The sequence below is a fragment of the Octadecabacter algicola genome (assembly GCF_021532625.1).
In the GTDB taxonomy this organism is placed as follows: domain Bacteria; phylum Pseudomonadota; class Alphaproteobacteria; order Rhodobacterales; family Rhodobacteraceae; genus Octadecabacter; species Octadecabacter algicola.
This window is the reverse complement of sequence record NZ_JAKGAR010000003.1, coordinates 626019-683689: the sequence shown is the minus strand read 5'-3', so window position 1 is coordinate 683689 and position 57671 is coordinate 626019. Positions and strand designations below refer to the sequence as shown.

General features: G+C 54.1%; 59 protein-coding genes (2 of these 59 cut by a window edge). 36 read left to right on the top strand and 23 right to left on the bottom strand.

Features of this window, described 5'->3' with window-relative positions; translation table 11 throughout:
* The 5 genes from L0666_RS14560 to lpxK form a co-directional block, all read left to right on the top strand.
* Positions 1–756: the 3' portion of a TldD/PmbA family protein gene (locus L0666_RS14560; protein WP_235262101.1), read on the top strand. It extends 591 nt beyond the left edge of the window; the window shows 756 of its 1347 coding nt (coding positions 592–1347); its start codon lies off the left edge, out of view; its stop codon occupies positions 754–756.
* Positions 749–1513 carry a 3'(2'),5'-bisphosphate nucleotidase CysQ gene (locus L0666_RS14555; RefSeq protein WP_235262100.1) on the top strand — a complete coding sequence of 255 codons (765 nt, stop codon included), beginning with the start codon at positions 749–751 and terminating at the stop codon, positions 1511–1513. The genes L0666_RS14560 and L0666_RS14555 overlap by 8 nt, the downstream gene beginning before the upstream one ends.
* 81 nt (positions 1514–1594) lie before the next feature.
* Positions 1595–1837, top strand: a complete 243-nt coding sequence (locus L0666_RS14550) for a DUF4170 domain-containing protein (protein WP_235262099.1) — start codon at positions 1595–1597, stop codon at positions 1835–1837.
* Positions 1838–1852: 15 nt separating this feature from the next.
* Entirely contained in the window at positions 1853–2968 is a 1116-nt protein-coding gene (locus tag L0666_RS14545) for a 3-deoxy-D-manno-octulosonic acid transferase (RefSeq protein WP_235262098.1), read from the top strand.
* Positions 2965–3951 (top strand): tetraacyldisaccharide 4'-kinase, encoded by a 987-nt coding sequence (gene lpxK / locus L0666_RS14540; RefSeq protein WP_235262097.1) that lies wholly within the window; start codon positions 2965–2967, stop codon positions 3949–3951. Before L0666_RS14545 ends, lpxK begins: the two co-directional genes overlap by 4 nt.
* Here the strand turns inward: lpxK and L0666_RS14535 are convergent.
* The 3 genes from L0666_RS14535 to L0666_RS14525 are packed head-to-tail and all read right to left on the bottom strand — an operon-like array spanning position 3938 to position 6248.
* Positions 3938–5062: a CaiB/BaiF CoA transferase family protein gene (locus tag L0666_RS14535; protein WP_235262096.1), complete on the bottom strand. Its 1125-nt coding sequence runs from the start codon at positions 5060–5062 to the stop codon at positions 3938–3940. The genes lpxK and L0666_RS14535 overlap by 14 nt on opposite strands.
* A complete protein-coding gene (locus tag L0666_RS14530; RefSeq protein WP_235262095.1) occupies positions 5059–5721 on the bottom strand; it encodes a DsbA family protein in 663 nt (220 codons plus the stop codon). The genes L0666_RS14535 and L0666_RS14530 overlap by 4 nt, the downstream gene beginning before the upstream one ends.
* Entirely contained in the window at positions 5721–6248 is a 528-nt protein-coding gene (locus L0666_RS14525) for a DUF721 domain-containing protein (protein ID WP_235262227.1), read from the bottom strand. The genes L0666_RS14530 and L0666_RS14525 overlap by 1 nt, the downstream gene beginning before the upstream one ends.
* Positions 6249–6316: 68 nt before the next feature.
* Between L0666_RS14525 and mutY the strand changes: the two genes are divergently transcribed.
* Together mutY and L0666_RS14515 are read left to right on the top strand one after the other, a co-directional pair.
* Positions 6317–7369 carry an A/G-specific adenine glycosylase gene (mutY, locus tag L0666_RS14520; protein WP_272492188.1) on the top strand — a complete coding sequence of 351 codons (1053 nt, stop codon included), beginning with the start codon at positions 6317–6319 and terminating at the stop codon, positions 7367–7369.
* Between the two features lie 50 nt (positions 7370–7419).
* Positions 7420–8568: an alkane 1-monooxygenase gene (locus tag L0666_RS14515; protein WP_235262094.1), complete on the top strand. Its 1149-nt coding sequence runs from the start codon at positions 7420–7422 to the stop codon at positions 8566–8568.
* A 6-nt stretch (positions 8569–8574) separates the two neighbouring features.
* On the opposite strand, the gene galE is transcribed toward L0666_RS14515, so the two are convergent.
* The 5 genes from galE to L0666_RS14490 form a co-directional block, all read right to left on the bottom strand.
* Positions 8575–9582, bottom strand: a complete 1008-nt coding sequence (galE, locus tag L0666_RS14510; RefSeq protein ID WP_235262093.1) for a UDP-glucose 4-epimerase GalE — start codon at positions 9580–9582, stop codon at positions 8575–8577.
* Positions 9583–9761: 179 nt separating this feature from the next.
* Complete coding sequence (locus L0666_RS14505) at positions 9762–10871, bottom strand: site-specific DNA-methyltransferase (protein ID WP_235262092.1); 1110 nt, start codon at positions 10869–10871, stop codon at positions 9762–9764.
* Positions 10872–10996: 125 nt separating this feature from the next.
* Positions 10997–11617: a ribonuclease HII gene (locus L0666_RS14500; RefSeq protein ID WP_235262091.1), complete on the bottom strand. Its 621-nt coding sequence runs from the start codon at positions 11615–11617 to the stop codon at positions 10997–10999.
* A 37-nt stretch (positions 11618–11654) separates the two neighbouring features.
* Positions 11655–11813 carry a hypothetical protein gene (locus L0666_RS14495; protein ID WP_235262090.1) on the bottom strand — a complete coding sequence of 53 codons (159 nt, stop codon included), beginning with the start codon at positions 11811–11813 and terminating at the stop codon, positions 11655–11657.
* 208 nt (positions 11814–12021) lie between these two features.
* Positions 12022–12462, bottom strand: a complete 441-nt coding sequence (locus L0666_RS14490) for a hypothetical protein (protein ID WP_235262089.1) — start codon at positions 12460–12462, stop codon at positions 12022–12024.
* A 164-nt stretch (positions 12463–12626) separates the two neighbouring features.
* On the opposite strand from L0666_RS14490, the gene L0666_RS14485 reads away from it, so the two are divergent.
* The 4 genes from L0666_RS14485 to L0666_RS14470 all read left to right on the top strand — a co-directional run bounded on the left by L0666_RS14485 (position 12627) and on the right by L0666_RS14470 (position 14655).
* Complete coding sequence (locus tag L0666_RS14485; protein ID WP_235262088.1) at positions 12627–12908, top strand: hypothetical protein; 282 nt, start codon at positions 12627–12629, stop codon at positions 12906–12908.
* On the top strand, positions 12880–13584 hold the full coding sequence (locus L0666_RS14480) for a winged helix-turn-helix domain-containing protein (RefSeq protein ID WP_216035783.1): 705 nt from the start codon (positions 12880–12882) through the stop codon (positions 13582–13584). The genes L0666_RS14485 and L0666_RS14480 overlap by 29 nt, the downstream gene beginning before the upstream one ends.
* A gap of 164 nt (positions 13585–13748) precedes the next feature.
* Positions 13749–14219: a hypothetical protein gene (locus L0666_RS14475; RefSeq protein WP_235262087.1), complete on the top strand. Its 471-nt coding sequence runs from the start codon at positions 13749–13751 to the stop codon at positions 14217–14219.
* The gene (locus tag L0666_RS14470) at positions 14206–14655 is read left to right on the top strand and encodes a hypothetical protein (RefSeq protein ID WP_235262086.1); all 450 of its coding nucleotides are present in this window, start codon (positions 14206–14208) and stop codon (positions 14653–14655) included. Before L0666_RS14475 ends, L0666_RS14470 begins: the two co-directional genes overlap by 14 nt.
* Before the next feature lie 359 nt (positions 14656–15014).
* Here L0666_RS14470 and L0666_RS14465 read toward each other — a convergent pair whose 3' ends face one another.
* The 7 genes from L0666_RS14465 to L0666_RS14435 all read right to left on the bottom strand — a co-directional run bounded on the left by L0666_RS14465 (position 15015) and on the right by L0666_RS14435 (position 21795).
* Complete coding sequence (locus L0666_RS14465) at positions 15015–15980, bottom strand: ATP-binding protein (RefSeq protein WP_235262085.1); 966 nt, start codon at positions 15978–15980, stop codon at positions 15015–15017.
* The gene (locus L0666_RS14460; protein WP_235262084.1) at positions 15977–18193 is read right to left on the bottom strand and encodes a Mu transposase C-terminal domain-containing protein; all 2217 of its coding nucleotides are present in this window, start codon (positions 18191–18193) and stop codon (positions 15977–15979) included. Before L0666_RS14460 ends, L0666_RS14465 begins: the two co-directional genes overlap by 4 nt.
* Entirely contained in the window at positions 18193–18924 is a 732-nt protein-coding gene (locus tag L0666_RS14455; RefSeq protein ID WP_235262083.1) for a hypothetical protein, read from the bottom strand. Before L0666_RS14455 ends, L0666_RS14460 begins: the two co-directional genes overlap by 1 nt.
* 441 nt (positions 18925–19365) lie before the next feature.
* Entirely contained in the window at positions 19366–19941 is a 576-nt protein-coding gene (locus L0666_RS14450) for a transposase (RefSeq protein WP_235262082.1), read from the bottom strand.
* A gap of 499 nt (positions 19942–20440) precedes the next feature.
* On the bottom strand, positions 20441–20833 hold the full coding sequence (locus L0666_RS14445; RefSeq protein WP_235262081.1) for a hypothetical protein: 393 nt from the start codon (positions 20831–20833) through the stop codon (positions 20441–20443).
* Between the two features lie 43 nt (positions 20834–20876).
* A complete protein-coding gene (locus L0666_RS14440; protein ID WP_336246281.1) occupies positions 20877–21113 on the bottom strand; it encodes a chorismate mutase in 237 nt (78 codons plus the stop codon).
* A gap of 58 nt (positions 21114–21171) precedes the next feature.
* Positions 21172–21795, bottom strand: a complete 624-nt coding sequence (locus L0666_RS14435) for a TetR/AcrR family transcriptional regulator (protein WP_235262080.1) — start codon at positions 21793–21795, stop codon at positions 21172–21174.
* Between the two features lie 85 nt (positions 21796–21880).
* Between L0666_RS14435 and L0666_RS14430 the strand changes: the two genes are divergently transcribed.
* The 9 genes from L0666_RS14430 to L0666_RS14390 all read left to right on the top strand — a co-directional run bounded on the left by L0666_RS14430 (position 21881) and on the right by L0666_RS14390 (position 29989).
* On the top strand, positions 21881–22270 hold the full coding sequence (locus L0666_RS14430) for a hypothetical protein (protein WP_235262079.1): 390 nt from the start codon (positions 21881–21883) through the stop codon (positions 22268–22270).
* Positions 22267–22773: an anthrone oxygenase family protein gene (locus L0666_RS14425; RefSeq protein ID WP_235262078.1), complete on the top strand. Its 507-nt coding sequence runs from the start codon at positions 22267–22269 to the stop codon at positions 22771–22773. The genes L0666_RS14430 and L0666_RS14425 overlap by 4 nt, the downstream gene beginning before the upstream one ends.
* Positions 22773–23414 (top strand): LysE family translocator, encoded by a 642-nt coding sequence (locus L0666_RS14420; RefSeq protein WP_235262077.1) that lies wholly within the window; start codon positions 22773–22775, stop codon positions 23412–23414. Before L0666_RS14425 ends, L0666_RS14420 begins: the two co-directional genes overlap by 1 nt.
* Before the next feature lie 692 nt (positions 23415–24106).
* A complete protein-coding gene (locus tag L0666_RS14415; protein ID WP_235262076.1) occupies positions 24107–24460 on the top strand; it encodes a hypothetical protein in 354 nt (117 codons plus the stop codon).
* 380 nt (positions 24461–24840) lie between these two features.
* Positions 24841–26040, top strand: coding sequence for an N-acetyltransferase DgcN family protein (locus L0666_RS14410; RefSeq protein WP_235262075.1), 1200 nt, complete (start codon positions 24841–24843; stop codon positions 26038–26040).
* Positions 26037–27146, top strand: coding sequence for an alanine/ornithine racemase family PLP-dependent enzyme (locus L0666_RS14405; protein WP_235262074.1), 1110 nt, complete (start codon positions 26037–26039; stop codon positions 27144–27146). Before L0666_RS14410 ends, L0666_RS14405 begins: the two co-directional genes overlap by 4 nt.
* Before the next feature lie 49 nt (positions 27147–27195).
* Complete coding sequence (locus L0666_RS14400) at positions 27196–27429, top strand: hypothetical protein (RefSeq protein ID WP_235262073.1); 234 nt, start codon at positions 27196–27198, stop codon at positions 27427–27429.
* A gap of 106 nt (positions 27430–27535) precedes the next feature.
* A complete protein-coding gene (locus tag L0666_RS14395) occupies positions 27536–27817 on the top strand; it encodes a hypothetical protein (RefSeq protein ID WP_235262072.1) in 282 nt (93 codons plus the stop codon).
* A 336-nt stretch (positions 27818–28153) separates the two neighbouring features.
* Complete coding sequence (locus tag L0666_RS14390; RefSeq protein WP_237693295.1) at positions 28154–29989, top strand: TniQ family protein; 1836 nt, start codon at positions 28154–28156, stop codon at positions 29987–29989.
* A gap of 259 nt (positions 29990–30248) precedes the next feature.
* Here the strand turns inward: L0666_RS14390 and L0666_RS14385 are convergent, their stop codons facing one another.
* The gene (locus tag L0666_RS14385; protein WP_272492191.1) at positions 30249–31142 is read right to left on the bottom strand and encodes a LysR substrate-binding domain-containing protein; all 894 of its coding nucleotides are present in this window, start codon (positions 31140–31142) and stop codon (positions 30249–30251) included.
* Positions 31143–31277: 135 nt separating this feature from the next.
* Here L0666_RS14385 and ugpB point away from each other — a divergent pair, with 135 nt between their 5' ends.
* From ugpB to L0666_RS14355, 6 genes are all read left to right on the top strand, one after another.
* Positions 31278–32591 carry a sn-glycerol-3-phosphate ABC transporter substrate-binding protein UgpB gene (ugpB, locus tag L0666_RS14380; protein ID WP_235262069.1) on the top strand — a complete coding sequence of 438 codons (1314 nt, stop codon included), beginning with the start codon at positions 31278–31280 and terminating at the stop codon, positions 32589–32591.
* A gap of 67 nt (positions 32592–32658) precedes the next feature.
* Positions 32659–33540 (top strand): sn-glycerol-3-phosphate ABC transporter permease UgpA, encoded by an 882-nt coding sequence (ugpA, locus tag L0666_RS14375; protein WP_235262068.1) that lies wholly within the window; start codon positions 32659–32661, stop codon positions 33538–33540.
* A 41-nt stretch (positions 33541–33581) separates the two neighbouring features.
* On the top strand, positions 33582–34418 hold the full coding sequence (gene ugpE, locus L0666_RS14370) for a sn-glycerol-3-phosphate ABC transporter permease UgpE (RefSeq protein ID WP_235262224.1): 837 nt from the start codon (positions 33582–33584) through the stop codon (positions 34416–34418).
* A gap of 7 nt (positions 34419–34425) precedes the next feature.
* Positions 34426–35472: a sn-glycerol-3-phosphate import ATP-binding protein UgpC gene (locus tag L0666_RS14365; protein WP_235262067.1), complete on the top strand. Its 1047-nt coding sequence runs from the start codon at positions 34426–34428 to the stop codon at positions 35470–35472.
* A complete protein-coding gene (locus L0666_RS14360; RefSeq protein ID WP_272492187.1) occupies positions 35472–36374 on the top strand; it encodes a glycerophosphodiester phosphodiesterase family protein in 903 nt (300 codons plus the stop codon). Before L0666_RS14365 ends, L0666_RS14360 begins: the two co-directional genes overlap by 1 nt.
* 80 nt (positions 36375–36454) lie before the next feature.
* Positions 36455–38062 (top strand): Na/Pi cotransporter family protein, encoded by a 1608-nt coding sequence (locus L0666_RS14355; RefSeq protein ID WP_235262065.1) that lies wholly within the window; start codon positions 36455–36457, stop codon positions 38060–38062.
* 278 nt (positions 38063–38340) lie between these two features.
* On the opposite strand, the gene L0666_RS14350 is transcribed toward L0666_RS14355, so the two are convergent.
* Positions 38341–39153: an SDR family NAD(P)-dependent oxidoreductase gene (locus L0666_RS14350; protein ID WP_235262064.1), complete on the bottom strand. Its 813-nt coding sequence runs from the start codon at positions 39151–39153 to the stop codon at positions 38341–38343.
* A gap of 323 nt (positions 39154–39476) precedes the next feature.
* Between L0666_RS14350 and L0666_RS14345 the strand changes: the two genes are divergently transcribed.
* Positions 39477–39872, top strand: a complete 396-nt coding sequence (locus tag L0666_RS14345; protein WP_235262063.1) for a hypothetical protein — start codon at positions 39477–39479, stop codon at positions 39870–39872.
* A 201-nt stretch (positions 39873–40073) separates the two neighbouring features.
* On the opposite strand, the gene L0666_RS14340 is transcribed toward L0666_RS14345, so the two are convergent.
* The 3 genes from L0666_RS14340 to L0666_RS14330 form a co-directional block, all read right to left on the bottom strand.
* Positions 40074–40706, bottom strand: a complete 633-nt coding sequence (locus tag L0666_RS14340; RefSeq protein ID WP_235262062.1) for a tyrosine-type recombinase/integrase — start codon at positions 40704–40706, stop codon at positions 40074–40076.
* Between the two features lie 302 nt (positions 40707–41008).
* Entirely contained in the window at positions 41009–42247 is a 1239-nt protein-coding gene (locus L0666_RS14335; RefSeq protein ID WP_235262061.1) for an L-rhamnose isomerase, read from the bottom strand.
* A gap of 27 nt (positions 42248–42274) precedes the next feature.
* Positions 42275–44377 carry a bifunctional rhamnulose-1-phosphate aldolase/short-chain dehydrogenase gene (locus L0666_RS14330; protein WP_235262060.1) on the bottom strand — a complete coding sequence of 701 codons (2103 nt, stop codon included), beginning with the start codon at positions 44375–44377 and terminating at the stop codon, positions 42275–42277.
* A gap of 185 nt (positions 44378–44562) precedes the next feature.
* On the opposite strand from L0666_RS14330, the gene L0666_RS14325 reads away from it, so the two are divergent.
* The 9 genes from L0666_RS14325 (at position 44563) to L0666_RS14285 (ending at position 52934) form a co-directional block, all read left to right on the top strand.
* Positions 44563–45366, top strand: a complete 804-nt coding sequence (locus L0666_RS14325) for a DeoR/GlpR family DNA-binding transcription regulator (RefSeq protein ID WP_235262059.1) — start codon at positions 44563–44565, stop codon at positions 45364–45366.
* 34 nt (positions 45367–45400) lie between these two features.
* A complete protein-coding gene (gene rhaS, locus L0666_RS14320) occupies positions 45401–46396 on the top strand; it encodes a rhamnose ABC transporter substrate-binding protein (protein WP_235262058.1) in 996 nt (331 codons plus the stop codon).
* A 76-nt stretch (positions 46397–46472) separates the two neighbouring features.
* The gene (locus L0666_RS14315) at positions 46473–48011 is read left to right on the top strand and encodes a sugar ABC transporter ATP-binding protein (protein ID WP_235262057.1); all 1539 of its coding nucleotides are present in this window, start codon (positions 46473–46475) and stop codon (positions 48009–48011) included.
* Positions 48008–48988: an ABC transporter permease gene (locus tag L0666_RS14310; protein ID WP_235262056.1), complete on the top strand. Its 981-nt coding sequence runs from the start codon at positions 48008–48010 to the stop codon at positions 48986–48988. Before L0666_RS14315 ends, L0666_RS14310 begins: the two co-directional genes overlap by 4 nt.
* Entirely contained in the window at positions 48985–49986 is a 1002-nt protein-coding gene (locus tag L0666_RS14305) for an ABC transporter permease (RefSeq protein WP_235262055.1), read from the top strand. Before L0666_RS14310 ends, L0666_RS14305 begins: the two co-directional genes overlap by 4 nt.
* Positions 49983–50300 carry an L-rhamnose mutarotase gene (locus tag L0666_RS14300; RefSeq protein WP_235262054.1) on the top strand — a complete coding sequence of 106 codons (318 nt, stop codon included), beginning with the start codon at positions 49983–49985 and terminating at the stop codon, positions 50298–50300. Before L0666_RS14305 ends, L0666_RS14300 begins: the two co-directional genes overlap by 4 nt.
* Positions 50297–51688 (top strand): FGGY-family carbohydrate kinase, encoded by a 1392-nt coding sequence (locus tag L0666_RS14295; protein WP_235262053.1) that lies wholly within the window; start codon positions 50297–50299, stop codon positions 51686–51688. Before L0666_RS14300 ends, L0666_RS14295 begins: the two co-directional genes overlap by 4 nt.
* Positions 51689–52128: 440 nt before the next feature.
* Positions 52129–52470, top strand: coding sequence for an ArsR/SmtB family transcription factor (locus L0666_RS14290; protein ID WP_235262052.1), 342 nt, complete (start codon positions 52129–52131; stop codon positions 52468–52470).
* On the top strand, positions 52467–52934 hold the full coding sequence (locus L0666_RS14285; protein ID WP_235262051.1) for an SRPBCC family protein: 468 nt from the start codon (positions 52467–52469) through the stop codon (positions 52932–52934). The genes L0666_RS14290 and L0666_RS14285 overlap by 4 nt, the downstream gene beginning before the upstream one ends.
* 367 nt (positions 52935–53301) lie before the next feature.
* On the opposite strand, the gene L0666_RS14280 is transcribed toward L0666_RS14285, so the two are convergent.
* The 3 genes from L0666_RS14280 to L0666_RS14270 all read right to left on the bottom strand — a co-directional run.
* A complete protein-coding gene (locus L0666_RS14280) occupies positions 53302–56052 on the bottom strand; it encodes a DUF6493 family protein (protein ID WP_235262050.1) in 2751 nt (916 codons plus the stop codon).
* A complete protein-coding gene (locus L0666_RS14275) occupies positions 55982–57274 on the bottom strand; it encodes an SWIM zinc finger family protein (protein WP_235262049.1) in 1293 nt (430 codons plus the stop codon). The genes L0666_RS14280 and L0666_RS14275 overlap by 71 nt, the downstream gene beginning before the upstream one ends.
* 358 nt (positions 57275–57632) lie before the next feature.
* Positions 57633–57671 carry the end of an AAA family ATPase gene (locus L0666_RS14270; protein WP_235262048.1) on the bottom strand. Its footprint extends 1056 nt past the window's final position, so the window shows 39 of its 1095 coding nt (coding positions 1057–1095); its start codon lies beyond the right edge, outside the window; the stop codon is at positions 57633–57635.

Here is a 57671-nt window from a genome sequence, read left to right as displayed (position 1 = left end):
GACAGTCGAATCCATCTCTCTGACATGCGCGCGGCGGATGACATTGGCCGCATGGCAGGGGAACGGGCCGTTGCACGTCATGGCGCACGTAAACCGCAGACAGGGACCTATCCGGTCTTGTTTGACGAACGTATCGCAGGGTCACTGATTGGGCACTTACTGTCAGCCAGTAACGGCGCCGCAATTGCGCGGGGGTCATCTTGGCTGCTCGGAAAAAACGACGAACGCGTCCTGCCCGAAGGCATAGACTTGACCGAAACACCGCATCGCCCTCGTGTGGCTGGGTCGCGGTTGTTTGATGGCGAAGGCCTACCAACCGCTCGACGCAAGATCATCGACGACGGTGTCCTGACAGGTTGGACCTTAGACCTCGCGACAGGTCGCAAACTAGGTTTGCCCAGCACCGGCAGCGCGTCACGCGGCACTTCAGGCCCACCTTCTCCTACAGTGTCTCACCTGGAACTTACTCCGGGCAAGGCCTCCCCCGAAGAGATCATCCGCGACATGGGCACAGGGCTCCTCATTACGTCTATGATTGGGTCCACCATTAACCCGAACACCGGTGACTATTCCCGCGGCGCATCCGGTTTCTGGATCGAGAACGGCGAAATCGCCTACCCCATCAATGAATGCACGGTAGCGGGAAATCTGCTTGAGATGCTAGCGCGGATTATCCCATCTAACGACGGCCGCGCCCATATGGGTCGCATTATTCCAAGCCTGATGATCGAAGGGATGACCCTCGCCGGTGCGTGATCTTGACCTTCTGATAAACGCAGCCCGCGACGCGGGAGACATCGCCAAGAAATATTTCAACGCCTCGCCCGAGGTGTGGGAAAAATCTGGCGGGCAAGGGCCCGTTACCGAAGCCGACCTTCACGTAAATCGCCAACTCTCCGCCGATCTTCAAACGGCTCGTCCAGACTATGGCTGGCTCTCTGAGGAAACCGAGGATGGCGAAAAGCGGCTCTCGACCGAGCGGCAGTTCATTGTCGATCCGATCGACGGAACACGCGCCTTTATCGAAGGTAATAAAGACTGGGCGCATTCAATCGCTATTTCTGAAAACGGCATCGTCACCGCCGCCGTGATCTATCTGCCGATGCACGACGCGATGTATGCGGCCACGCTGGGACAAGGCGCCACGTGCAATGGCACGCCCCTGTTGGCAACCGCAGACAAAGCTATCGACACTGCGACTGTCCTTTCAGCAAAACCAAACATGGACTCAAAATATTGGGCGACAAAGGCTCCGCCATTTAAACGCACCTTTCGCTCATCACTCGCTTATCGCTTGGCACTGGTCGCGCAAGGGCAGTTCGACGGAATGCTGACCCTCCGCCCTACCTGGGAATGGGACGTCGCAGCGGGCGCGCTGATCGTTACCGAGGCGGGCGGCATCGTCAGCGATCAAAAGGGCCAACCCGCTTCTTTCAACAATCCTCATCCACAGATCAACGGCATGGTCGCAGCAGGTGGCATCCATCAAACTTTAATCGACGCACTCGCCTGATCGCCTTTACCCGATAAGCAGCAGGGCCTAATGTCCCCGCAACACTCATTTATGTCTCAAATAGCAACTCAAAGGTGCTTTATGTCCCAACGTCTTCACCTCGTCTTTGGCGGCGAACTTATCGATCCAACCAAGAACGCGTTCAAAGATGTCGATGACATCCACATCGTCGGCATGTTTCCAAACTACGAAACTGCTTTCAACGCTTGGAAAGCAGAAGCCCAGAAGACCGTGGACAATGCCCACATGCGTTATTTCATCGCTCACATCCACCGTCTGCGTGATGAAGAAGCCGAAACATCCACGACCGAAGAACTCGGTTAAGCGGGGCGCTGCGCCGTGATCTGGATTCATTGTGGTGATGCACGGGAGGTACCCTCGACAACCTCCATCGCGGCACGCCTTGCACATGAATGCGGCGATCACGGCGTTCTTGTCACGGCAACCCCAGACGTCTTGCTCTCGTTCAATTTGCCCGAAGACATTGCCACTGTGGTCGCTGTCCCAACAGACACCCCCAGTAAAATTCGAGAATTCTGGGATCGTTGGGGCCCAGACTATTTGATCTGGAACGGTGGGACATTGCGGCCATCCCTGCTGAGGATCGTTGAAAATGAATCTCTCCCCGCGACCCTAATTAACGCTCGCAATGCCGGCTTGTTGACGGGCAGCTCCCGATGGCGGCCTAGAGCGGTCCGCGGGGCCGTGGCTGCATTTGATCAGGTGCTTACAGCTGACGGCGCAACCGCGACCCGCTTGAACCGAGGTGGCGTCGCACGGGACCGCGTAAAAGCAACGGGACCAATCCTCGAAGAACCCACCGCCCCACCACATAATCAATACGAATTAGCCGTCATGGTAGAAGCCATCGACACCCGCCCATCTTGGTTCGCAGCAAACGTAATCGCGACCGAGGTGAAAGACATCGCCGCCGCGCATTTAGCTGCCAGCCGCAAAAGCCACCTATTACTTCTGATCATCACACCTCGCGATATCGAAAGCGGTATAGATGTCGCGAACACCCTTCGTGAAGCGGGACTAAAGGTTGGCGTTCGTTCGGAAGGGGACGACCCAGAAGCCGAACACCAAGCCTATGTTGCCGACATGGATGGCGAACTCGGTCTTTGGTATCGGCTCGCACCTTTGACGTTTGTTGGTGGCACACTAGGCGGCAGCGATGCCGATTCCCCGTTTGATCCTATCGTGCTTGGATCTGCAGTCGTGCACGGCACCCACAAAGCCCCACATGAAGCCCGGTTCGCCCGTTTGGCCAAGGCCGAGGCCTGTCGCGAAATCCGATCAGCCGGTGAACTTGGAATAGCGGTTGGGGTTCTTTCCTCACCTGAACAAAGCGCGCGCATGGCCTTGGCCGGCTGGGAAGAGATCACACGTAACGCGGACACCATAAATGACCTCGTTCGCGGTGTTCTTGACTCACTAGAGGTGCACTCATGAAGCCGCCAATGTTCTGGTATCAAGATCGCAGTTTTCTTGCCCTTCTTCTGACACCTCTTGGGGCACTTTACGGGGCAGCCACGGCGCGGCGCGTGAACAAGGCACCAACTCTACGCGCAGACATTCCGGTCATTTGCATAGGTAACATTAACGCCGGTGGGACTGGGAAAACACCGACAACAATCGCACTCGCCTCCCATTTGACCGAGATGGGACAAACGCCTTACATCGTTAGTCGCGGGTATGGTGGGTCCCTCGTCGGACCTGTTCAGGTCGACCCAAAGGTCCACAGAGCCAATCAGACTGGCGACGAACCCTTGATGCTCAGTGAATTTGCGCCAACTTGGGTCGCCAAGGATCGAGCCGAAGGTGTGAAGGCCGCGCAGAGTGCTGGCGCCACGGTTATTCTCCTCGACGATGGGTTCCAGAATCCGACCGTCCACAAGGATTTGCAGATTGTTGTTGTGGATGCCGTCAAACGGTTCGGCAATGGGCGTGCAATGCCTGCGGGCCCCCTGCGCGAACCCGCGCATGTCGGATTACAGCGTGCCGACCTGTTGCTTGCGATTGGGCCCGAACACGCCCGATCGACGTTCATGCCAGAATTACCAGACGGGTGCGCGCGCCTTGATGGCCACCTTGAACCGCTGCCCACGGGCATGCCTTGGGGCAACCTACGGGTGCTAGCCTTTGCGGGTATCGGGCACCCTGAAAAGTTCTTTGCCACGCTAAAGGGTCTTGGCGCGGACGTCGTACGTGGCGAAGCCTTGGACGATCACCAGCCTTATACAGATGCAATTCTGAAACGCCTTGAAACCGAAGCAGCGACGCGCGGCTTGATCATGGTCACGACCGAAAAGGATGCCGTTCGTTTGCCTGACAGTTTTCGACCCAAAGTACAGGTTCTACCTGTGCGATTGACCCTCACCGACTGGGCGCCACTTGATGCGAAACTCGCCGCGATTGGGATCACTCCCCGATAATATCCTGATCCTGCCCGAGCTTTGGCGCCGCACGATCCAGGGCTAAATCTGCATCCGAGAACCGCATCGGAGGTCGGACAGACGGCGCGCCATCCAGATCCAGTTTCAACCCACGTGCAATCACTTGCGGGTCAGAAAAGACATCTTCGAAGGTGTTGATCGGCCCCGCTGGAACGCCATGAGCCTCGCACGCCGCGAGAACACCCTGCATCGTGTGTTCTCGCATTTTTTCGGCCAGCATAGGGACCAAAACATCGCGATGTTCCAACCGCGCCGGATTGGTTGCAAACCGTTCATCCGTGCCCAAGGCATCCAAGCCCAAGACCGAACAAAACTGCCTGAACTGCCCGTCATTGCCGACCGCAATAATCACGTGCCCATCCGAGCAATCGAACACCTGATAAGGAACGATATTGGGATGGGCGTTGCCCAACCGCTTAGGCGAAACATCGGTCGCCAGATAATTCATCGCTTGGTTGGCCGTCGTCGCAACAGCGACGTCCAGCAACGCCAAATCAATGTGCTGCCCTCGCCCCGTCGCGTGTCGCTGATGGACTGCGGCCAAAATTGCATTGCTTGCGTAGAGACCCGTGAAAACATCAGTCACTGCGACACCGACCTTCTGCGGTTGCCCGTCCGGTTCGCCAGTAACCGACATAAGGCCAGACATCCCTTGGATGATGTAGTCATACCCTGCCCTCGACGCATAAGGCCCGTCCTGACCGAACCCAGTAATAGAACAGTAGATTAACTTCGGGTGGGTCTCTCGAAGGCTGGCGTAGTCCAGTCCATACTTCGCAAGCCCTCCAACCTTAAAATTCTCGATCAATACATCTGCGCCTGCCAAAAGCCGCAGTAAATCCGCCTTACCCTTGTCGGTGCGAAAATCGATCACCACAGATTTCTTACCACGGTTACAGCCGTGGAAGTACGCTGCCGAAGCCTCGCCCTGATGATCAATAAACGGAGGCCCCCAACGGCGGGTATCATCACCTTCTGGCGCTTCGACCTTGATGACCTCTGCACCCATATCCGCCAAGACCTGCCCCGCCCACGGGCCCGCCAGAATGCGGGCCAGTTCGACGACTTTCAGACCCGCAAGCGGTGTCATTCGGCGGCTTCAGCCAATTTTTCGTCCAACACTGCAGCAAAGTCCGCGTAGTTCATGTTGGAATAAGGTTCACCGTTAATGAAGAAGGTCGGTGTGCCTGTGATGTTGTCGGCATCAGCGTTGGATTGATACCAAGCCATAAGTTCTTGGGCTTGATCCGCATCGGCCAAACACGTGTCCAGATCAGCATCACTCAGTCCAGCGACCTTACCGATGTTGCGCAGGGATGTGATGATCTCCTCACCGCTTTCGCCGCGAGCCCAATCCTGCTGTCCTTCGTAAATCAACTTGGACAAACCAAAGAACCGCATCTCACCGCCACAACGGGCTACCATAGATGCCCAAAGACCTGGACGGTCAAAATACACTTCGCGATACGTGAACCCGATCAGGCCCGTATCGATATAGTTCTCTTTGATCTGTTGATATTGATCGGCATGGAAATTCGCACAATGCGGGCAAGTATAGGACGCGTATTCAAGCAGCTGAACGGCGGCGTCAGGATTGCCTTGGGTCATCTCGACAACATCAAAATCGGCGGCTTCGGTCATTTCGGAGATTTGAAGGGGCGTCGTGCCAGCATCGCGATTGGCGAACCAAAAGCCACCAGCAGTGGCAGCGGCTACGACAGCCACAGAAACAAGAAACGGTTTATTCATTAGGATTTCTTTCCAGTATCAGTTGGACATTTCGTCATTACATTTGCCCCAAGCGCCGCAAGCGCAAGTCGCAAGTCTTCGTTTTCTACAGGAGCGGCGAGGTCCCGCGCAGCGGCCTTCACCTCAGGCACGGGTCCGCGTGGAGTTTTTGGGCCGTGGTCAAACGCCATTTGCCCTTCGGAAAACCCAGTCGCGGCAGTTTGTGTAATACGGATACGCGCAATCGCATTGTACCCGTAACAAGCGTTTACCTTTTCGCGCAGCTGCTCTTTTTGCATTTCCAGCATCGGTGCCTGCGCACCCGATGTCAGCAACGTCAAAGTCGCACCAAGCCCGCCACGTGCATAGCTTACATCGACGGGATGGGCGATTTTCGCAGTCCCCTCTCCGACAATCTCAGCCCAATGAGTCAAAACGCGGCTTTGCTCGAATCCACGCGACTGCGTCGCCCCTCGGATGTTTTTCTGCATCAGAGTGACCGCACGAGAGAATCCGCGTGTTGTGTTATGGCGACGTGGCTGTTTCATCATTATGCGCTACTCTAAACCTCTGACCCCGCAACGCCAGAGAAACCACCAAGGGAAGGTCATAAACATTGCGTGACATTACGACTGCCTTACTGGACTGGTATGATGTTCATGCCCGCGAAATGCCGTGGCGGGTCATGCCATCAGATCGCAAAGCAGGCGTCTTGCCGGACCCCTACGCCGTCTGGCTGTCCGAAGTAATGCTACAGCAAACAACCGTTGCTGCTGTACGCGATTACCACCGCAAATTTACTCAAATCTGGCCGACTGTGAATGATCTTGCCACCGCCAATGATGCCGATGTCATGGCCGCGTGGGCCGGCCTCGGATACTACGCCCGTGCACGAAACCTGCTAAAGTGCGCACGCGCTATTGTGGCCGACCATGACGGAACCTTTCCGCAAAGCTATGATGCGCTCATCGCTCTTCCGGGAATTGGGCCTTATACCGCAGCCGCGATCTCAGCGATTGCATTTGATGAACCCTCAACCGTTCTAGATGGCAACGTCGAACGGGTCATGGCGCGACTATATAATGACGCCACCCCGTTGCCCGCAGCCAAACCTGTTTTCATGGACTACGCTCAACGCCATACATCTCAAAAGCGTGCAGGCGATTATGCACAGGCAGTGATGGACCTTGGCGCTACAATCTGCACACCCAAGTCCCCCGCCTGCGGCATCTGCCCTCTGCTTGAAGACTGCAAAGCACGGACTGCGGGGACCCAAGCAACGCTCCCAAAAAAGACACCAAAGAAACCCAAACCAACCCGCCATGGTATCGCCTATATCGCCCGCAGCGCTGATGGAGCATGGCTATTGGAAACCCGCCCAGACAAGGGACTTCTTGGCGGGATGCTCGGCTGGCCAACGACCGAATGGAACGACGATCCTGCTGGATTAGAGCCGGTTTCCGGCGATTGGATTGAACTGCCAGACCATGCGCGGCACACCTTCACCCATTTCCACCTGATCCTGCGGGTGCACATCTTGGTGCTGGCACATGACGCAAATCCATCCCGCGGTCATTTCATACCCGATGACAAGTTTGCCCCCAGCTCTTTGCCCACTGTGATGCAAAAGGCGTACACCCTTGCGGCCGCGACGCTACGAACCCTTTGAGGTGCTCTCACGAACGCTTATACTGAGCTAGACTTGTTGGAGTTCCAGACATGACGTCTTTCCCGATCGTATCCCACGAAAACATGGCCCGATTTGCGCGCGCGGCTCCGTTTTGGTTGTCGATGATGTTAATCCCATTGGCTTGGATCGGGGCCGTGTTCGGCGGCTGGACCGTGATCTTGATGCCATTGGCAACGTGGTACATGTTCTCGATCCTCGATGCCTTCGTTGGTCGTTACGAGGCAAACGCAGACCTTGAAACAACAACGGATGAGTTGTTCTGGTATCGGCTCGTCACGATCATCTGGATGCCACTGCAGTTCATCACACTTTTCGGGGTGCTCTGGTACGTGACCTCAACGGGCCATCTCGGGACATTGGAAAAATTTGCGCTGTTCTTTGGAATCGGCGTGATGTCGGGGACGGTCGGCATCGTCTACGCCCACGAACTGGCGCACCAAAAACCAAAATTCGAACGCTGGCTCGCAGATATCCTGCTCTCGATGGCTCTCTATTCACATTTCCGAAGCGAACATCTGCTCGTGCATCATCGTTACGTCGGAACACCACGCGATCCCGTCACCGCGCGCTACAACGAAAACTTCCACCGCTATTTCCCGCGTGTATTCTGGTCCCAGCCGATCTCTGCGTTCAAAGCCGAAAGGGCGATGCTCGCCCGTAAGAACCTGCCTTGGTATCACCGCAGCAACCCGTTCTGGCGTTATCTAATTCTACAATCGTTGATGATCACCCTCGCCTGCCTGATTGGCGGTTGGGCGGGCCTTGGGCTGTTCGTCTTCCAAGCCTATATCGCGATTGTCCAACTTGAGGTTGTCAATTACGTCGAACACTACGGCCTCACCCGAAAGCACCTTGGCGACGGCAAATACGAACACGTCAAACCACGTCATTCATGGAACGCTGACCACAGAGCCTCAAACTGGCTGCTGATCAATTTGCAACGTCACAGCGATCATCATTACAAACCAGACCGCCGGTTTCCGCTCCTGCAAACCTACGATCAAGAGGACGCTCCGCAACTGCCCTACGGCTATCCGATCATGACCATGGCGGCGATGATCCCGCCTGTCTGGCGGCGCGTCATGAACCCGCGCGTGCGGGAATGGCGCAAAAAATACTACCCAGAAATCGAAGATTGGGCGCCCTACAAAAACGCCACCAACCCGATGCCGCGGTAGGTTGAATTAGTCTCTATCGTTGCGGATTTGGCCGCTGACCCACGCCCAACTGGATCGGCACATGTCGGCCAAACTGCGCGTCGCTTCAAAGCCAAGTTCCACCTTGGCCTTCTCAGGGCGCGCCGTCAGTACAGCCACATCACCATCGCGACGCGGCTTGATCTGATAGGGCAATTCCCGCCCGCAAGCTTTCGAATAGGACCGTACCATGTCCAGAACCGATGACCCCTCACCGGTGCCAAGGTTGACCGTGTGACTGTTCCCCGTTTCGATCAAAGACTTCAAAGACAACACATGGCCATCCGCTAAATCCTCAACATGAATGTAGTCACGCACACCCGTTCCGTCTGGAGTTTCGTAGTCATCGCCAAAGACGCCAAGCTGTTCCAGATCGCCTGTCGCGACTTTAGCAATGTAGGGCACCAAATTGTTTGGAATGTCGCTTGGGTCCTCACCGATCATTGCGGACTTATGCGCCCCGACCGGGTTAAAGTACCGCAAGATACCAACGGCCCAGTCATCCGTCAGTTGTTCTAAAATCTGTTCACCGGCAATCTTGGTAAATGCATAAGGTGACGTATAGGTACGTGGGTGATCTTCTGGGATCGGCTGCACGTCGGTGTCCCCATAAACAGTCGCGGAGGACGAGAAAACAATGCGTCGCACGCCAGCCGCGTCCATCGCCGCAAGCAAGTTCAGCAGGCCGCCGACGTTAGTGTGCATGTAATCGAGTGGCTTCTCAACGCTTTCGCCCACGGCCTTCAATGCAGCAAAATGCACGACCCCATCTATCTTGTGGTCTGCAAACAGCGCATCCAGAACGCCACGATCCAACACATCGCCATTCACCACTGTCACTGAGTCGCCCACAATGTTCTGCAGTCGGTTTGGAACATCCAGCTTTGCGTTGGAGAAATTGTCGAGGATCACGACATCAAAACCAGCTTCAACCAAAGCCAAATATGTATGCGATCCAATATAGCCCGCACCACCTGTCAGAAGAATTTTTGCCATTAACCAACCCTCGTTAACTTTCGCACCTTATGGCCCAGAAAGGGCCAAAGCTAAAATAGAAAAAACCCCCGTCAGGTCTTGGGACCGACGGGGGGAAAGTGGTGCCACGGCTATAGGCGCCGCAGGCACAGGCGGTAGTCGTTGCGGCCCCGTGGGGCACGCTATCTCTGTGTGAATGTTTAGTTCGCTCGCATTTCGGATCGGATCTGTTGGCGTAACAGATCGATAGGAACTTTCTTTCCGTCACGGCGGTAGTGCCAATAAGTCCAGCCATTACAGCTTGGTGCGTTTTCGCAGGCAGCACCGACTTGGTGAATGGATCCTTTGGAATCGGCCCCAATCAAGGAACCATCGGCGCGAACCTTGGCTTTGTGACGCCCGTTGATGGACCACAACTCTTCACCGGGGCGCAGCATGCCGCGTTCTACGACTTGGCCAAATGGCACGCGCGGTTCGGCGCGTTTGGACTGTGTAACCTCAAGAGCTGAGGCATCCAATTTGCGAACATTCTTGAGGCGCTTTTCAGCGACGGCGCGATATTCGGCTTCACGTTCGATACCGATGTAATCACGGCCCAGCATCTTCGCGACAGCACCTGTTGTGCCAGTACCAAAGAACGGATCAAGCACGACATCACCAGGGTTTGTTGATCCGATCAGCACGCGGTGAAGCAGGCTTTCGGGTTTTTGTGTCGGGTGGGCTTTCTCGCCAGCTTCGTTTTTCAAACGTTCGTGTCCTGTGCAAATTGGCAGGACCCAGTCACTGCGCATTTGTGTGCCTTCATTCAGCGTTTTTAGCGCTTCATAGTTAAAAGTTGGTTTCGACTTCTCGGTCTTGGAAACCCAGATCATTGTTTCATGGGCGTTCGTCAGACGCATGCCGCGGAAGTTCGGCATCGGATTAGATTTGCGCCAGATCACATCATTGAGGATCCAGAACCCTTGGTTCTGAAGCTCGGTCCCCATGCGGAACACATTATGATAGGATCCGATAACCCACATCGCACCGTTTGGTTTAAGAATACGGCGCGCGGCTTTCATCCAAGCATGTGTAAATTCATCGTAGCGTTTAAAGCTTTCGAACTGATCCCAGTCGTTATCAACCGCATCGACCTTGGAATTATCCGGGCGATGCAATTCGCCCTTCAACTGAAGGTTATAGGGCGGGTCCGCAAAGATCAGGTCAACGCTGCACTCTGGCAGGCTGTTCATGATGTCGATGCAATCACCGTCAAGAATTGTGTTCAGGGGCAGTGCAGCCGCACTTTTCCCGTTGTTTTTCTTAGTCATACTACGCCTCTGTCCCGACTTTAAAAGTCACGGCGGTTATCCGCTCGTTTGTTGTCCTCAATGTGAGTCAAAGGCGATTCGCAGTCAAAAACTTTATTGAATCAATAGGTTAGAAAATAGTCTTGTCACAACATATTGTGCACGGGCTTGAACGACCGTCTATGGTGAGGGGTCACCCCAAGATTTTGAAGCGCAGATATGTGACTTTTTGATCCATATCCCGCGTTCGTCTCCCAGCCATAGCCAGGGTACTGTTGCGCCAAATCCACCATGATCCGATCTCGACATATTTTTGCCACAATTGAGGCCGCCGCAATCGACGAAGAACGGGCATCGCCCTTGATAAGTGTCGTCGCTGGAACGGTAAGGCCACGGGGGATCATGTTGCCGTCGATCAAGGCATGATCAACAGTGCCCAATCCTACGATGGCACGCTCCATCGCCAAATGACTCGCTCGCAGGATATTGATTTCGTCGATCTCTTCTACAGTAGCATGTGCGATCGAGACTTGGGCGGTTGCAAAGATGACGGGCTCCAAAGCCTCTCGTCGTTTCTTCGTCAGCGCTTTACTGTCATTCAACCCTACAGGGATGTTTGCAGGATCAAGGATCACTGCTGCGGCGGTGACAGGCCCCGCAAGTGGCCCGCGCCCGACTTCGTCGACTCCAGCGATCCGTAGCGCACCACGGGTCAGAAGATCTTGTTCAAACGAAAAGTCGGGGCCGCTGGCGATGTTCTTTGTCATAAGTCCGATCAATCAGACCCAGACAACATACGCAAGTTTAGAGCCAGAACGCACCAGACAGGCGGCGACCACGCGTGTAGTTGTCCATGACTGGCGCCTTCACGGCTTTCGGCTTCACGGCAACAGGTGCTTCAGGCTCAGTCGCTTTGGCGGGCTTGTTACGTAGGAATTTGGCGGTCAAACGGTCTTGGATCATTTTCTGTCCTTACTTAGTTCATCGTTCCCCTAAGATAATGGGTAAGGCACTTTGACCTATCGAGGTAGGGCTCAGTTTACAGACCCGATATGCAAAGTCTGCAATCATGCGTTCTTTTCAGGAACAAAAAAGAGGCAGGGGGCCATGTCCTCCCCCCTGCCTCTGATCGGGGTACCGCTGGGGGCGGTCACCCTATTTCGCGACGGCCTTAGTGCCGTGTTGTGCGAAATCCGGCGTTGCGCAGGCATCGGGCACTATATCCTTGGCGCTGCTGACCGTTCTCAGTGCGCACACGGATGTGACAGGCCTGTGGCAAACGATCGACGTGACGGTAGTTGTTGTTCAGGCAACGCTGCGTGAACATCCGAACGGTGCCGCGACGGCGGGTTTCAATGTCACGGCGACAGTTGGACGGCAGCACATGCCGTGTGCTTTCACCACGCGGTGTACGATTCACCTGTGGAGAAGGCGCAGGATCATCATTGCGGCTGTTGTGAATTGCAGCGCCGATAACCAAGAGAGACAACAAGCCAAAGACTTCTTCCTCGGACATCCCTGCCTGTGCAGAAGACGGCGTCAAAGAGGTTATCGCCAAGGAACCGGCTAAAATTCCTGCGGTGAATGTTGTTTTAAGTGAACGAGCAAACATTGTGTGATCCTTTCGGGTTCGTCTGACGGTGTGCCAGCTTGGGATGGATCAACGATGGGCTTGGGGGCAGATGTCTCTCAATATCGGGGAAATGTTATGCGCTGACAGCGGACGCTTTGGCGATGGATATTGAATAACAATCCGTCGCGAGGCATGGTCCGAGCATGAAACGCATCATCCCCTTCTCTCTCGCACTCATTGTGCTGAGCTCCGCGGCCCAGGCGGCCTGTTATGCGGACTATAAAGCCAAGCGTGACGATCCGCTTCGGTTGCATTACGGTGTCGCCGAGATCAATGGCGAATGTTCTGTTGGCGCCGCCGAGGCCGAACTAAATTCACGCCTAGCTGCCGATGGATGGCAGCTTTTGAGTATTGAAGGTGTCTTTGACGACGCCGGACTTGAGGAGAGACAGGAAAGTGCAGGAGACTACTACCTCCGCTATTGAAGCGCGCCAGACAGGCAATCGTATTGTCGTCGGCGGAATCGCAGCGATCGTGGTCATCTTGGCAACGGCGGCTGTCTTGCTGTTTCTGAACCTACCGGACGCAAATGCATTTAACGCGCGTGTCGAACAGCTGTTCGTTGAAAACGCGTCCCTGACCGGCCAATCCGAAATCAAGCTGCTGGAAATTCTGGCCCAATCGGGCACGGCGTTCTCTGCTACGTTGGACAGCTACCGCTTTGTCATCTTTGTCCTGCTGACTTTTGCGACAGCTTTGCTGGTGGCTGCGATCGCCTTTCTAGTGATGCTAATCGCCATGAACCGCCGCATGGGACAGATCGAACGCAAGGGTATCGAAGTGAACTCGCTTCTGATTTCTCGCGATCAGAACATGGTCTACCTCAACAATTTCGAGTTCAAACTGACGGACGCAGCAATTGAAACGCTTTCTGTTCTGGCAGAAGCCCGCATGGATGATGAAGTCCTGACGGGTGCCGAAATTGAGGGTGTGATTTCAGGCCGTCCTTCGTCCGATTGCGAAGAGGCCGCAGGGGCAACCCGCATCAAGCGACTGCGCGACACATTGGGCAACCAAATGATGTCAGAGTTACTGGTGCGCAACATCGCGCGGCGCGGCTATATGTTGTCGATTGATAAAGACGTCATCCGCATGGTTTGACACGGCATGTAGGCGCGTTTTTACGAACAGACCCCGCACGTCCTTATCCGCGGATAAGGTAACTACCTGTTAACAAACAGATTAAATACACCCTAACCCACTTTGGGGAACCTTTCGCGGGGTTTCCCCGTAAAAGGTCAGGGTCCCATACCCATATCAATGGTATGAATAGACGAGACTTCCTCAGCTCCGCGGGAGCAGCCGCAGTGATCCCAGTCCTGCCCTTGCCCGCCGCCGCTGTCCCAGCAGCAGCAGCCCCAGCCAATGCCATGCAGGTCGGTTGGGCCGCCTTATTTGCACGTGCAAACCACCGCGCCACCCCCGCACTTATCCAAAAATGGTTGCGGGTCGATGCCACCCAGGCCGATGCCGTAATGCGCGAACTGGTTCGGCAGAATGTCGTTCACGCACCTGTCGCAGGTAGCGCAGCGGCGATTAAGCCAATGTATGCCTCAAATGGGCCGAACACTCTGTTCGGAAAACGCAACAAAGTTGTTGAGGCAACCAAAGACGTGATTAAGGATTTGATGCGCGACGATGACGTGGCGCAGGCCAATGATGCTGACGACGTCACAGCTGAAACCGCTGCTCAAGAGGAGCCACGCAGTCAGGAGACGCCCAATGCAGAGGCGTAAATTCCTACAAGGCATGATGGCGAGCGCAGGTGCGACCGCTCTTCCAGCACCCGTGATCGCAAAGGCCGCGAAAGCCACGACGGCCAAGGTTGTGCCATTCCATTACGGTTGGGCCTGCGTTTATGCTCAAATGAACAACGGGGTGTCGGCCGCGGATATTGAACGCGTGTTCCGGATCTCTGGGGCAGACGCACAAGGCTTGATGGACCGGATGCTGATGCGTGGCGTGATCCGCCCGCCCGGCCTTGATGGTCGCAGTCACCCGACGCGCGCTTGGGAACCTTGGGATAAAAAGTCTCCTGCGCCGGCGTCCGAGGATAAGGCTAAAGCTCCTGATGATGCGCAGGACCAAGCGATTGGCCAAAAGGCGCGTAAGAAATTTGCGCGCATGATTGATTGCATGAAAGCCGAACCACATTATATTCAAGCAGCATAGGGCTTAATATTCGGGTCATATCAGTGCCCAATTGGCAAATGCCATGTACTGATGCGAGGACCTGCGGTGGCCTTTGAAACGTCAAATATCATGGAAATTCCAACCGCAAAAAGTGTGTGCCAGAGAAAGGGAATGTCTGCGCAAAAGTGAGAATCACCGATTTCGCTATGTAAATTACCCTACCGGAATCAATCGGTTACAAGCTCCCAAAAATGGAGCAAAAGCAAAAGCGTGCGCACGAAACCAATAGCTTGCGCAAGCTTTTTTGCACCTTTTTCCAGGTTTTGCACGCCTACAGACTGCAAAAAGCCCACGCCATAAGACGCGGGCTTACTCGTATTGTTACTGCTGATGAAGGTTTAGTCGGCGATAGCCTCGATGAACGGATGATCCCTCCGATACATGGTCTCATAACCACTGTGCAGAAACGGCGTGGCAATCTTGGCGGCCTTAGTTTTGTTCACCCACCACTTAACGAAGTGGTCTCGTGTTAATGACGTAGAGCTTGCGTCTTGCGCGATCGTACAGGCAAACGACGTGAGTTTGAGGACTAACCCCCACCTATAGGCGCCAGCACACACTAACCGATCAAGGAAGTCCTGGGTCATCAAATCAGGATCGACCTCAAGCCCAGCGGAAATCGCGTAGCTACCAACGATCTCGTGGATAGTTTGGTAGTCTTCTGGCAATGAAATATCTTCAAACGGGAGGCGGTCCAAAAGACGGTACAGTTGCGGCTCTTCCCGCATGTATACGTTGAGTTCTGGCACGCCAGAGAAGATCAACATCAGGGGCCATTTGTGAGACTTCATCCAGGACTTGAAGGAGTCAAGAACGGCTAGACGATCTACTTCGCTCTTCTTACGGAAGATATGTTGAACTTCGTCGAAATGGATTCCGATAAATCCGTTAATTTTGGCCTCTCTGATGACGATACCCCAGATATCACCTTGGGTTAGGCGCGCCTTCTCCGCGATCGTAAATCCGACCGCGTCAGAGGTGGATTTACAGAAATCCTTCCAGGTTTCGACACCTTTCAACGAAACCTCTGCAAAGCGGGCAGGCATTCCATTGGGGAGCTCGACGCCATCCGCATTGAACCGCTGGAGAAGCGAGCGGATTTCAGTAGTCTTTCCACTGCCAGATTGACCGGTGACAAGAAGTCCTTCAGCTTCAAATTGTCCACCACCGATCAGATGTCCGAGGTGAGTGCTGAATTTCCTAATGAAATCCCTCTGCAGTAACGTCGCCCTATCCAGGGGGAACAGTCGGCCAGCGGCATTTGCCGCCGCATCTCGATAGGTTTCATTGACGAATTCACTCATAGCTTACTTTTCTTGATGGGCGCGAACATCGGCTTTTTGGGGTCAGGCAAGGCGTCTTTGCTCGACATGGACCCACCGGAAGCCCCATGATCAGCATTCGTTGGGTCAGACTGAACGGTGACAGTTGTTTCTTCCTGCGTTGAAATTTCAGTAATCGCGGGCACCTCTGGCTGCCTGTCCATCACGGAACCTGGCGCAACCGTTGGGCCAGATCTGGCTAAGGGAACGAACTCAACATTTGCCATTGCCTCAGCTTGTCTCTTTAGCTTTTCGATCGTCATGTATGAGGCTGGTGAATTGGAATCTGGGAAGAACCCAGATTCTATCGCACGCCGTTTCCGAGCATCACGTAGATACTGTTCATGCAGAACTGTTTTCTCTGGGTTCGCTTCTGTCGCGGCACGCATTGTGGAAATTGCTTCCTCTAAGCTCAAATCTGCAAAAATATTCATCCTCAGATCTGCGGTCACGGCCTTTTCCGTCTCTTCACTCAGGATGCTGGCATAACGGAGATCATCCGGGTTTATGAACACCGTCACTTTCTTATTGGCTCCACCATCAAAGTTCCGAAGCTCCGTGGAGTTATAGGGGATGTTGAATATTCTCACCCCTTCTGAGGTGATTGTGAATTCTTCTCTTTCGCCCAAGTGAAGACGAAGCGCCTCTGGGGATGGAGCCTCAATGCCGCTGTTCAACTGTTGGAGTTCTTCGAACTTTTGCCACGGCGTCGCCTTGAACATTCCTGTGCCTCGGTGTTTCGCGAAAGGGTACTCGTCGACCCAATACCGGGTAATAATTCCCATCAGCTCATCTGGCGTGATTTTCGCACGTTTTTGACCGTCATATCCATTTAGTTCTCCAGGCCCGCTCCCAACGTAACCATCCAAGAAGTTAAGCACTCGCCACTGAAGTGTCCCAAAAGGCCTTTCTGCATAGGCATTGTCAGTTGAATTGTACGCCCTGCCTGTAACAACCGTGGTCTCCATTCCCAGTTGACCGGCGTAGACTGGCCCGTTACGTGCTGCAGTCCCATTGTCTGACTTTACCGATGCGAGCTTAACGCCGGGAGCCGGCTTATGCTTGCAGCGATAACGTACTGCCTCACGCGTCTTGTCCCGCATCGCCATCCGCAGTAGTTTTTTCTGGTGGTCTCCATCGGCGGTCTCGGCAAGTAACCATGCCAGGGGCAAACGGGTTGCAATATCGATCATAAAGAACATCCAGAGGCGGTTGATCTCATTCTCCTCTAGCGGTGTGCCGTCCTTCTTTGGGTCGATTTCCTTAATCTGCGTCTCACCCTTTTTATTTGTGAAAATAGACAAAAGAACTTGGTCGGTTGCGCAGGAGTCGCCAAATTTGAGAGCTCTGACATTAGTTGAACCGGCTCCATATTTGTTCTGTGAATATCGCGAGCCATTACGTCCGATCTCTTTAACAATCTTTTGGATGCCTTTGAGACGCGTTCGGACGGTCGTGATTGACGGAAAACGAAAACCCCGAAGCACCTCCAATTCGGGCACATCAAATACTTCGACCGCACCGTCGTAAAGTGGTTGAAGTTGCGGTTGTTTCTTGTCGTGCCACAGGTTCAAAATATAAGAGATGAACCGTTCCTGCCGTTCACTCAGTTTGCACCGCGCCTCTCCCTGTGGTCCTTTCAAGTGATGCTTGCGCATCAGCACAATAGGATTGCGACCAAATTTTTCGAAAGTCTGGCGCATTTCATGAAGAGTCCGACCCTTTGGCAATGAGTGAGGAAGAGAAGCGCTACCGATATGCGCTCCGTGGAAAAGATGTGGATCTTTTGCTAACTCGCAAGCTAGGGGGCGAAGCTTTTGGCGAACGTTACGACGACATAGATATCGTTGCGTTAGCTTGGCTCCAGCTGCTTCTAAAGCATCCATTGCATGTACGAGACCGAGACGAGCACGAACATCACGCTGTTCATCCACAGAGAGCTGCTCCACTCGTTCTATGCCGCCAGTAAAGGCAAGAAGCTCTTTTTTCTCCTCAGACATTTTAGGCGTAATGAGCTCACAATCACCTACCTTGATCGCGCTATCCACGCGCTCAAAAGATAGAGTCAAACACTCACCATCATTGATGCCCTCTACAGCATATCCGTCAAGATCTTTACCGACCACACGCCATCTACGACGGTCGAGGATCAGCTCCGACTCCACGGGGATCTTATAGAGAGGCGTCTTTGGCATTAGGTCAGCCAAATCCGCGAATGTGGGCAAATGAATGCATTCCAGTTTACGCTAAGTAGACGGCGACCGATGAGCCGGAGAATAACTCCGAAGGCTTTGCCCTCTTGTAGACTGCAGTAGTCCATCAGATCTCGAATGTTCCAAAACGCTGCATTTCGAGCGCATTCCAGAACGTAAGCTTCCAGTTTTGGATCCGAGGTTTTGGACTCTTGCCAGATCCGCAACAGGTTGTCTCGGTATGCCTGAGTATAGTGATCCCCGTTTACGACGATCTTGTCGTCGGCAAATGATTCCGGCGTCGCCGCAAAGATTGCCTTGATTTCATCTTGGGTTTCTTGACGGGCCAAGCTTTGTCCATGCCGAACATATACGGCGCGACGGAACCCGTCCCGAAAAGTAATCCGCAAGTCAAAATGATGCGGTATCGATTTTCCGTTCTTGTTTGTGAACCAAACTGGTGGCAGCTGCACTTCTAAGCCGTAGAGTTCGGGGCTTAGAAGCGCCTCAAGAGCAACAGCCATCTCACGCTGACCATCAAAATGATAAACCTTGCGGTGTCCGCGCGTAGCTGGTGTGGCGATCGTCATGGAAACACGGCTAGCGGTATCGCTGCGCGTCAAAGGGTTTAGAGAACCATCATAGGGTAAGACCCCAGGAATGGGGTCGACTTTCAACGCGGGCATTTTTTCTTGGTTGCCAAGGGACGTATCCCACATGAGAGGTCTAGTCATATCTTCTCCGCTCCCGAAAGTTCCCACTTTCGAGTTATCTATTTCCAATAGTGAGGCATTGATCGCGCTTGCCTGGCCTTGGTACGGCTCGTATTGTGCAAGTGTGCTTAGGCGATCAGCCCGGTTTCAATTCAAGCAGTCCGCGATGAACTGTTGGTCGGTTCAATCGTAAACCTAGCAAATCATTGAACTCCTACTGCAGGTCGCGGCGAAACGATCACGCCGATGCAATGTGAGTCAATTATTATTTTATTACATAGGCTTAGACTATCTTCTCTCTTTCGAAATTCGCACGGGTGAAACGCCATAGATGGCCAAACTTCCCGGATGAAATCCCTAATTCAGTAGGCATCGTTGCCTGCTGTGAAGAAGATATAGATGCCGAAATTCGCAACGGGAAGACGTTGGCGAACGATACATGTGGACGAGCTGTCTACTTAACTAAATGCCGACAGATCGCCAGCGCCGACGTTGGTCTTCACCTTGAAGCCAGATGAGATGATCATCAGATCCAAAATCAATATCTTGCGGGAGAGTAAGGTCGCGAACGCAGATACAGCGCCCTAAGAGGCCGCCATCAACCTCTGTAAGTGCCCTGGTGACATTCTTCTTGAGGCGTACGGCCGTTGCATATGCTAACCCGAAACGATCCTTGATATCGTGACCGCTCGGTATGGACCGGGCTGTTTCATATCGCACAATCTCCGCTGAAAGGAGAAAATACACACCTAAATCTAATCTACGGCGATGCAGTATCGTCCCCGAAGTATCAGAAACCTGCGTTTTGCAGTTCCGGCAAGGGTAGAATTTTTCGCTGGTTAGATTGCCAAAATCTTTTTTTGAACAGACAGGGCAGATCAGACCGTCAGGCCAGCGAATTTGTCGAAAACGATCTTCGCAAGCTGATTCTGTCGGGAATTCTTCAGCAACGCCACCGGCGGGCAACCGTAGATAAAGTGAAAGCCAGTGGATCTGTTCCAGCGTCGCATTTGGAAAACCGTTCTTCGTCATAGCCATGCCTATATCCAAATTTACGCACGGGTTTCTAATTGCTCATCGCGGTCTGTTTTGAACGCAGCATCGCATCTAATCAACCCTCATTGCTTGCATCCGGAGGCGTAGAAATTGGACAGATACAAAATTGGTCTTAGAGGCGGATCAATAAGTTAAGCACTGGTACAAAAACATCATCGTGCTACTGAAAACGAAATGTTTCATCCTTTAGCGTTGATCCATGAGTTTGTTTTGCTGGATTGCCAGTATAGCGGACATTGGTGCGCCGTGCGGCGAAAATCCGCAAAGAGCCCTGACCTACCAATTTGCTGCAAGATGGCGAATGTCCGGTGTAGTGATCGCGGCAAAAACTTGTCAAAAACAATCGAAGTCTTGCCAAGGGTTCGTGGCACAAACTTTTTAAAGATTTCGGCGACAGCGATGGCTGTGGCAAATACAAACGTTATTGGCGCAAATAGTCGAAGGTCAGCTTCATTCATCCCCGTCGACACCTGCCCATGGTTCAAAAATAATATTTAGCTCTGGTGAGGAATGGTTCCGAGTACGCAAGCTTTCTCAGCTCTTCAAGAGATGAATAAAACTGTGGTGACGGATCAATTTTGGCTTGAGAACGGCTTCTGAAGAATTCGGCATACTCTTCCATATAGACACGGTCCTTTTGCGGCATGTCCGCGAGATGGCTCGTCAGGAATTTGTCATAGTGTTGGCCTGCATCGGCAAAGCGGTTCTGCCGATGCCGCGCCATTGCGCGAAACAGCTTTGACTTGGCCAGAAAATATGGTTGCGCGTGGAATCCTTCCAAGCGGTCAAGAACGGCAGAATAATCCCCTGCTTGCATTGACTTCGCCGCCTTGTGAAAAACCCCCGCGTTTTTGATATCGCGGATGAGTTTCATAGGTCCGCCACATCAACAACGCCTTTGGTATTTCAGAATGGCATTATTCCCCAAGCTCCCGGATTTCTCTCTGGATCGACCATTCGATCAGTTCTGACCAAAGCTTGCGCACCAGTTCAGGGTCCAACCCATTTTGTGTGGCCGTTGCGCCGACTTCATTCAAAACCTCAGTCACCCGATCTGTTGTCCTTGCAGGCAGCCCCTCGATCACTTTCAGATCAACAGCGCGGTCGATGTAGCCGCTCCGGTTGGCGAGAAGGGTAATCAGCTCGATATCGATGGTGTCGATCTAATCGCGTGGCTCAGCCATAGTCTTGCACGCTTCGGGTGGTCGTCGTTCACTTATGGCCATCTCCATATGGTTGGCTGCCAAGCAGTTGGCGAAGGTGGGTTACAGCCCTTTTCGAACGAGCCTCGCAGAACTCATCTGTCGGAGCCGGGAGCCGTCCAATTACCCGCCGGATTTGCTGATCACCGATCAACAGGTCAAGATAGAGGCCCACGGCTGCTCCGGACTCCTCAAAGCGCAGGTGGCCCTCTTGCCGCGCCCGAAGCAGCACCTGTTCGAGCAATGGAAATACAGCCTCGCGCCCGGCCCTAGACAGCGTCGCGCCAAGCTCACCGCTGCTGTCGGCGGCGGCGGCCCGGTTCAGGGCAACGGCACGATCACCGGTCAGCAGATTTAGAAGCTTCGGACCCAGGGACCCCAGAATCGAAAGCGCGTCGTGGTCGGTTTGCAGTTCGGCTTCCAGGTGGGACCTTACTTCTTCGGCGTTGCGCGTGACGAGGGCACGAAACAGCCCCTGTTTATCGCCATACCAATTGTACAACGTCTCATTTGAGGCGCGTGCCTGTTTGGCGATGCCTTGCATGGACGTGCCACCATAGCCTTTGGCCTCCAGAACTTCGTAGGCAGCCGCCTCGATCTGTTGCTGGCGCAAGGATCGTTTCTCTTCTCGCAAATCACTCTCCTACCTGTTGACAGAAACCGTAACTATTATTACGGATATGTTCAACCGTAATCTCAGTTACGCTTTGGAGAAGCAAATGGAACAATCAAATCGTCACGTCATTGCTGCCCTGGCAACTCTCATCGTTTTGCAAGCGATTATGCTGTCCGCCTTGTATGCCGGGATCAGGCCTCACCCGCCCATCGCTACGCCCCTATTTGGCATTGCGCCGTTTCTTGGAGCCGCGATATCCGTCGCTCTGGCAGCTATCATCGTGCAGCCGCTGGGCAGTCGGGCCGGACGCGCATTAAGCGCTCTCGCCGCGCTCATGGCTCTGGTTTCTTTCGGGCCGCAGAAATACTTCGACGCACAATTCGCCCTGATCTACCCAGCGGTTCTGCTTGGTCAATTCGCTGCGCTGGTCATCTTTGCGTCTGTTGTGAAAGCTGTCGGCCCACAACAGACGACCGTCGCGGAGCGGGTATGATGGCTCGTTTGCTTTTGCCCATGTCGATGCTCTCACTCCTGAGCATCGGCGCAATCTTTGGGTTTTTCTATGCTTGGGTCTGTTCAACGATGTGGGGGTTGGATGCCACAGAGCCACGTATCGCGATCACTGCCATGCAGGCGATGAATGCATCGGTCAGAAACCCCATCTTCTTCCCGGCTTTCTTCCTGACGCCTCTCATACTTGCGGCGACATCATATGTCGCCGCTAGCCAACTGCAAAGGCAACCTGCCGTGCTCTTTGGAGTGGCTGCGGGGGTCTACGTTGTGGGGGCTTTCCTTGTCACGGCCACAGTCAACGTGCCGATGAACGAAGCGCTGGCAGAGGTTGTCGTTCCAACTGACGCCGAGGCGGCGCGCGACATCTGGCATGAGTATTCATCCTCTTGGCAATTCTGGAACACCCTAAGAACCGTCGCCAGCGGAGTGTCACTCCTCCTGACTGGCCTGGCCATCTATCAGATTCAGCAGGACACCGCGTAATGGAACTTTCACTTCTGACATTCGCCCTTCTGGCGCTGGTTGTGGTTATGACGCCCGGTCCAACGGTCCTGCTCGCCTTGACCAATGGATCGCGGTTCGGCATCCCTGTGGCCGGGTACGGCATCGCTGGTGCAGCGATCTCAGACGCCGTTCTCATCGCGGCGGCAGGGTTGGGATTGGGTGCTATCCTAGCTGCCTCGGCTCTCCTGTTCAGCGTCGTCAAATGGATCGGCGTCGCTTACCTCGTCTGGCTGGGCGTACAAATGATGCGATCATCCGGCCAGTTGGGACCGGTGGAAAACCCTTCCGACAAAAAGAGAGCGGGTGCGCTTCACAACAACACGGCGGTTTTCAGGAAGAGCTTTCTTGTCGCAGTCACAAACCCCAAGGGCTATCTGTTTTTCACGGCATTCCTGCCGCAGTTCCTCATACCGACAGAGCCAATGCTTCAACAGTATGCTACGCTGGCTCTGATCTTTATTGTGGTCGATGTGATCACCATGACCGCCTACGCGGGCCTGGGCGCAAAAGCGGTTCAATTTCTCAGCAATCGCGGGGCGCTGTGGATCGACAGAGTATGTGGCGGTCTTCTTGTCGCCCTCGGTCTTGCTTTGACCCTCTTGAAGCACGCTGATGTATAGCCCGCAGCAATACCAAACTAGAAAGATGGCAGCCAAAAAACATTCGTTTTTGACCAGCCCTGGTTACTGAAGCGGACCTCAGCCCATTCGCAGCGAATGCACACTTCGTCCCGCAAACCGGTCGCCTGACCCAGATGTTATCGTGCAGCCGCAGCGAAGTGCGGGTTTTTAGTTCCAACGTCTGCTTCGAGCCCACTTTAACCGATGCTGCGATGAGCATGAATGTCTGCTTTTGGTCATTACACAAGACGATGACATTGCTGGCAAAGGGGCTGCGGGATGGTTTGCCGATCCCTTTAATCGAGGGAGATTGCTGGCCTTAAGAACAAGACCCGGACCGTTTACGTTGCATTTCCGGTGCCAAGAGACTACGTAGGAGATACAAAATTGTGATTTTCTGCGGCATAGGCGCATCGCCTGCCAGAGCGAATTGCAATCCTCTATCATGAAAATTCAGTTGTCATATCCGTTAGCAAGGATCTGATGTTTGGGTACGTTGCCGATAATTTCGCGCACAACCACACAGCCGGAACGGTCGATCGACCGTTCTTGGCAGCCGGATACGCTCGTGAATCGCGACGAGATTTGAACAGCGCCCTGTCGATGAAATCGACTTGGAAACGGCCCTGACCCAAGACGTCGTTCGCGCAAAAAACAGTGAGGCGGCGCTTTCTCCGTCAAAGGAACCAAAAATGACTTTTCCAGAATGGACGAAACCAGGCTTCTACGGGGCCCTGGGCGGCGCGATTGCGATCTCAATCCTAGGCTTTTCTTGGGGTGGCTGGACGACCAGCGGCACTGCACAAGAAATGGCACAGGACCACGCCAGCGAAGAAGTAACTATGGCCATGGTGCCAGTTTGCCTCGATATGTCAGCGTCCGATCCCGAACGTGCTGAAAAACTGGCGAGCATTCAAGATGCCTCAGGATTTGGACGCCGTCGGGCTATGATGGAAACCGGTTGGGCGACATTGCCGGGCACCGACACACCGAACAGCGATCTTGCAGCAGCCTGCATCGAGGAGCTCGAGCTGAATGAATCATGACACAGATGTGGAATAGCAACTGCCGCCGCGACCCTTCAGCGCGCTTCGACCGCATGGCGTCCAAACCATGAAATACTAGGTCTTCGGACTAGGTTGCGCCCTAGGTTTGGCCGCGACGCCTGCGGTGGCTTGGTAATTTGTTTCGCAAATGCCTGACAACGCCTGCTCGAAGCCCGGGTTAATCTCTACGCCGCCATCGTGATTCCAGAGAATGCCCGCCGCGACAGGTCGTTAAGTAACTGGGAATGCGACAGAAATTTCTAAACCTAAAAAGGTCAGTGCTTTTTAGACGACTGACACTATTGCATTGCGCTCCGCACTTGGCCCGAAACGTCGGGCCAGATGCAAGCCGCAGTGTCGACTATAAAAGAGGAAACACAATGACGACCAAACTTAGCGCTGCGAGCGCCATCTTTCAAATTGGCAAGAGGGAACTCGTGCCACCGCTGAGCGACTTTGAACTTGAAAACTCGGCGCCCGCTAAGCAAACCAACTCATGTCCAACCGCAATTGTCTATTGTGAGGGCAATTTCGCAAAAATCGACGGCAAGACCGCAAACGGCCTCGTGCGCCATTCTCAAGCTTATCGGGTCCTGTCTGTGGTCGATAGCCTTCACGCCGGAGAGGACAGTGGGCTCATTCTTGACGACGCGGCAAACCGGATACCAGTCTTCGGAAAACTGGCCGCCGCTGTCGCCCATGAACCCGTCATCCCAGAAACGTTTATCTACGGGATGGCTCCATCTACCGGACGGCTATCTCCGGCTGACCGCGGCGTCGTTCTGGATGCAATCAGTTTTGGAATGAACATCGTCAGCGGATTGCACGAATACCTGAGCGACGATCCCGAGATTGCCCGCGCCGCGGCACAGCAGGGTGTCACCATCCGCGATATACGCAAACCAAAGCAAAGCAAGGACATGCGCCTGTTCGATGGTAGCATCGCGGGTGTCAGTGCCTTACGCATTGCGGTTCTCGGGACCGATTGCGCCATTGGCAAACGGACAACGGCGACAGTCTTGGCGCGGGCCCTGAATGCAAAAGGCATCAAGACAGTTCTTGTTGGCACAGGCCAAACGGGTTTGATGCAGGGGGCGAAATACGGTGTGGCTATGGATGCTGTGCCACCCCAGTTCTGCTGCGGCGAACTTGAGGGGGCGATTGTTGCTGCCTCTGACGCAGAGAGTCCCGATGTCATCTTGATCGAAGGCCAAGGAGCGCTGAGCCATCCAGCGTTCTGCACATCGGCATTTATCTTGCGTGGCAGCCAACCGGATGCCGTTATCCTTCAGCACGCACCTAAACGGGCGCATCGTTGTGATTTTCCCAACATGCCGATGCCCACGCCCGCAAGCGAAATTGCGTTGATTGAGGCTTTTGCCGACACGAAGGTTATCGGAGTCACGATAAATCATGAGGGAATGTCCGACGCCGAGCTTGCAGATACGATCAAAGCACAATCGCATAAACTGGGGCTTCCTGTGACCGATGCGCTCAGCCGGCCGGCGGCGCATTTGCTGGCGATGGTCGTGGCCGCCTATCCTGGTTTGAAGCAAGGACCACCTGTGGCCGCAATATGAGCAACCCGCGCATTGAGGTGGATCTGAGCAAGATACGCCACAATACCCAGACCGCTGTTCAGGCGCTGCATGCCCGCGGCATCAGCGTTACTGCCGTGACCAAAGCGGTCTGCGGCCACCCCGCAATCGCGCAGGCCATGCTAGATGGGGGTGCGACGGGCCTCGCCGAGTCGCGCCTGAGCAACGTGAAGCGGTTACGGAAGGCGGGCCAACTCTGCCCGATTACCTTGATCCGAACGCCGATGCTGAGCCAGGTGGATGAGGTCGTCCAAGTTTGTGATGCAAGCTACAACACCGAGATTGCCGTTATTACTGCACTCGCCACTGCCGCGATCCGACACGACTGCGTTCACAACGTCATCCTAATGGTCGAGATGGGAGATAACCGTGAGGGGATCATGCCAGCTGACCTTGGTGCAATGGCGCAGCGCGTGGTTGACTTGCCGGGTGTCGCGTTGAAAGGCATCGGCGCCAATTTCGCCTGCCTCACTGGTGTAGCCCCGGATGCAGCCGCAATGGAGGCTCTGTCTTCTTTGACATCGGAGGTGGAGGGGCAATGCGGCCCTTTTCTTCAGACGGTTTCCGGTGGCAATTCTGCCAACCTGCCTTGGGCGTTCAGCGGGAATCCGACCGGCCGTGTAAACGATCTAAGATTGGGCGAAGCAATCCTACTGGGCGTTGATCCAGTGTCGGGAGGTCGGATTAACGGGATGCACACCGATGCATTCTCACTGGTTGCCGAAGTAATTGAGGCAAATAATCGGTCCGTGCCTTTGTTCCAAAGCAGCGTCGCACTGCGTCTCCTTGCGCCAAGGGACGACGAGCCAACACGATTGATCCTCGCGCTTGGACATCAGGACACAGACATTCTTGGGCTCCTAATGCCCGTTGGAACAATGCTTATCGGCGCCACAAGCGACCATCTGGTCATCGGCACCACTCAGGCGACGATGAGCGTGGGCTCTGAAGTGAGATTTCAGATGACCTACAGCGCTCTGATGCGAGCCATGGCGGCGCCCGATATCAAGATATCGATGCTCCATGACCGCCAAATTCCAAGAGGGCGGAACGCCGATGAACCACGCAAACACCTGGAAATTGTTTGATACTCTTCGCCCCTTTGCTCGCAGATGAAATCAACAAGGAGATGGACCAATGACAAAGCGGACCAAAACAACTGTGCTCAAGGAGAGTTTTCTTGATAGGGAAACGCCGATGGACAGAACAAGCCGCGTCGTCAGAAAGATGATCGACGACGAAGCGGAACAGCGGCAACTCAAACTCGACCGCCTTCGCAATGCCCGCCTCGAGCGAGAAGCGAACACGCCAACCAAGGCCGTCGCGGGGGCAAAGAAAAAGCCTTCGCCCAAGGTTGGTGTGAAGCGATGAAACGCACTTTGAAGTCTGTTTCCAACGGACGAATAATGTCCCACTTTGGATCTCTCGAGGTGCCCACGGCGCCCAAATCACCTCCGCGCCCGAAAAGGATCTAGTCATGAAGAATTCAGAGGAAAACACAGATAAGGTTCACCATATCTGTCAGACATACGTGGAGACAAAGGCAGGTCGAAACGGGCAAGTGAGTCTGAAAGTCGACAAGCAATTTGAATACACAACTGCGCTAGAAGCTCAAAACAGGGCCGAAAGAGAAGCCGGTCGTGAAGAGTGCACCGGTGCTGATGCCTATACGATCATCGAAGATCCGAGCACAGGCGAAGTCGGATCACCGAGTTTCCTCGTCAGACTTGGCACAGTCCCGGAGATCGAAGAGTTCTAGGGTTCCGCTGCGAGTTGCTGGGCAGCCTGAAAACACCTCGAAGGCGACAAAGCGCCGGCCAAGGACAATCCCGTTGTCGCTCATAAAACCGACTTATCCAGAAAAGCTGACGACGATGCTAGAATAGCGGTCATAGGCGCAGCCGCAGCGAAATGGCGCTTTGTCCGCATATCCGACATTAATAACCAAGCGCCGATCGTCCGCATTGAAGCATTCAGTTGACCAAGAATGGCCCACTTTGAGCAACGGCGTTCGACGATACTAGAAACCTAAAAATGAAGCGCATAAGTCTTTTGAAACAGCCTCACTATTCTTACACTGAGATCAAAAGCACAGATGCCCTTGTTATCACCGCCCACCCCAAAGCCACGCGAAGGATTGGTATCACTCGTGTCGCGCGCCGCAGGTGAAAGAAAACTATCGATAGGCAACTTCTGCAATGAACTGGGATTATCTTTCAAAAAGCTGCTCCAACATGATGAGAAGCAGTTTGCAATCGCGGCAGAAATCCTGGGACTAAACTCAACTACACTGGCGGAAGTTAGAACCTGGTCCGTGCAGCCTCAGCCAGGCGTTCATGCGCGTTTTCGTAATGAGACCTACGTTTCAAGGGCCTTGATCAACCCGGTGATCAGGGGTTGTCCATCTTGTTTAAGAGGTAACGTTACATCAGAGCTGATGCCGCCTCAGGGGCAAATGGCCATGCAAGGGCACTGGCAACTCAGATATGTCGAAGTCTGCGTTCAGCACCGACAGCCCTTGGAACCTCTTTGGAAAATTGCCGCGCCTTTGGCACGGAACGACTACGCATCGCAGCTCCAGCGACTTGCAAATGAGCTTATGTCAAACGTTCAAGTTCAAAGCGACCAGAACCTCACAGACTATGACCGGTGGCTGGATAAGCGACTTTCGACTGGTGTCGACGAAACCCAGCTGTCCTCTTTTGATATCGATACGGCAGCGACGTTCTGCAATCTTTTGGGAGCGGAGGTTATCCGTACCAATCCTGAAGTAGCCACTAGTGGCGCCCCCTCCCGTGCCATCGGTTTTGATATTGCCCGTCGAGGGCCGCGAGAGGTAACTCAAGCACTGAAGGAACTCGCCTTAGATGCATCTGGACCGCAAGACGGTATGCGCCGTGCGTTCGGTCATCTACATCGTTGGTTGGCTCATGACGCAGCACAGGACCCACGATGTGATCCCTATCGTGACCTCTTGCGAGAGGTCATCCTTGATACTTTTGAAATGCCCGCAAGCGCGGTCATTCTGGGTAAAGAGATCAAGAAACGCAGATTGCATTCGGTCTTTAGCGCTTCAGCTGAAATGGGTCGGTCTCCAGCAGTCACGCGACGCTACTTAGAGCACGCAGGCATTATTTCTAAAGATGATACTCGCCCACACAAACGGCTTACTTTCGAAGCCGAATCTGCTGCACCAGCTTTGTCTCGGGGTAAGCGGTTAGTTATGGCGAAGGAAATGGCGAAAAGGTTGGGGACATCCACGGAGCAATTTGAAACCCTGGCAGGCCAGGGCGTCTTTGTACCGGTTTGCCCTCTTTCGATATCGAAATTTCAGTGGGATGTAGAAGATGTCGAAAAGCTATTCGCCTCGCTAACAATCGGCGCGACATCATTGATGGTTGAAGATGAAAACTGGCAGCCGCTTGGTGCTGCCGCAAGGCGGGCACGTATCGATGTCAGCGAAGCTATCGATGCTATCCGCAACCGCAAGCTGGAGGTTCGGGTTCTCGAAGGAGAGAGATCTTACTCAGCTATCCGCGTCCGGCAGGATGATATGAATGAACTGTGCCCGGGGCGCCCAGCCCACCCGACATTGTCTGAATTCGGCGAAATGGTCGGGTTGCAAAAGAATGGGATGATGAACGCCTTATTCGAAGGGGGGCATATATCGGCGGAAAGGTTGTTGAACCCTGCAACCCGTAGGTTTGGCTTATATATGAATAAGGAGGATCAAGCGAAATTCCACGCTCGCTTTACGACTCTCAAACTCCTGTCATTGGGCACGGGGTTAGAAAGCCGTGAGCTTGTGGAGAGGATTCGAAGCGCTGGTGTAAGGCAGTTCAGGCAAGGTGGTATGGAGTTTGGCAAGGTTTATCTGCTGCAGGACATCCAACGTATTGAACTCGATATTGACGCATTGGATCGAGCTTGAGCACTTAGCCTCCGTTTATGTTAGGGTGGGCGGAAAGAAGACATTCGCTGCGCTTGCGAAATTTGGTTTAATCTTTTTGGGAAGCAGACCTTTGGCGGCAATTGACCCGTTGAGCGACAGTTTCGAGCGCTTAGCGGACAATCTGAAAGGTTCGGATCGTTGCGACGCAGTTTTCCTTTGGATCATGACTAATGGCCATTAATGGTGAGGGCGAGCGTTCATGGGCAGAAAAACCTTTGGGCTGTGGACGGCCTCGACACTAAACAAGTAGATCACTTAGGCTTTCTTTGAATTTCTCCATGAAATCTAATGCGATCATAGAAGGTGCTTGATGGACCGGGCGTACCAGAGATAGTTGGTGAGGTATGTTTGGTGTAAATGGGCGGAAATCCAGACGCCCTTCATAGGTTCTCGCATCAAGCTCACTTACTATTGAAACGCCTGCTCCTAAGGAAACGAGTTCACATGCTCCAGTGAACTGCCGCGTTTCGATTGCGAGCTTTGGTGAAACAGAGTTTTTGCGGAAAACCTCGTTCAACGTTTGAAAGAATTGGCTATCGCGACGGGTGTGCACCATACGTTCGTTGTCCAAGTGGATCGGTGAAATTTTCGCATATTCCGAGAACCGGTGCCCCAATGGGAAAATACACACTGTGCGGATATCGACGGTCGTTCGTTCAATCGTCGGATGACCATCAAAGCCATCGGTTATGCCACAATCGTATTGTTCACCAAGAACCCATTCCAGAATCCGTTCCGGCCGATCAGGTTCAATCGTGATTGTAACGTCGGGGCGGTTTTCTAGAAAGCTTGCGACAACTTTTGGCAAATGACTTGTTGCAAAGCCAGGTAAGCAAGCAACCCGCAAATGCCCGGCTCGGCGTGCCGTAAGATTGCTTGTCGTGTTTTGAATATGATCCATCAGTTCGATAACTCTACTGACGTCTGGAAGAATATACCGCGTTTCTTGCGACGGGACGAGTAGGCCATCTTTTCGATCAAAAAGCGAAAACCCAAAAGAATCAGATAGATCGGCGATCACGCGGCTCACTGCCGGTTGCGAAATTTCCAAACTTTTTGCAGCGCGTGTCATGCTCCCATGATCTGCAACGAGTTTAAGAACTTTGAGCTGTCTTAGCTTAGGCGCAGGCATCATAAATCACTTCCCTCCACCCAAGTCATAACATTTGGTTATATATTTCTTCAATAGATACTGTTGATTAATATTTCCGCTACGTTAGCCTAATCAAACCGATATCGAGTCGGATTAGATTTCTGGGAGGAAAACATGAAACGATCAACAATCGGCACTCTCGCCGTGGCTTCAACTCTTTTGACGCCAATCGCAGTCTCTGCCCAAACTGAGGTTCACTTTTGGCACGCTTTCACAGGCCGCCTCGGTGAATTGGTTGCTGCACAAGTTGAAGAATTCAACGCCAGCCAAGACGACTATGTTGTCGTTCAAAGCCACAAGGGTAACTACTCCGAAACGTTGAACGCGGGCATTGCCGCGTTCCGTGCTCAAGAACAGCCACACATCTTGATGGTGTTCGAAGTCGGTACTGCGACAATGATGGCTGCTGATGGTGCAACACGCCCTGTCCACGAAGTTATGGCGCAAAGCGGAGCCGAGTTTAGGCCTGACGCCTACATCGGTGCTGTGAACGGGTATTACACGACAACAGATGGCGACATGCTTTCTCTGCCATTCAACGCATCTACGCCTGTTCTTTGGGTGAACCGTGACGCATTTGAAGCCGCTGGCGTTGATCCTGATATGGATCTTTCCACGTGGCAGAATGTTGGCGAAGCACTAACAGCTTTGCAAGACGGTGGGTCTGAATGCCCGCTGGTCACTGCATGGCAAAGCTGGATTCACCTTGAGAACTTCTCAGCCTATCACGACGTGCCATTCGCGACCCAAGACAATGGTTTCGCTGGGCTCGACACAGAATTGGTGTTGAATGGTGAAGCACAGGTTGCTCACCTCACAGCGATGGGTGAATGGGCACAAGAAGGCAAGTTCATCTATACGGGTCGCCGCAATGAAGGTGGCGCAAACTTCCGCGCGGGTGAATGTGCACTGTTCACCGAAAGCTCTGCTGGGTATGCTGGCATCAGCTCTGAAGCGGAATTCGACTTTGATGTGCGTCCACTTCCTTATTGGGAAGGCGTCGGCAACGCGCCACAAAACACGATCATCGGTGGCGCATCTTTGTGGGTTATGGAAGGCCATGAAGACGATGAATACACAGGTGCAGGCGAATTCCTGAGCTTCTTGTCGTCCTCTGATGTTCAAGCCTCTTGGCACCAGAACACGGGCTACTTGCCGATCACGGCTGAAGCAAGCGACGCGACACGCCTTTCCGGTTTCTATGAAGATAACGTAGGTACGGAAATTGCCGTTCTTCAGATGACAGCGAACGAGCCAACGGCGAATTCGAAAGGTCTGCGTCTGGGGTCATTCGACCAAATTCGTGGCATCATCGATGAAGAGCTGGAAGCGATTTGGGCTGGTGACAAATCCGCCCAAGAAGCGATGGACAGTGCTGTCGAGCGTGGCAATCCACTGCTGCGCCGCTTCGAGCAAGCGAACCGCTAACGTTTACTCCCTGTCGGGCGCGGCCAACTTGGTTGCGCCCGATTCATGACTAAGCAGGCAGATCATCATGGAAAAACGCGTCACCTTTCGAGGCTGGCTATTGCCGCTGTGCCTCATCGCACCACAGGTTCTTGTCTCAGCAATCTTCTTTTTCTACCCCGCTGGGCAGGCCATATGGCAGTCACTTTTCATCCCAGACCCATTTGGGTTGTCGATGCAATATGTCGGGCTCGGGAACTTTGAGTACCTTCTTTCCGACCCCTATTATCGTGCGTCCTTTGTAACGACCGCGATTTTCTCGCTGCTTGTGACGGTCGTATCGATGGTTCCGGCCTTATTCCTTGCGGTCGTGGCAGACCGATTGATCAAAGGCGCAGGGGCGTACCGCACCATGTTAATTTGGCCCTATGCCGTCGCACCCGCGATTGCGGGTGTTCTTTGGCTTTTCATGTTCAATACACGTGTTGGTGTTGTGTCATGGTACCTTGGGCATCTTGGATATGATTGGAACCATGTGCTGAACGGTGGCGAAGCAATGGGCCTTGTGGTCGTTGCCTCTGCTTGGGGGCGTATCAGCTATAACTTCCTGTTTTTCTTTGCCGCGCTTCAGGCCGTTCCGAAATCGGTGATCGAGGCCGCCGCTATTGATGGGGCTAGGTTCTGGCGTCGGTTCTGGACGATCGTGCTTCCGCTATTGTCACCAACCACATTTTTTTTGTTGGTCGTCAATGTCGTTTATGCGTTCTTTGAAACCTTTGGTGTTATCCACACAATCACCTCTGGTGGGCCGCAACAAACAACAACCATCCTTGTCTACAAGGTGTTTTCGGACGGGTTCGTTGGCCAAGACCTTGGGTCTTCTGCCGCACAGTCCGTGATCCTTTTGGTGGTTGTTGGCGCGCTTACAATCTTCCAATTCAAATTCGTTGAACGGAGGGTGCACTATTGACCCATTCAACGCAGAAACCCCGCAAAGAACCGGCCCCCGGCATGGTCGAAAAACGCGGCGCTGGTTTATGGATGACCCATGCGATTATGATCTTGGGCGTCTTCGTGGTGTTCTTTCCGATTTGGTTGGCCTTCGTCGCATCGACCGTGACGCAACAAGACATCGTCAGTCCTCCAATGCCGCTTTTGCCCGGTGATCAGTTCTTCGCAAACTACAAAGAGGCGCTGTTTTCGGGCGTAAATGTTCCTGTGATGACAATGCTGCTCAACAGTCTTGTCATGGCCATTGGGATTGCCGTTGGCAAAATTATCATCTCGCTTTTGTCGGCATTTGCGATTGTGTATTTCAAGTTTCCCGGCAAGCAGATCTTTTTCTGGTTGATCTTTTTGACGCTGATGTTGCCCGTCGAAGTGCGCATTGTGCCGACCTATGAGATCGTTGCAGGCTTTGGGATGCTTAACAGCTACGGCGGCTTGATCTTTCCGCTTATTGCATCGGCCACCGCGACGTTCCTGTTTCGTCAGTTTTACATGACGGTTCCTGATGAATTGGCAGAGGCCGCCCGCGTCGATGGTGCACGCCCCATGCGGTTCTTCAAAGATATTCTGTTCCCAATGAGCCGCACAAACATCGCGGCGTTGTTCGTGATCTTGTTCATCTATGGCTGGAACCAATACTTGTGGCCACTGCTGATCACAACAGATCCCGAAATGAACACCATCGTTATGGGCATCAAACAGATGTTCCCATCCGGCGATGACGTTGCGGATTGGCCGGTGATCATGGCCACATCAATCTTGGCCATGATCCCCCCTGTGATCGTCGTCATCTCAATGCAAAAGCTCTTCGTCCGCGGTCTCGTGGACAGCGAAAAATAGGTACAACATGGCTACTGTAGAACTCAAGAACGTTAAAAAGCGATTTGGCTCTGTTGAAGTCATCCATGGCGTCAGCACCCAGATCGAAGACGGCGAATTCATCGTGATTGTTGGTCCGTCGGGGTGTGGTAAATCCACGCTCTTGCGGATGGTCGCAGGACTGGAAAGCGTGTCAGAGGGTGAGATCGGGATTGGCGGCAAAATCGTCAATGATCTTGAACCGATGGACCGAGATATCGCGATGGTGTTCCAAAACTACGCGCTTTATCCTCATATGAGCGTGCGTGACAACATGGGCTATGGCCTGAAAATCGCGAAGGTTCCGAAAGCCGAGATCGAGGCAAAGGTCAACGACGCCGCAAAACTTTTGCAGCTTGAACCTTACCTTGATCGCCGCCCGCGTGATCTGTCTGGCGGTCAACGACAACGGGTGGCGATGGGCCGTGCGATTGTACGTGAGCCTGCTGTGTTCTTGTTTGATGAACCATTGTCCAACCTAGATGCAAAGCTGCGCGTGCAAATGCGGCTTGAAATTCGCGACCTTCAAAACCGCCTTGGAATCACGTCGTTGTATGTTACCCACGATCAGGTTGAAGCCATGACAATGGCTGACCGAATGATCGTCATGAATGGTGGACGCGCCGAACAGATCGGTACACCGCTTGAAGTTTACGAAACCCCCCAAACGCTTTTTGCCGCGCAATTCATCGGCAGCCCATCCATGAATGTTTTTGATGCTGTGGTCGAGGGAAAGGCGTTAAAGGTCGCTGATACCTCAGTTCCGGCACAAACAACTGCCGTAGGAAAAGTGACAGCTGGCATTCGCCCTGAACACGTCATTGCTGATAAAAATGGCCCCCTTTCGATCACTGTACAGATGGGCGAGCCGCTAGGGGCAAATACGTTGTTGCATGGTCGACTGAACGGAACCAACGAAGCGTTCACACTTAGCCTTCCGGGGGTGCATCATGCGGTCGCGGGCGAAACGATCCGTTTTTCAGTTGATCCCGCACACCTGCATTTCTTTGACGCTGAAACAGGGCAGCGCATCTAATGCATAGCGACGCAAAACAACGAGGTATACAAGTCTTTGGCCATCGGGGCGCGCGGGGTATCTACCCTGAAAACACAATGGCCGGCTTTCAATATCTGTATGACATTGGCGTCACAGCGGTAGAGTTCGATGTCCAGAACGCGGCCAATCGTTTGACTGTGCTGGTCCATGATCCGCACGTGACCTTAGCCCATGAAGCAGACATTCGTTTGGTGCGCAAAACCACAGCTGAACAAGTAAAGCAGCTTAAGGTTGGCGCGTTGCGTCCTGCTAGCACAGATCACATTCTGTTTCCCGATCAGGCACGTTTGCCACATGAAAAGGTTCCAACATTTGATGCGTTCTGTGCATGGGCCTTTGACCATGCGCCGATGCTGCTAAACGTTGAGATCAAATCACATGCTTTGAACACTGACCTGTATGATGCGCCCGATGTGATCGTATCAGACGTGGTTGATATTATTGAGCGGCACAATTTGAGTAATCGGTGTGTCATCTCTAGCTTTGATTGGCGGGTACAAGCGGCCTGCGCCAAACGGAATCCCCAAATCAAACGAGGATACCTAACGCTTGAACAGGCACATGGCACCACGATGGAACCAAATGTCATAGATGGTTCCCCTTGGCTTGATGGAATTTCTCTGAACGACCACAATGCCAGCTTGCCACAAGCGATCGCAAATCTCGGTGGCAAAGTATGGTGTCCGTTTTTCAAAGACCTTACGGTCGATGCGCTGAGACAGGCGCAGGACTTGGGCTTGCTTGTTAACGTTTGGACGGTCAATGACATCGTCGATATTGACCGGATGATCGCATTTGGCGTTGATGGAATAATTTCAGACTATCCAGCGCGCGTGCAAAACGCTTTGGCGCGTCACGATGAAGATCTTTCGCAAATCTAATCTGGGACAGGTTTTTCGATTGCCTGCCTGACTTAGCCCATCAATTCGCCCTTATCTACGAAACAAAAAATAGGTCGCTTATGCTCCTTATGATTGAACTGGTTGGCGCAGTTGGCTTGTTGTTGTTTGGATTACGACAGGTGCGCAACGGCATGATGCGTGCATTCGGAAGTAGCCTAAAACGATTGGCCGGACGAACCGAAGGGCGTGTCGTCCCAACATTCCTGACCGGGCTATTAGTTGCAGTATTGCTTCAAAGCAGCGCGGCCACTGCGATGATTTCCGCGACTTTCGCTGCGCAAGGCGCTATCAGCGCAGCCACCGCATTCATCACAGTTTTGGGCGCCGATATTGGAACAGCAATCGCGGCCCTGATCGCGTCTCAGAAAATTACGGCGGTTTCACCACTGTTGATAGCGGTGGGTTACTTCGGCGGGCAATCAGCGCGTATTCCGCGCACCATCGGTTTGTTCAAATCAACGTTGGGAGTCGGTTTGGTGTTGTTGGGACTGTCTCTTGTCGGCATCACCGCCCTGCGCATCAGCGAGTTAGAAGACTTCGCAACGATCCTTGGGATCTTTGCAAAACAACCTCTTCTTGTTTTGATCCTTGGCGCTGGAATTTCATATCTCGCCCATTCAAGCCTCGCAGTGATCTTACTTACAGTCGGGCTTGCAAACGCAGGTGTTCTCGATCTACAGGCCAGTTTGTTCATGGTTCTCGGAGCAAACATCGGCAGTGGCGTGTTGCCAGTTGTCGCTCATCTGCAATCCTCAGCAACAGCGCGAATTCCGCTCATTGCGAACCTTTACGTTCGCCTTGTTGGGGTGACAATTGCATCGGTGCTAATCATTCTGGTTTGGCCGGTTCCACAGTTCGGCTTCTCCGAAAAAATGCTGCCGCTACTGTTGCATGTGGTGTTGAACATCGCTGTTGCACTAGTTGGCATTTTCGGTGCTCGTATATGGGTAGCATTGGCAACAGCATCCGTGACGGCAGACACAGAAGACACTGATGATGTGCATCCAATACATTTAGACCCCAACGCGCATGAAACGCCATCGCGCGCGCTCGCATGCGCCAAGCGTGAAGCGCTGCGCATGGCAGACATTGCCCAAACCATGGTTCGAAATGTCGGTCCAATTCTGGGTTCTAGTGACCCTGGGTTGCCTCAGAAAACCAGCGTAATGGACGATGGGTTGGACAGATTGTTTGACGCCATCAAAATTTACATGGCCCGCACAATGCAGCAGCAATTGACAGAACATGAAAGTCAGCAAGCACAGGATCTACTAACATTCATCGCGAACATGGAACACATTGGTGACATTGTTGATTGCGATCTTTTGCCGATCACGCGCAAGAAAACCGCGCGCCAGACTGACTTTTCTCAAGAAGGTTTCGCGGAAATAACCGAAGTTTATGAGGTCGTCTGTATGAACTTTGATTTGGCTGTAAATGCCTTTTTAACATATGATCCCGAGTTGGCACGACAGCTTTACGATACAAAAATGGTCGTTCGCCAAATGGAAGATGTCTCTATCGCTGCACATATAGGCCGCATTGGGTCAGGTCGCTCAGACAGTATCGAAAGCAGCGATCTCCACCTCGATATGCTTCACGGTTTCAAACGCATTAATGAGCACCTAATAACAACGGCGCATTTGGCGTTAAACGCTACCAGTTAAACTGATATCCCTTGCCGTAAAAACGCTTGAATCACGAATTCGCTCCTCAACTGATTTTGCAGTTGCTGCGAATGTCTGGAGTGACAGGCCGCACTGCAGCATGATTGAGAACGCGCCAAGGTCTGCTTTGGGCCGTGAGTGCCGACCCTAAACCGGTCAACACGCCATGATGCGGCAACGCAGCTAACGGCAGGAATGAGCCCATGATGGCAAATGCTGCACGGTTCACAAATGTCGGGTTCGCAGGCATCACCTTATCTTCAAAGCGGTCAGGGAACCTACTGACTGGACGTTATGCCACCATCGACGTACATTGTTTGCCCGGTAACAAAATCCGATGCAGGCGCACAGAAAAATAGCGCAGGCCCGACGACATCTTTGGGATCGGCGATTCTGCCAAGCGGAATACGATCCAACAGACCTTGGCGAAACTCATCGTTTTCCATGACGTGTTTGATCATCTCGGTATAGACAAAGGTCGGTGCAACGCCGTTAACTGTAATGCCTTTTGGTGCCAGCTCCATGGCATGCTGTTTGATCAACATAACCATCCCGCCTTTGGTACTACAATAAGCAGAATAGCCCCTATCACGCAGTCCAAACTGAGAACGAACTGATAGCAGGTGAACCTGTTTACCACCATTGTCGCCCGCAATTTGTCGTTTCGCGACGCTTTGAGCCAGAAACATCGCTGACTTCAAATTGACCTGATAAACTTCATCAAAGGCTTCTTCTGTTACGTCAAGCAGGAGCTGTTCTTTTTGAGTTCCTACGCAATTCATCAAGATGTCGATCTGGCCAAAAGCGTCCATCGTCTCCTGAACCGCCCGATGGATATCTGCGACGGACGTTGCGTCAACAGCAATCCCCTTAGCATCGTGCCCCGTGTCCGAAATTTGAGCCGCCAACTTTTTGGACTTTTCAAGATCACGGCCCGCGATCATGACTTTGGCTCCAGAGAGAGCAAGCCCCCACGCGATCGCCTCGCCGATCCCACCATACCCCCCAGGCACAAATGCGACTTTGTCTGACAATTCAAACAGGCCCGAAAACTCTTTTTGAAAGTCGATTTTTGGAGTTATGCTGCTCATTCTGGTTTCCTGAAAAATCCCAACTTATCTACGCTACCGTATAAGTTTCGCTGGAACAAATACCGCGTGTTTTCCGCGACCAGTAGAAGAGAGAATTGTCATACATTATCCCCATGCTGGGACTGAGTAGGATGTCAGCACTGCGGTCATAGGCCCCGCTAGAATGCTGTGCCCCATTGCCAACGTCCGCTTCGGAGAAGCTGCGGCGCAACGACGCAAGGTTCGGTCAATGTCCGGTTAGGGCCGTTCATGTCGCCAAAAACAGCAAAATCAGAGCAGATGCTGCGCTGCATCCGAGGTCTGCTAGGAGCCTACTTTGACTGATGCTGCAACTTGCACAAACGGCGGCTTTCCAGAAGAATGGAAAAGAAAATTATTTGATAGCTCGTCTATCGAAGACCCTGCTTCAGAGGATATACAGCTTGGATTTCTTAATAGATACAGCAGCAGTCTTGGTTTTACCTGCGGTGATGTTTTCCTTTTGGCGTTTCTCTGAGCGCGACGAATACGCAGATTTGCGAGCCAGCGGGCAAAAACTCAACTTGAATACGGGCAATCTCCGCTCCGCTTATCGACGCAATCCCGATGATCCCTTACGCGTCCCACACATTAAGCTGGCAAGGATAGGCTTTTTCCACTGGGTCGCCATTCCTGTGGGATTCTCCACGGTCTTGGTTATTGGAGTAGTATTGAAATTAATTCAAAGAAGCCTGTCTTAGTCGGACGAGCACAGCTTAGACATCGTAAAACCGACTTTCAAAGACCCCAATCTAAAGGCGGCTTCGTCCCGCATTGCGGTCATCGCACCCCGAAATTGCTGCGCTCCCACTGCAATGACCGCTTAGGGAAAGCTTCGCTGCAGCGTGGCGCCCCATCGCGAACGGCAGCTTTGGGCCGTCCCTTACGAACGGCCCAAAAGCTTAGATTTCAATAGCCTCTGCTATTGCCAACGCATCTTCGAGTTCAACTCCCAGATAGCGAACTGTACTGTCCATCTTGGTATGTCCCAATAGCAGCTGAACCGCACGCAGGTTGCCCGTCTTTTTGTAAATCTGGGTGACCTTCGTGCGTCGCATCGAATGGGTGCCATATGCGGTCACTTCCAACCCGATGGACGAAACCCAATCCCGCACAATACGGGCATACTGGCGTGTTGAGATGTGGAGCCGCTGGTGGAAACGACCCGGCCAGAGATATTCGGATCCGACCATCAACGGATCTTCCAGCCACTTTGCCACCGAGGCGCGGGTGCCTTCGGAAATCTCGAACCGCACAGGTTTTTGGGTTTTGCTTTGCAGCACCGATGCACGTTCTTTAATCTGTCCAGACGCCATAACATCGACGACTTTCATTCGCACAAGATCACATCCGCGTAGCTTGCTATCGATCGCCATATTAAACAAAGCTAAGTCGCGAAGGTTCTCGGCAAGTTCCAGCCTGACACGGATCGCCCAGACATGTTTGGGCTTCAACGGACGCTTTTGACCAACAATGCGACCCTTGTTCCAAGCGGGGCGAAGTGCGCGAATGGCCGGTAAGTTTGGTGTTTGCATGACAGTTTCTCCTGTCCGCCACGCCCTCACACATCGACAACCCGACGTTGACATTGCATCATAACACAAAATGCTGCGCTGCATCCCTGGTCAGCTCTGAGCCCATTTTTGGACAATGCTGCATGGTGTTTGAATGTCCGGTCTCAAGATCTTTTACGAAAGTCTCTCACGTTTACGGCCAACCATTCCCGTTCTCTATTGGTACCAACTCACATGAGGTTCAGACCAATATTGAATCGTGTTGGAAGGCGACTGATCAAACGACATCCGAGCTTGACCAGTCGTGTTTCCTGCGCGGCTTCCTAACCGCGCCCCTCTATGCTCGTCTGATATTGGGCAAGCGCTGCCGCGAGCGGTTTGCCTGAAGCCACGTCCATCCGGCTGCAGAATTCAGCCCAAACTGTGGCATACGGCAGGTCTTTAATCTCCTCCGTCACCACAAGGCGCGATGTGTAATCGAGATTGTCTTCGGCTGATTTCAACTGTTCCCACGGCGCCAGAAGCGCGCGCAGCAAGGCCTTTTGCATGTTGCGCGTGCCGATCACCCACGCCGCTGTGCGGCTGATCGTGGCATCAAAAAAGTCGAGCCCGATATACGTGCGATCCAATAGATCGGCGCTGACCAGTTCTTGCGCCATTTGCATAATCGAGTCATCGAGTAGGATCACATGGTCGCTGTCCCACCGCATTGGGCGGCTGACATGGAGCAGGATTTCATCAACTGACAAGGCCACAGAGCTAAGCTTATCCGCCACATTTTCAGTTGGGTGGAAGTGCCCCATGTCGAGGCACAGCAACGTCTCGTTACGGATCGCATAGCCCATGTAGAATTCGTGGCTGCCCACAGTGCAGGCCTCGACTCCGATGCCGAACAGTTTGCTTTCGACAGCGTCCAGCATCTGCGTTTTGTCGTGTGATGTCGCCATCATCGCATTAAGCGACTGTTCCAACCGTTTGCGCGGCGAGAAGCGATCAACGGGCGTGTCTTTATATCCGTCAGGAACCCAGACGTTGTTCACGACGGGGGAACCAAGCGCTGCACCCATTTGTGCAGCGATATCACGCGACCGCTTACCGTGTTCAATCCAGAAATCGCGGATGCCTTGCTCGGGGTGGCTGAGCGTCAGGTTGTCATCTGCCTTTTCGTGGGCAAAGAAGGTCGGGTTAAAATCAAGGCCAACCCCTTGGTCTTTCGCCCAATCCACCCACGGTGCAAAATGGCTGAATTCAATCTCGTCACGATCCGGATTCTGGTCTGTGTCCAGATAGCATGCATGCAGGTTCAGGCGGTGGCTGCCCGGGATCATGCTGTAGGAAAACTCTAGATCCGCGCGCAATTCATCAGGTGTGCGGGCGCGGCCCGGATGGTTACCCGTCGCCTGAATTCCGCCGCCTGAACTGCCGGACTTCTTCTCAAACCCGACGACGTCGTCGCCCTGCCAGCAATGCATGGAAATCGGAATCTCCGCCAGTTTAGCAAGGGCTGCTTCTGTATCCACACCCCAATCGGCAAAGGCGGCTTTCGCGCTGTCATAGCTCATAGTTGATCCTCCCTGATCCGTTCACGCTCAACGCGTGAACGCCTCCTTGTTGCCGGCATCGACGTTGATGATGTTGCCCGTGGATTTCGCCGACAGATCAGAAGCCAAGAAATAAGCCGCCTCTGCAATGTCCTCGGGCAGAACGGAGCGTTTCAGCATGGATCGCTCGCGGTACATTTCCTCAAGCCCGTCTTTGTCGGTTCCATAGGTGCCAGCGCGTTGATCAAGCCATTCGCCCTGCCAGATTTTAGACCCTTTCAGAACCGCATCGGGGTTAACTACATTCACACGCACACCCAATGGAGCACCTTCAAGTGCCAGACAACGCGCGAGGTGGATTTCGCTCGCCTTGGCCGTGCAATAGGCTGAAGCGTTGGGCGATGCGGCGAGGCCGTTTTTGGAAGCCACGAAAACAACAGAGCCCCCCATGTGTTGGACTTTGAACAATTTGAACGCCTCGCGGCTTACAAGGAAATACCCCGTCGAAAGAATCGCCATGTTCTTGTTCCACAGGTCAAGCGAGGTTTCTTCGATAGGGGCAGAGCTGGCAATGCCTGCATTGCTGACCAGAATATCCACGCCGCCGAATTCGGCTGCGATTGCGCTATATGCATTCGCGACGGCTGTCTCGTCCGTCACGTTCATATTCACGGTGCGCACAACGTCGGCAGAGTATTTGCCGCTGAGCCCTTCATAGGTTTCAACCAAAGCCGCGTCGTCGATATCGGCCAGCATCACGCAGGCGCCTTCGCGCAGGTAGCGTTCCGCCGTCGCGGCACCAATGCCGCCTGCCCCGCCAGTGACCAGCGCCACGCGACCTGCCATTGATTTTGGCGCAGGCATCCGCTGCAACTTGGCCTCTTCAAGAAGCCAATATTCGATGTCGAAAGCCTCTTGTTCAGGCAGGCCTTGATATTCGGACACAGCATCCGCGCCGCGCATCACGTTGATCGCGTTGACGTAGAATTCGCCGGAAATGCGGGCAGTAGCCTTGTCTTTGGCGAAGGTGATCATGCCGACACCGGGGATCAGGTAAACCACCGCGTTCGGATCGCGGATCGCCGGACTGTCGGCCTTTTTGCAGCGGTCGTAATAAGCCTGATAGCCTTTGCGGTAGTCGGCAACCGCGGCTTCAAGCCCCTCGATCGTGGCGTCCACGTCCGGTTTGGCAGGATCGAAATCCACCACCAGCGGGCAAATTTTTGTGCGCAAAAAATGGTCCGGGCAGGATGTCCCCAGCGCGGCGAGCCGCTCCATATCCTTCGCGTTGACGAACTCCAGCACCGCTTCGCTGTCGGTGAAATGGCCGACCATATGCTGTTTGCCAGATACGAATCCGCGAATGGCGGGCATCAACCGTGCAGCCGTGGCGCGGCGGTCGTCTGGGGAAAGGCTTTCATGCACCGCACCGCCGAAAGCGTCTTTGCCTGCGGTCTCGGCCTCGAACCAGTCCATCGCTTTTTGAATGATCTCAAGCGTCAACTCGTAGCAGTCATTCGCGTTATCCGCCCATGTGAACAACCCATGACTTTCCAGCACGACACCCTTCGCATCAGGGTTCTTTTCACAGAAATCCGACAGCCACAGGCCCAACTCATAGCCGGGCTTCTTCCACGGCAGCCAGCCAATGCTGTCACCGAAAATCTGTTGCGTCAGGGCTTTGCTGTCTTTGGCCGCTGCAATTGCGATGATCGCATCAGGGTGCATGTGATCGACGTGCTTTTGCGGCACATAGGCGTGCAACGGCGTATCAATCGAGGCCGCGCGCGGGTTCAGGTTGAATGTGCAATGTGGAAGGTAGCCCACCATCTCGTCTTCGAACTCGACCCCGCGGTAAATGCCGCGCAGGGCGTTCAGCTTGTCCATATAAAGGGTCGAAAAGCCGTCCATCTTGATCGAGCCGACATCCCCACCGGACCCTTTGACCCACAAAACCTCAACCATATCGCCAGACAACGGATCCTTTTGCATCACCTTCGCAGAGGTGTTCCCGCCACCGTAATTTGTGATTCGCTTATCCGACCCCAACAGGTTTGAGCGGTACAAAAGCTTCTCGGGCTCGCTCATCTTCTCGGCTTTGGCCGCATCCCATTTGTTTTCAAGGCGTTGACTTGTTTTCGAAGCGGTCATGTGTGTCTCCGTCGGGGGCAGGTTAAGATTAATTCGTTGGCTACAAGCTGACGGGCGGCATTTCTAAAGTCAATCATTTTCAATCATAAACAATCATGCTGCGATGCAGAATGATTGAACTTGAAAAATAATGATTGACAGAACGTCGCGATTCGACCCAACTTGACTGAACGAAAGGACCATCCATGCACGAGAACGACCGCCACCGCGTAATCCTCTCAGCCGTACAAGATCGCTCATTGGTGACAGTGATAGACTTGTGCTCTCTCACCGGCGCATCCGAGGCAACGATACGCCGTGACATCAACACGTTGGACGAGCAGAAACGCCTACGCCGTGTGCGCGGCGGCGCGGAGGCCATTGCAACCAAACCGTTCGTCGGTCTGGCAGGGCGTCCTTTTTCTGTGAACGAAACGATGCACATCACTGAAAAACAGGCGATTGCAGCAGCCGCTGTGGAAATGTGCGATGACGGTGAGCCGATCATCATCAACGGTGGCACCACAACCTTTCAGATGGTCCACCCGCTGGCATCGCGCCGCGTGCAGGTTTTTACCAACTCTTTCCCGATTGCAGAACATCTGCTGAAAAACACGCAGAACACTGTGATGCTGTCTGGCGGGATCATCTACCGTGAACAGAACATCATCCTATCCCCCTTCGACAACGACGTGACGCGCAACTTTTACGCCAAACGCATGTTTATGGGCGCTCAAGGCATCGGGCCGCTGGGTCTGATGGAACAGGATCCTCTGCTTATTCAGGCGGAACAGAAGTTGATCGGTCAAGCCGAAGAACTGATCGTTCTGGTCGACAGCTCCAAATTCGAAAACCGCTCAAGCCTCGTGCTCTGCCCGCTTGAACGTATCGACACAATCATCACCGACGACGGCATCGACGACCGCACTGCGGCCATGCTTGAGGCGGCTGATGTATCGCTGACCGTGGTGCCGATTGGTGCCGCGCAGAAAGACGGGGTGGCGTCCTAGCCAACCCGAACGCAACCACTCCAGGGAGGAAACCATGAGTGTAATTAAGAAACTGGCAACATCCGTCGCATTGGCCGGCGCAATGTTTGGCACACCTGCATTCGCACAAGACGATGTACGCATTGCGTTGGTCGTTAAAGCGCTCGGCATCGGGTTCTTTGAAGCCGCCAACGAAGGCGCACAAGAAGCCGCAGCAGAGCTGGGAAACGTCGAGATTATCTATACAGGCCCGACTGACACCACTGCGGAAGGCCAAATCGAGGTCATCAACGCGCTGATCGCGCAGCAGGTCGACGCGATTGCGATTTCGTCCAACGACACCGACGCTCTGGTTCCTGTTCTGCAGCGCGCTATGCAGCGCGGCATCACTGTCATCAGCTGGGATTCCGGCGTGGCGCCTGAAGGCCGCCAGTTGCACCTGAACCCGTCATCCAACCCGTTGATCGGTAATATGATCATCAAACTGGCGGCAGATCACTTGCCCGATGGTGGCGAAGTTGCGCTGCTGTCTGCCACCACGACATCCACAAACCAGAACATCTGGATGGAAGAAATGAATGCCGTCATGGGCGATTATCCTGGGATCGAAGTTGTTGCCACGGTTTACGGCGATGATTTGGCGGATAAATCCTACCGCGAAGCCACGGGCCTCATGCAATCCTACCCTGATTTGGACGCGATCATCGCGCCAACATCTGTCGGCATCGTTGCTGCGGCACAGGCCGTTGTCGACGCGGGCAAAGTCGGCGAAGTCAACGTCACGGGTCTTGGTCTTCCATCAGAAATGGCCGGCGCGATCGAATCTGGTGCATCGCAGTCATTTGCGATCTGGAACCCCATTGATCTGGGCTATTCGGCCACGATGCTGGCCTATGAGCTGAGCCAGAATGGGGTTGAAGCAGCCCCCGGTGCGGAAATCCCTATGGGTCGCATGGGCTCACTGACGCTGGATGAAAACAACGAAGGCGCTATGGCTGACCCCTTCGTCTACGACGCCAGCAACATCGACGATTTCAAGTCGATCTTCTAAACACCTCGACTGGTCCGGCGCTGCCTTGCGTCGGACCAGACACTGCCCGCCCCCCCCACTAAAACGAGGCCTCCCGATGACGCCGCATGCCGCGCCCGCCACTCCGTCCGCCGTTGTATCGATGGACCTGATCACAAAGACCTTTCCAGGCGTCAAAGCGCTCGATCAGGTCAAGCTTGATCTGTATCCTGGTCAGGTCACGGCTTTGGTTGGGGAAAATGGCGCGGGGAAGTCGACGACCGTCAAGATTTTGACAGGCATTTACCAGACCGATGGCGGCACCATTCGTATTGATGGGGACCCCGTGACCTTTGGAACGCCCAACGACGCCGCCAAGGCTGGGATTACCGCGATCCATCAGGAAACTGTTCTATTTGACGAGCTATCAGTCGCCGAAAACATCTATATTGGTCACGCACCGCGCAACCGCTTCGGGCTGATCGACACGGCGCAGATGCACCGCAACGCTTCCAAGCTACTGGCTGACATCGGCGCGCCGTTCAGCAGCCACACCCAGCTACGAGACCTTGGAATTGCAAACAAACACCTTGTGGCAATTGCCCGTGCGCTGTCGGTGGATGCGCGCGTCGTGATCATGGACGAGCCCACCGCCGCGCTATCGCACAAAGAAATTGAAGAACTGTATGAACTTGTTGAAACTTTAAAGGCTCAGGGTAAGGCGATCTTGTTCATCAGCCACAAGTTCGACGAGATTTTCCGCATCGCCGACCGTTATACAGTATTCCGTGACGGCGGGTTTGTGGGCGACGGTTTGATAGCGGAGATTACCGAGGGCGATCTCGTTTCGATGATGGTCGGCCGCTCGGTCGACCAGATTTTCCCCGACCGCGCCCGTGAGGTGGGCGAAGAGGTTCTCAAAGTTGTCGGATATTCCCACCCCACAGAATTTGCAGACATCAACTTTGATCTGAAACGCGGCGAAATCCTTGGCTTTTACGGGCTGGTCGGCGCGGGGCGTTCCGAGTTCATGCAAGCCTTGTTTGGCATTACCAAGCCATCCAAAGGCGTGTGCCGTGTGAATGGTAATATTAAAGTCATGCGCTCGCCCGCTGATGCGGTCGAGAACGGGATTGTCTACGTCCCCGAAGATCGCGGCAAACAGGGCGCGGTGATCGGTTTGCCGATCTTCCAGAATATCACGCTGCCCTCACTCGGCCGTACGTCCCGTAGCGGATTCCTGCGGTTGGCCGAAGAATTCAAACTCGCCCGTGAATATGCGGAACGGCTGGATTTGCGCGCCGCGTCCTTGGACCAAGACATCGGAAACCTATCCGGCGGGAACCAGCAAAAGGTCGTCATCGCCAAATGGCTGGCGACCCAGCCGCAGGTCATCATCCTTGATGAGCCGACTAAAGGCATCGACATTGGGTCAAAGGCGGCGGTGCATGAATTCATGGCAGAACTCGCTGCACAGGGTCTCTCTGTGATTATGGTCAGCTCTGAAATTCCTGAAATCATCGGCATGTCCGACCGCGTCATTGTCATGCGTGACGGGCTGATCGCTGCAGAGCTGTCCGGTGATGACGTGACCCCTGAATTGCTGGTTCGCCACGCAGCTGGTATTACAACACAAACAGAAGGCGCGCCCCAATGATGCGTTTCATCCCCGTGCGCGAAGCCATCCTTGGCAGCGCGATCCTGATCCTGATTATCCTTGTTGCGTCGCGGTTTGCGGGCTTCGTGGCGCCGTCTAATCTGGCAAATGTGTTCAACGACACAGCTCCGCTGATTATTCTGGCGTTGGGTCAGATGGTCGTGATCCTGACACGGTGTATCGACCTGTCCGTTGCCGCAAACCTTGCGCTGACCGGAATGGCCGTGGCGATGATCAACGTCGCCATGCCGGGCCTGCCGATCCCCGTGATCATCGCAATCGCCGTTCTGATGGGCGGCATTATGGGGGCGATCAACGGCGTGCTTGTGTGGAAACTGTCGATCCCCCCGATCGTTGTGACCCTTGGTACGATGACCATCTTTCGCGGCATTATCTTCCTGATTTCCGACGGTAAATGGGTCAATTCCCATGAGATGAGCGCGGCCTTCACAGGCTTCCCCCGCGCGGTTCTTCTGGGCCTGCCTGTCCTTTCCTGGATCGCAATTATCACGGTCATCACCTTCGGGATCATGATGGCACGCACCCAGTTCGGGCGGTCGATCTTTGCCGTGGGCGGCAACCCTCACGCCGCGGTCTATACAGGCATCAATGTTGGCAAGACGCAGTTCTGGGCCTTCGTGGTCTCGGGCGCGCTGGCGGGTCTGACGGGATACCTTTGGGTGGCCCGCTACGCCGTGGCCTATGTCGACATCGCTGGCGGCTTCGAGCTCGAAGTTGTGGCAGCCTGCGTCATCGGCGGCATTTCCATCGCGGGCGGCATCGGGTCTGTCGGGGGCGCCGTGCTGGGCGCGATCTTTCTGGGCGTGGTCAAAAACGCCTTGCCTGTCGTTAATATTTCGCCGTTCTGGCAGCTCGCCATTTCCGGTTCTGCCATCCTGATCGCAGTCGCATTCAATGCCCGTTCCGGCCGCACCAAAGGCCGCATCATCCTTAAATCTGCCGAGGCCACCCAATGACGGACACAACCACTACCCGCCATATCCCTGACCGCCTGAACAGCCGCGCCGTGCGGATTTTCAAAAGCTGGGAAGCCCTTCTACTGGCCGTCGCCATCGCGATCTTTGTGGTTAACAGCTTTGCCTCCCCCTACTTTTTGAACGCATGGAACCTGAGCGATGCAACGTTCAATTTCACCGAAAAGGCGATGATCGCCTTTGCCATGGCGCTGCTGATCATCTCGGGTGAAATCGACCTCTCCGTAGCCTCGATCATCGCGCTGGCCAGCACCGCAATGGGATTGGCGATGCAGCATGGGGCGGGAACGCCAGAGCTTGTTCTGATCGGCCTGACCGTCGGTCTTTTGTGTGGGGCGTTCAACGGCGTGTTCGTGACCTTCTTCGGCTTGCCGTCCATCGTAGTGACCATCGGCACCATGAGCCTGTTTCGTGGTATCAGCTATATCATCCTTGGGGATGGGTCGTTCAGCGGCTATCCGTCCAGCTTCTCGTGGTTCGGGCAAGGCTATATCTACTGGGTGTTCACGGTGGAAATGTTACTCTTCGTCATCATCGCGGTGATCTATGCTGTGCTGCTACACAAAACCAACTTTGGCCGCGCGGTCTATGCCATCGGCAACAATCCGACTGGCGCTCTGTTCAGCGGCATCCGTGTGCAGCGGGTGAAGTTCATCCTCTTCCTGCTGACAGGTCTGATGTCTGGCGTTGCAGCGGTCTGTTTGACCTCGCGCCTCGGCTCCACCCGCCCCAGCATTGCCTCGGGAATGGAGCTTGAGGTGGTCACCATGGTCGTGCTTGGCGGCGTCAACATCCTTGGTGGGTCTGGCACCATACCGGGCGTTGTCATCGCAGCGTTCGTCATGGGGCTCGTTACCTTCGGCCTTGGGCTTCTCAACGTTCCGGGCATCGTGATGTCGATCTTCATTGGCCTGCTCCTTATCGGGGTAATCGCGTTGCCGCGCCTTTGGGCCATGGCAGCCGCGAGGCGCAACGCATGAGCGAGCTTTACGTGTTCCGCATGACCCTGAACGACGGCATGGCGGATGAATACAAACGCCGCCATGATGCAATCTGGCCGGAACTTGTCGATCTGTTGCACGGTGCCGGTGTCAGCGACTACTCAATCCATCTGGACGAACACACGGGCCTCCTGATCGGTGTCCTTACACGCGAAGTCGGCCACAAGATGGACGACCTCCCGAACCATCCCGTTATGCAAAAATGGTGGGCACATATGGCCGACATCATGCAAACCGCGCCCAACAATGAACCCGTCGCCGTGGCGCTCACGCCACTATTTCACATGCCATGACCAATCCGCAGCACATCGCCGTCGTTGACATCGGCAAGACGAATGCAAAGCTCGCACTTGTCGACCTCGCGACGCTGACCGAAATCGCAGTCGTCACCCGCCCCAATGTCGTTCAGGCGGGGCCGCCTTGGCCGCACTATGATGTAGAGGGGCATTGGGCCTTCTTGCTGGATGCGCTCGCAACCTTTCACTGCAACCACCGAGTTGACGCGATTTCGATCACGACCCATGGCGCCTGTGCCGCGCTGCTGGCAGCGGACGGCTCGCTTGCCGCGCCGATCCTTGATTACGAATATAAATATCCTTCCGATATCGTCGCGGCCTATGATGCCTTAAAGCCTGATTTCGCCTTGACCGGATCGCCAAGAATGGTGGGTGGTCTGAACATCGGCGCACAGTTGCATTACCAGTTCACCACCGATCCAACGCTTAGGGATCGTACGGTGCAGATCGTCACTTACCCGCAATTCTGGGGGCATCGCCTGACGGGCATTGCCGCGACAGATGTGACGTCGCTGGGCTGTCATACGGACCTTTGGGATCCTCATAAGGGGGCATTTTCTAACCTCCCCGCGGCCCTTGGCGTTCAGGAAAAGATTGCAACAGTGCGCCACCCAAGTGATATCCTCGGTCCGATTTTACCGGATATCTCTGAGACCACAGGACTTGCCCCGAATACGCCAGTTTGCGTTGGTATTCACGATTCAAACGCCTCGCTTTACCCACATTTACGTTCCCAGAATGCACCTGCGTCTGTGGTTTCGACCGGAACATGGGTGATCGCGATGTCGTTTAGAGGTGATGATGCGGCGCCGATCCCCCACCTTGATCCGGCCCGTGACACGCTCATCAACGTTAATGCGCTTGGGCAAGCGGTGCCAAGCGCGCGGTTCATGGGTGGCCGCGAATACGAGGTCATACAGAATGGCCATCCTTATGCGCCAACCCGACAGGACGTCACCACGGTGCTGGAGCGGTATTTGATGCTTCTCCCATCGGTTGAACACTGCACGGGTCCATTCCAGGGCTGCAAAATGCAATGGCGAGATACGGAGCTACCAGTAGGTTCGGGCCAGCGATCGGTGGCATTGTCTTACTACCTCGCCTTAATGACAGGGACATGCCTGGAATTAATTGAGGGCGCGGGCCCCACTATTGTTGAAGGCCCTTTTGCGGGCAATGCAGAATTCATCGCGATGTTGAAAGCAGTCACCCGTCGGCCCGTCTTCACAAGTGAAGCGGTGACGGGTACAAGTATAGGCGCGGCCTTGCTTTTCAATCACCATGAGAAATTGCCGAACGCTTCCAACGCGGAAAACTCTGACGTTGGTGAGGATTTTCTGGATTACATTGATCGTTGGAGAACGTTGGCGCAAACCAGTCGTTAACTTCCAATCAGAACATGCGGGTACGGATCTACTGCGATGTCTTCGAAAAGTGCATTCGCGGTTCGCGTTGTTGAAATGCAGACTTCGACGACCAAGGAAATTGCTTTGGAACGCAAAGAAGCCGGACGTTGGCCATGTCACTGTTATTGTCCGCTCTGTCCTACGTAGTAGTCATCCAGCATTGGGAAATGCTGCGCTCATGGAGCAATGTCCGCTATGCGAGCTGCTAGTGCAGCATTTTGAACGAGGAGCGAGGGGCCGCAATGGGCCGTTCGTGTCGTGAGTTCTCGGTTAATAACCTATGATGCTGCAAAGCGGAGAATGGCCGCTATGAGCCCAACTTGATCTTTGGTCAGCGCGCAGCGAACGACCGCTTACCATTAACTTAGGGGTTTTCCTTAGTGTCTTGATCGGGCCTGTTGCTTTTGTTACTTAGGGATATGTCTAAGTATGACCTGAACCTCGATCTCTGCTTTTCAGCCCTTGGTGATCCGACACGGCGTATGATCCTTCAACGTCTTGCTCGTGGCGAGGCGACCGTGAGCGAATTGGCGCAGCACCATGACATGGCGCTGCCGTCGTTCATGGAGCATCTGAAGAAGCTAGAAGCTGCTAACCTCGTCACATCGAAGAAGGAAGGGCGGACGCGGATATGCGAGTTGGCTCCGGATGCCTTCACGCCCGCAAAAGACTGGTTGAGCGAGCAGAGCGCGGTCTGGGAAGGGCGGCTCGACCGCTTTGACGATTACATCAGGAACCTCATGCAGGAGCGTAGCAAATGAACTTCGACCCCGAAACCGACCTGACTTTCACCCGCACGATCAATGCTCCGCGCGCCCTGCTCTGGGAATGCTGGACCACGCCGGATCACATCAAGCATTTCTTTGTGCCCAAACCCCATGGCATCGACGCCTGCGAAATCGACCTTCGGGTCGGCGGCAAGTTCAACACAGTGATGAACGTTGAAGGCAACCTCATGCAGAACGAAGGTGTGTTCCTCGAAGTCGTGGATGGCGAAAGATTGGTGTTCACCGACACTTACAGCGAAGGATGGAAGCCTGCCGCAGATCCCTTCATGACGGCGATCATCGAACTTGCCGATGATGGAAACGGTGGCACGACGTACACCGCAACTGCCAGACATCGTTCGCCCGAAGCCCGTCAAAGCCATGAAGGGATGGGGTTCTATGATGGTTGGGGCACGGTCGCTACTCAGCTTGAGGAATACGCGCAATCACTCAAATAAACTGAAAGCGGACATTGCGCCAAAGTCGGCTTCGTCCGCGATGCAGTCATCGGGCCACCCATTGATTTCGCAGGCGCGGCGAATGTCGGCTATGCGGGTTGCAGCCGCAGCATCTTGACCGAGAGGCGAAGGTCCGGTTTGGGCCGTTCGTGTCGTGAGTTCTCGGTTAATAACCTATGATGCTGCAAAGCGGAGAATGGCCGCTATGAGCCCAAAGTGAATGATGCTGCAATTTGTACCAATGGAGGCGACTTTGCTGGAAGACGACTTTGGCTAGACTGGCGTTACGTGGCGGCAAAACTTGAGAATTCGGCCTTGCTGCCCAATCCACATTGGCGAGCGCAGTTTCAACGAAACTACTTCGTTCTCAAACTTGATCTTGCTTCGCCAAGGACAATAGTTTCTTTGAGAACCGCGTCGTTTTCCCGCCTCCTGGAATGGATCGCAGACAAGCAATCGCGCGTTCGTTGGTAAGTTGGGCATTTTGCGCAACGTGAAGCTCGAAGCAAAGCTCCAGCATGCCGCCGATATCCCTTGGGGTTTCTTCTGGCGCGAAGTCCAAAAGGCCCACGATCGTCTCTATGGCAAAACGACTGGCACCCAAATCGGCGACGCCTTTCAAGGCCTTTGTCCAGCGGCTGGTCGGCAATGAATTCGACATCAAGACCTTTTTCAGCTCGGGCACAAAGACCCGGGTTGTCAGTCGCCCTTCAGCCGAGAGCACAGCGGCCGCCTCGATTGCAAGCGAGGAAACGGATTTGTCCTCACAGGCCACATAGCACGCTAGCACAGCCGCCCCCAGAGGGCCCACCGACGGACCAGGTCGAAAGAACGGTTCCAGATAAGCCCTTGTGGGATTGTCGGAAAGTTTTTGCCATGTATCCAAACCGATCAACGCAACCCGAAAAAACGGTTCCGGATCCGCCGGTCGAGTTAGCGAGGCCCATGCGATGTCGGAAAATGTGTATCCGCAGCACGTCGCGTATTGGTAGCCTTGGTCGGGAAGACAAAAGAGAGCGGGCAAGGCGCGAGACTTCATCGTGTTCGCGGGCGTAACCGGAACCTCAACCACAAGCCAATGCCAACTACCATCCTCCGTTTCCTTGCGCTCGACCTGCAATTCCATGGTGGCAGGCGTGCCGCATTCTGGTACGGAATCTTGCTTCAGTTTGAGCGGCTTCTTGAACAGTTTGGTGATAGCTTTGTCGGCCTGTTCTGGAATACGCGCGCGCCATGCGGCGCCCCACAGCTCAGGCGCGGGGCCGACCTTGACGTCTTGTCCCAGGGCGTAGGCAATGGCCCGATCTGCCTCGGTTGCAAGGGAAAGGTTCCCGACGTCGCGCCCCTCCGGAGCAAGCCTCATCAATGCCATTGCAAGGTCATGGGGCTCGGGCTTGATGCCCTGTTCGCGATAGCACTCTATCCGCGCCAGCAGATCGGCAACGTGAACCAAGCCCGAGGTTTCGCTTGGCAGAGCCAGCAACGGAAGGGAAGCCCCATCTCCGACCCGTTCGATCACACCAGCATTTCGGGCAAGATGATGTTCTTGTAGGCTAAGCTCCGATAAAAACCTGAAGTTCTTTTGCCCATCGCTTTCTTCCGCAAGTATCGCGGCAAGCGGCACGCTCTCGGCCATCGCCCGTCCGCTCAAAGCAAGGACATAGCGAATATCGCTGTCGCCAGACGACTTGCACACCTGCTTTGCGCGCTTGCGAAGCGGCGACAAAGTCTTGTCATCCAGTCGAAGCGCGGCCCCGAAGCGCGAAATACCATCTATTGCGCGTTCGACTTCAAACGGATCGCGCGGCTCTTCCAGCACGGTCAGAAACAATGCAAGTGCCTCATCAGGGGATGTTACTGCCGCGATCGGCTGAGCCTCATTCGGAACAATGTCGAGGGCGGTATCAGGTGCGGTCCCAAACGCAACACCCGCCATTTCTGCGATGCGTGATCGGACTGAGGGGGCAACAAGATCGACATAGTTGGCCAACTCATCCGAGACGCTTTCAGCCCCCAGAGTCTCGATTGCGTCCAGCGCTTTTGCTTGCACGCCCGCATCTTCGAAAATCAGCGCCAAAACCATCTTCGCTGCGGCTTCCTGCCTTAACTCTGGTTTCCGTTTCGCAGCGCTCAGCAACAGCTTGAGTGCCCCCGTCACGGTACCCTTAACACGCGCTTGCAGCGCAGGTTCCAACGCTGCTAACAGCTCTTCCGCGGCGATGGCCCCCGATTTTTCCAACTTCTGTACATGCTTCAAGGCAAACGAAACCGTCGGAGGGATTGAGGATGACAGCAATCGCAAATACCGGTCAGACCGCATCGCCATTTCGCCGGAAACCGGCGCCATCAACACATGAAACCGCGAATACCATCCGGCGCGGTATTGGGCGAAATCTCGATCCAACGCGTCCAGCGACGCATCCAACAAACGCTGGCGGTCCAACAAACCTTCGTCGGCATATCGTTTGATCCGATCCGCCCAGCTTTCTTGGCCGCTTTTCAGAAACTTGTCGTGGTTGGCAAGGCTATCTTCACCACCGCCCTCGACCTCGAAGAACCGCCATACATCACCATCCAACAACGCTGACTTGCTGTCTTCTGTCCGCGTTCCAGACCAATGAGAGTAGTAGCCAAGAATGATCGCATCGCTTTCGGGGCGCTTGCACAGGCCTGTCTTCCACAGCTCTTGGAAACGGTTGATATAGAAAGTATGATCTTCAATGAAATGCTCTACGACGCCTTGTACCCAATCGGGGTCCAACTTGCGGATGATGTCCTCAATCGGGATTTTCTCAGGCATGGGGAAAAACGACAGCTTGGTCAGTTCGGATTGAGATGAGGTCGCAAGGACCGCGACTGAGATGGCTTCACCATCCTTAACTTTGGGCTGGGATATATCGGCACCAGCGTTCCAGTACCGATCCAGTTTCTTGAACAAGGTCATTGTTGGTTTGGCATAGGCGTGTCGTTCCTTCGCCGGTATCTTGGCTAACCAGTCCAACACCTTTTTGGCGCTGTTTGAAGAAATGAACTTCAGAAATTCCTGCTCAGTCATTTTGCCGGTCCAATTCCATCTCAGCTGCAAGGATGTGTTTGCACGGTCCGCGTTGGTTTCCATTCTTGGCAAACCAAGGGCACGTGCATCGCCAGCTAGCTTCATCAGGTGCGACTTTGTGGATTACATCGTCTGACGACACTTCGGCCACGTCATCAGTCCAACGTACAGCTCCTGCATCGACCAATTTCTTTGCCGACTTCAGGCGCGGGTTCAGACCTTCAGTCTTGCTCATGTCAAACGGAAGGTCGCGGTGGAAATAGGTCTGCTGCTTCAAGTCGAACCCCAACCGGCCTCCAGCGGCGAGCTTGGCCAAAGCAAGGTCAACGGACTCAATCGAAAGGCCAGTTGTATTGGAAATCGCTGCCGGTTCGATACTGTCTTGCCAGTTCAACTGCGCTGCAACCGCTGCCATTCCGGTGTCGACTGAGCTTGCCATGCGGCTGAGCAATCCGCCGTCGCCCGAAAACCCCCGCCACGGTTCTGCGTTCAAAACAAGCCACAGCCGTTGGGTGCCGAAATTCAACGCCCAGCTCGTCGCGCCGGTTGCCGGATTGTGTTGCACGTCGAGACTATCAGCCAGCGTGACCAAAGGCTCAAAAACACGCAGCCGGTGGCACCCTGGTAATGGAACGGCCCCACGCGCCTCGCGGGCAGTCACCCGCACCATGGGGCCATTCGCGGCAACCCAGATCCGTTGGTCATTTTTCCCTCGGGGCAGCCCGCGTAAAAACCGTTGCGCACCGATCTTGGGCAGGCTGAAAGCGGGCCTCATTCTGGCCATCGCCACCTGCACCTCGGCAAATCCTTTGACCCATCGCAAAGGCAGCGGCACTTTCTTTTCGATATAGGCGGTGCCGTCGGTGACAACCTCGACCGAGTTTGAGCCGATGCTGATCTCCATTTCGGTATCGCGCGAGACCGTGGATAGCGCACCTCTCAATTCCGGGCCGAAATCAACATTCGTCGTTCCTTTGCTGCGCGCTTCGGTTTCCAGGGCGCTGTTGTCCAGATCCAGCCGGATATACGCGCTGCAACAGGCCGAGAACCCCTCGAACCGAACCGCGCCCGTTCCAACCGTCGCGACGGGATCCGCTTCGCGAAGAATCTTGGCCAGCATTGATGGTGGTACATAAAACCTCGATCCTACGATCTCGGAAACCGCACGGAGCGATTTTGCAGTCACGTTTGGAAAGAGTGCCCGAGCTTTCAAGAATGTCGACGCCGCTTGAACGTTCTGGTCGCTGGCTAGCGTTAACGCCTGTCCGTGTGAGGTGGAGCGCAACTCCGAGTCGCGGTCATACCTGTAAATTTGTTCAATCATTCAAGTACTCAGAATTACCATGGCTTATTTTATCTTTGTTGAGACATCGATAGCACTGCCCTAATCAATTGTCTTCCTTCGCAAAAAGATCTGAGCGTCTAGGTCTGTCCCAATTCAACCATCAATTTGTGGCGCATTGTTCTTCGCTACGTCCGAAGTGCTGTCCTTTCAGCCGTTGATGATCCGTGCAACGAAAGCTCACTTTGTCCCGCGATGCAGTCATCGGGCCACCCATTGATTTCGCAGGCGCGGCGAATGTCGGCTATGCGGGTTGCAGCCGCAGCATCTTGACCGAGAGGCGAAGGTCCGGTTTGGGCCGTTATTGGAGCATCGGCCTCGCAATCAACGCCTCCGCCCG

Coding starts and splice junctions, on each gene's coding strand:
- L0666_RS14550 (WP_235262099.1), top strand. CDS start 1,595: ATGTCCCAACGTCTTCACCTCGTCTTTGGCGGCGAACTTATCGATCCA.
- lpxK (WP_235262097.1), top strand. CDS start 2,965: ATGAAGCCGCCAATGTTCTGGTATCAAGATCGCAGTTTTCTTGCCCTT.
- L0666_RS14535 (WP_235262096.1), bottom strand. CDS start 5,062: ATGACACCGCTTGCGGGTCTGAAAGTCGTCGAACTGGCCCGCATTCTG.
- L0666_RS14530 (WP_235262095.1), bottom strand. CDS start 5,721: ATGAATAAACCGTTTCTTGTTTCTGTGGCTGTCGTAGCCGCTGCCACT.
- L0666_RS14525 (WP_235262227.1), bottom strand. CDS start 6,248: ATGAAACAGCCACGTCGCCATAACACAACACGCGGATTCTCTCGTGCG.
- L0666_RS14515 (WP_235262094.1), top strand. CDS start 7,420: ATGACGTCTTTCCCGATCGTATCCCACGAAAACATGGCCCGATTTGCG.
- galE (WP_235262093.1), bottom strand. CDS start 9,582: ATGGCAAAAATTCTTCTGACAGGTGGTGCGGGCTATATTGGATCGCAT.
- L0666_RS14505 (WP_235262092.1), bottom strand. CDS start 10,871: ATGACTAAGAAAAACAACGGGAAAAGTGCGGCTGCACTGCCCCTGAAC.
- L0666_RS14500 (WP_235262091.1), bottom strand. CDS start 11,617: ATGACAAAGAACATCGCCAGCGGCCCCGACTTTTCGTTTGAACAAGAT.
- L0666_RS14495 (WP_235262090.1), bottom strand. CDS start 11,813: ATGATCCAAGACCGTTTGACCGCCAAATTCCTACGTAACAAGCCCGCC.
- L0666_RS14490 (WP_235262089.1), bottom strand. CDS start 12,462: ATGTTTGCTCGTTCACTTAAAACAACATTCACCGCAGGAATTTTAGCC.
- L0666_RS14485 (WP_235262088.1), top strand. CDS start 12,627: ATGAAACGCATCATCCCCTTCTCTCTCGCACTCATTGTGCTGAGCTCC.
- L0666_RS14475 (WP_235262087.1), top strand. CDS start 13,749: ATGAATAGACGAGACTTCCTCAGCTCCGCGGGAGCAGCCGCAGTGATC.
- L0666_RS14470 (WP_235262086.1), top strand. CDS start 14,206: ATGCAGAGGCGTAAATTCCTACAAGGCATGATGGCGAGCGCAGGTGCG.
- L0666_RS14465 (WP_235262085.1), bottom strand. CDS start 15,980: ATGAGTGAATTCGTCAATGAAACCTATCGAGATGCGGCGGCAAATGCC.
- L0666_RS14460 (WP_235262084.1), bottom strand. CDS start 18,193: ATGCCAAAGACGCCTCTCTATAAGATCCCCGTGGAGTCGGAGCTGATC.
- L0666_RS14455 (WP_235262083.1), bottom strand. CDS start 18,924: ATGACTAGACCTCTCATGTGGGATACGTCCCTTGGCAACCAAGAAAAA.
- L0666_RS14450 (WP_235262082.1), bottom strand. CDS start 19,941: ATGGCTATGACGAAGAACGGTTTTCCAAATGCGACGCTGGAACAGATC.
- L0666_RS14445 (WP_235262081.1), bottom strand. CDS start 20,833: ATGAAACTCATCCGCGATATCAAAAACGCGGGGGTTTTTCACAAGGCG.
- L0666_RS14430 (WP_235262079.1), top strand. CDS start 21,881: ATGGAACAATCAAATCGTCACGTCATTGCTGCCCTGGCAACTCTCATC.
- L0666_RS14425 (WP_235262078.1), top strand. CDS start 22,267: ATGATGGCTCGTTTGCTTTTGCCCATGTCGATGCTCTCACTCCTGAGC.
- L0666_RS14420 (WP_235262077.1), top strand. CDS start 22,773: ATGGAACTTTCACTTCTGACATTCGCCCTTCTGGCGCTGGTTGTGGTT.
- L0666_RS14415 (WP_235262076.1), top strand. CDS start 24,107: ATGACTTTTCCAGAATGGACGAAACCAGGCTTCTACGGGGCCCTGGGC.
- L0666_RS14410 (WP_235262075.1), top strand. CDS start 24,841: ATGACGACCAAACTTAGCGCTGCGAGCGCCATCTTTCAAATTGGCAAG.
- L0666_RS14405 (WP_235262074.1), top strand. CDS start 26,037: ATGAGCAACCCGCGCATTGAGGTGGATCTGAGCAAGATACGCCACAAT.
- L0666_RS14400 (WP_235262073.1), top strand. CDS start 27,196: ATGACAAAGCGGACCAAAACAACTGTGCTCAAGGAGAGTTTTCTTGAT.
- L0666_RS14395 (WP_235262072.1), top strand. CDS start 27,536: ATGAAGAATTCAGAGGAAAACACAGATAAGGTTCACCATATCTGTCAG.
- L0666_RS14390 (WP_237693295.1), top strand. CDS start 28,154: ATGCCCTTGTTATCACCGCCCACCCCAAAGCCACGCGAAGGATTGGTA.
- L0666_RS14385 (WP_272492191.1), bottom strand. CDS start 31,142: ATGCCTGCGCCTAAGCTAAGACAGCTCAAAGTTCTTAAACTCGTTGCA.
- ugpB (WP_235262069.1), top strand. CDS start 31,278: ATGAAACGATCAACAATCGGCACTCTCGCCGTGGCTTCAACTCTTTTG.
- ugpA (WP_235262068.1), top strand. CDS start 32,659: ATGGAAAAACGCGTCACCTTTCGAGGCTGGCTATTGCCGCTGTGCCTC.
- ugpE (WP_235262224.1), top strand. CDS start 33,582: ATGGTCGAAAAACGCGGCGCTGGTTTATGGATGACCCATGCGATTATG.
- L0666_RS14365 (WP_235262067.1), top strand. CDS start 34,426: ATGGCTACTGTAGAACTCAAGAACGTTAAAAAGCGATTTGGCTCTGTT.
- L0666_RS14360 (WP_272492187.1), top strand. CDS start 35,472: ATGCATAGCGACGCAAAACAACGAGGTATACAAGTCTTTGGCCATCGG.
- L0666_RS14355 (WP_235262065.1), top strand. CDS start 36,455: ATGCTCCTTATGATTGAACTGGTTGGCGCAGTTGGCTTGTTGTTGTTT.
- L0666_RS14350 (WP_235262064.1), bottom strand. CDS start 39,153: ATGAGCAGCATAACTCCAAAAATCGACTTTCAAAAAGAGTTTTCGGGC.
- L0666_RS14345 (WP_235262063.1), top strand. CDS start 39,477: ATGCTGCAACTTGCACAAACGGCGGCTTTCCAGAAGAATGGAAAAGAA.
- L0666_RS14340 (WP_235262062.1), bottom strand. CDS start 40,706: ATGCAAACACCAAACTTACCGGCCATTCGCGCACTTCGCCCCGCTTGG.
- L0666_RS14335 (WP_235262061.1), bottom strand. CDS start 42,247: ATGAGCTATGACAGCGCGAAAGCCGCCTTTGCCGATTGGGGTGTGGAT.
- L0666_RS14330 (WP_235262060.1), bottom strand. CDS start 44,377: ATGACCGCTTCGAAAACAAGTCAACGCCTTGAAAACAAATGGGATGCG.
- L0666_RS14325 (WP_235262059.1), top strand. CDS start 44,563: ATGCACGAGAACGACCGCCACCGCGTAATCCTCTCAGCCGTACAAGAT.
- rhaS (WP_235262058.1), top strand. CDS start 45,401: ATGAGTGTAATTAAGAAACTGGCAACATCCGTCGCATTGGCCGGCGCA.
- L0666_RS14315 (WP_235262057.1), top strand. CDS start 46,473: ATGACGCCGCATGCCGCGCCCGCCACTCCGTCCGCCGTTGTATCGATG.
- L0666_RS14310 (WP_235262056.1), top strand. CDS start 48,008: ATGATGCGTTTCATCCCCGTGCGCGAAGCCATCCTTGGCAGCGCGATC.
- L0666_RS14305 (WP_235262055.1), top strand. CDS start 48,985: ATGACGGACACAACCACTACCCGCCATATCCCTGACCGCCTGAACAGC.
- L0666_RS14300 (WP_235262054.1), top strand. CDS start 49,983: ATGAGCGAGCTTTACGTGTTCCGCATGACCCTGAACGACGGCATGGCG.
- L0666_RS14295 (WP_235262053.1), top strand. CDS start 50,297: ATGACCAATCCGCAGCACATCGCCGTCGTTGACATCGGCAAGACGAAT.
- L0666_RS14290 (WP_235262052.1), top strand. CDS start 52,129: ATGTCTAAGTATGACCTGAACCTCGATCTCTGCTTTTCAGCCCTTGGT.
- L0666_RS14285 (WP_235262051.1), top strand. CDS start 52,467: ATGAACTTCGACCCCGAAACCGACCTGACTTTCACCCGCACGATCAAT.
- L0666_RS14280 (WP_235262050.1), bottom strand. CDS start 56,052: ATGGAAACCAACGCGGACCGTGCAAACACATCCTTGCAGCTGAGATGG.